Source organism: Streptomyces sp. P9-2, from assembly GCF_051903975.1.
In the GTDB taxonomy this organism is placed as follows: domain Bacteria; phylum Actinomycetota; class Actinomycetes; order Streptomycetales; family Streptomycetaceae; genus Streptomyces; species Streptomyces cellulosae.
This window is the reverse complement of record NZ_CP192633.1, coordinates 2,890,200-2,947,466: the sequence shown is the minus strand read 5'-3', so window position 1 is coordinate 2,947,466 and position 57,267 is coordinate 2,890,200. Positions and strand designations below refer to the sequence as shown.

At 72.5% G+C, this 57,267-nt stretch carries 48 protein-coding genes and 1 pseudogene (2 of these 49 running past the window's edge); 33 read left to right on the top strand and 16 right to left on the bottom strand.

Annotation, left to right across the window (positions count from 1 at the left end):
- From ACQY0Z_RS13530 to ACQY0Z_RS13515, 4 genes are all read right to left on the bottom strand, one after another.
- Positions 1-65 carry the beginning of a TerD family protein gene (locus tag ACQY0Z_RS13530; RefSeq protein ID WP_254587688.1) on the bottom strand. It extends 511 nt beyond the left edge of the window, so 65 of the gene's 576 nt are visible here — the first part of the coding sequence; its start codon is at positions 63-65; its stop codon lies off the left edge, out of view.
- Positions 66-216: 151 nt separating this feature from the next.
- Positions 217-792 carry a calcium homeostasis/redox stress adaptation protein gene (locus tag ACQY0Z_RS13525; protein WP_019522513.1) on the bottom strand — a complete coding sequence of 192 codons (576 nt, stop codon included), beginning with the start codon at positions 790-792 and terminating at the stop codon, positions 217-219.
- Between the two features lie 113 nt (positions 793-905).
- Positions 906-1,364: a peroxiredoxin gene (locus ACQY0Z_RS13520; protein WP_189901575.1), complete on the bottom strand. Its 459-nt coding sequence runs from the start codon at positions 1,362-1,364 to the stop codon at positions 906-908.
- Positions 1,365-1,482: 118 nt separating this feature from the next.
- The gene (locus tag ACQY0Z_RS13515) at positions 1,483-1,920 is read right to left on the bottom strand and encodes a DUF3052 domain-containing protein (RefSeq protein WP_189901577.1); all 438 of its coding nucleotides are present in this window, start codon (positions 1,918-1,920) and stop codon (positions 1,483-1,485) included.
- A gap of 404 nt (positions 1,921-2,324) precedes the next feature.
- Between ACQY0Z_RS13515 and aceE the strand changes: the two genes are divergently transcribed.
- Positions 2,325-5,072 (top strand): pyruvate dehydrogenase (acetyl-transferring), homodimeric type, encoded by a 2,748-nt coding sequence (aceE, locus tag ACQY0Z_RS13510; RefSeq protein WP_189901579.1) that lies wholly within the window; start codon positions 2,325-2,327, stop codon positions 5,070-5,072.
- Between the two features lie 215 nt (positions 5,073-5,287).
- On the opposite strand, the gene ACQY0Z_RS13505 is transcribed toward aceE, so the two are convergent.
- Together ACQY0Z_RS13505 and ACQY0Z_RS13500 are read right to left on the bottom strand one after the other, a co-directional pair.
- A complete protein-coding gene (locus tag ACQY0Z_RS13505) occupies positions 5,288-5,599 on the bottom strand; it encodes a small hydrophobic protein (protein WP_189901580.1) in 312 nt (103 codons plus the stop codon).
- Between the two features lie 134 nt (positions 5,600-5,733).
- Entirely contained in the window at positions 5,734-7,353 is a 1,620-nt protein-coding gene (locus ACQY0Z_RS13500; RefSeq protein ID WP_189901582.1) for an MFS transporter, read from the bottom strand.
- A 111-nt stretch (positions 7,354-7,464) separates the two neighbouring features.
- On the opposite strand from ACQY0Z_RS13500, the gene ACQY0Z_RS13495 reads away from it, so the two are divergent.
- From ACQY0Z_RS13495 to ACQY0Z_RS13485, 3 genes are all read left to right on the top strand, one after another.
- Positions 7,465-8,154: a TetR family transcriptional regulator gene (locus ACQY0Z_RS13495; protein ID WP_439812317.1), complete on the top strand. Its 690-nt coding sequence runs from the start codon at positions 7,465-7,467 to the stop codon at positions 8,152-8,154.
- 54 nt (positions 8,155-8,208) lie between these two features.
- On the top strand, positions 8,209-9,426 hold the full coding sequence (locus ACQY0Z_RS13490; RefSeq protein ID WP_439812316.1) for an alpha/beta hydrolase: 1,218 nt from the start codon (positions 8,209-8,211) through the stop codon (positions 9,424-9,426).
- 66 nt (positions 9,427-9,492) lie between these two features.
- Positions 9,493-10,371 (top strand): DUF4429 domain-containing protein, encoded by an 879-nt coding sequence (locus ACQY0Z_RS13485; protein WP_189901587.1) that lies wholly within the window; start codon positions 9,493-9,495, stop codon positions 10,369-10,371.
- 62 nt (positions 10,372-10,433) lie between these two features.
- Here ACQY0Z_RS13485 and ACQY0Z_RS13480 read toward each other — a convergent pair.
- Together ACQY0Z_RS13480 and ACQY0Z_RS13475 are read right to left on the bottom strand one after the other, a co-directional pair.
- A pseudogene (locus ACQY0Z_RS13480) lies at positions 10,434-10,547 on the bottom strand (aldo/keto reductase); the annotation flags it as partial.
- A gap of 28 nt (positions 10,548-10,575) precedes the next feature.
- Positions 10,576-11,037, bottom strand: a complete 462-nt coding sequence (locus tag ACQY0Z_RS13475; protein WP_028959740.1) for a MerR family transcriptional regulator — start codon at positions 11,035-11,037, stop codon at positions 10,576-10,578.
- Positions 11,038-11,130: 93 nt separating this feature from the next.
- Between ACQY0Z_RS13475 and ACQY0Z_RS13470 the strand changes: the two genes are divergently transcribed.
- The 6 genes from ACQY0Z_RS13470 to ACQY0Z_RS13445 all read left to right on the top strand — a co-directional run bounded on the left by ACQY0Z_RS13470 (position 11,131) and on the right by ACQY0Z_RS13445 (position 20,379).
- A complete protein-coding gene (locus ACQY0Z_RS13470; protein ID WP_189901589.1) occupies positions 11,131-11,598 on the top strand; it encodes a GNAT family N-acetyltransferase in 468 nt (155 codons plus the stop codon).
- 18 nt (positions 11,599-11,616) lie between these two features.
- Positions 11,617-12,438, top strand: coding sequence for a serine hydrolase domain-containing protein (locus ACQY0Z_RS13465; protein WP_189901591.1), 822 nt, complete (start codon positions 11,617-11,619; stop codon positions 12,436-12,438).
- 147 nt (positions 12,439-12,585) lie between these two features.
- Complete coding sequence (locus tag ACQY0Z_RS13460; RefSeq protein WP_439812315.1) at positions 12,586-13,566, top strand: hypothetical protein; 981 nt, start codon at positions 12,586-12,588, stop codon at positions 13,564-13,566.
- Positions 13,567-13,622: 56 nt separating this feature from the next.
- The gene (locus ACQY0Z_RS13455) at positions 13,623-15,455 is read left to right on the top strand and encodes an HSP90 family protein (RefSeq protein ID WP_254587302.1); all 1,833 of its coding nucleotides are present in this window, start codon (positions 13,623-13,625) and stop codon (positions 15,453-15,455) included.
- 2 nt (positions 15,456-15,457) lie between these two features.
- On the top strand, positions 15,458-18,382 hold the full coding sequence (locus ACQY0Z_RS13450; RefSeq protein WP_439812314.1) for a hypothetical protein: 2,925 nt from the start codon (positions 15,458-15,460) through the stop codon (positions 18,380-18,382).
- A 422-nt stretch (positions 18,383-18,804) separates the two neighbouring features.
- The gene (locus tag ACQY0Z_RS13445; protein ID WP_439812313.1) at positions 18,805-20,379 is read left to right on the top strand and encodes a S8 family peptidase; all 1,575 of its coding nucleotides are present in this window, start codon (positions 18,805-18,807) and stop codon (positions 20,377-20,379) included.
- A gap of 338 nt (positions 20,380-20,717) precedes the next feature.
- On the opposite strand, the gene ACQY0Z_RS13440 is transcribed toward ACQY0Z_RS13445, so the two are convergent.
- On the bottom strand, positions 20,718-21,374 hold the full coding sequence (locus tag ACQY0Z_RS13440; protein ID WP_254587298.1) for a pirin family protein: 657 nt from the start codon (positions 21,372-21,374) through the stop codon (positions 20,718-20,720).
- Positions 21,375-21,516: 142 nt separating this feature from the next.
- On the opposite strand from ACQY0Z_RS13440, the gene fasR reads away from it, so the two are divergent.
- From fasR to fabF, 5 genes are all read left to right on the top strand, one after another.
- The gene (fasR, locus tag ACQY0Z_RS13435; protein ID WP_189901602.1) at positions 21,517-22,722 is read left to right on the top strand and encodes a fatty acid biosynthesis transcriptional regulator FasR; all 1,206 of its coding nucleotides are present in this window, start codon (positions 21,517-21,519) and stop codon (positions 22,720-22,722) included.
- Positions 22,723-22,811: 89 nt separating this feature from the next.
- Positions 22,812-23,726, top strand: coding sequence for an ACP S-malonyltransferase (locus tag ACQY0Z_RS13430; RefSeq protein ID WP_189901604.1), 915 nt, complete (start codon positions 22,812-22,814; stop codon positions 23,724-23,726).
- A 22-nt stretch (positions 23,727-23,748) separates the two neighbouring features.
- On the top strand, positions 23,749-24,777 hold the full coding sequence (locus tag ACQY0Z_RS13425; protein WP_189901606.1) for a ketoacyl-ACP synthase III: 1,029 nt from the start codon (positions 23,749-23,751) through the stop codon (positions 24,775-24,777).
- An 80-nt stretch (positions 24,778-24,857) separates the two neighbouring features.
- A complete protein-coding gene (locus tag ACQY0Z_RS13420) occupies positions 24,858-25,106 on the top strand; it encodes an acyl carrier protein (RefSeq protein ID WP_004931691.1) in 249 nt (82 codons plus the stop codon).
- A gap of 104 nt (positions 25,107-25,210) precedes the next feature.
- Positions 25,211-26,482 (top strand): beta-ketoacyl-ACP synthase II, encoded by a 1,272-nt coding sequence (gene fabF, locus ACQY0Z_RS13415; RefSeq protein WP_347226211.1) that lies wholly within the window; start codon positions 25,211-25,213, stop codon positions 26,480-26,482.
- A gap of 136 nt (positions 26,483-26,618) precedes the next feature.
- Here fabF and ACQY0Z_RS13410 read toward each other — a convergent pair whose 3' ends face one another.
- A complete protein-coding gene (locus tag ACQY0Z_RS13410; RefSeq protein WP_006134787.1) occupies positions 26,619-27,113 on the bottom strand; it encodes a DUF3145 domain-containing protein in 495 nt (164 codons plus the stop codon).
- Positions 27,114-27,388: 275 nt separating this feature from the next.
- Between ACQY0Z_RS13410 and ACQY0Z_RS13405 the strand changes: the two genes are divergently transcribed.
- From ACQY0Z_RS13405 to ACQY0Z_RS13395, 3 genes are all read left to right on the top strand, one after another.
- Entirely contained in the window at positions 27,389-28,288 is a 900-nt protein-coding gene (locus ACQY0Z_RS13405) for an SGNH/GDSL hydrolase family protein (RefSeq protein WP_254587296.1), read from the top strand.
- 15 nt (positions 28,289-28,303) lie between these two features.
- A complete protein-coding gene (locus ACQY0Z_RS13400; RefSeq protein ID WP_189901612.1) occupies positions 28,304-29,275 on the top strand; it encodes an aldose epimerase family protein in 972 nt (323 codons plus the stop codon).
- Between the two features lie 342 nt (positions 29,276-29,617).
- Positions 29,618-30,868, top strand: coding sequence for a pyroglutamyl-peptidase I family protein (locus ACQY0Z_RS13395; RefSeq protein ID WP_189901613.1), 1,251 nt, complete (start codon positions 29,618-29,620; stop codon positions 30,866-30,868).
- Between the two features lie 64 nt (positions 30,869-30,932).
- On the opposite strand, the gene ACQY0Z_RS13390 is transcribed toward ACQY0Z_RS13395, so the two are convergent.
- A complete protein-coding gene (locus ACQY0Z_RS13390; RefSeq protein WP_189901615.1) occupies positions 30,933-31,724 on the bottom strand; it encodes an EI24 domain-containing protein in 792 nt (263 codons plus the stop codon).
- A 181-nt stretch (positions 31,725-31,905) separates the two neighbouring features.
- Positions 31,906-32,928 (bottom strand): NADP-dependent oxidoreductase, encoded by a 1,023-nt coding sequence (locus tag ACQY0Z_RS13385; RefSeq protein WP_189901617.1) that lies wholly within the window; start codon positions 32,926-32,928, stop codon positions 31,906-31,908.
- 91 nt (positions 32,929-33,019) lie between these two features.
- On the opposite strand from ACQY0Z_RS13385, the gene ACQY0Z_RS13380 reads away from it, so the two are divergent.
- Positions 33,020-33,469: a MarR family transcriptional regulator gene (locus ACQY0Z_RS13380; RefSeq protein WP_189901619.1), complete on the top strand. Its 450-nt coding sequence runs from the start codon at positions 33,020-33,022 to the stop codon at positions 33,467-33,469.
- 276 nt (positions 33,470-33,745) lie between these two features.
- Here ACQY0Z_RS13380 and ACQY0Z_RS13375 read toward each other — a convergent pair whose 3' ends face one another.
- On the bottom strand, positions 33,746-34,543 hold the full coding sequence (locus tag ACQY0Z_RS13375; protein ID WP_189901621.1) for an SCO2400 family protein: 798 nt from the start codon (positions 34,541-34,543) through the stop codon (positions 33,746-33,748).
- Positions 34,544-34,782: 239 nt separating this feature from the next.
- Here ACQY0Z_RS13375 and ACQY0Z_RS13370 point away from each other — a divergent pair, with 239 nt between their 5' ends.
- From ACQY0Z_RS13370 to ACQY0Z_RS13335, 8 genes are all read left to right on the top strand, one after another.
- Positions 34,783-35,949 carry a mandelate racemase/muconate lactonizing enzyme family protein gene (locus ACQY0Z_RS13370; RefSeq protein ID WP_254587173.1) on the top strand — a complete coding sequence of 389 codons (1,167 nt, stop codon included), beginning with the start codon at positions 34,783-34,785 and terminating at the stop codon, positions 35,947-35,949.
- Entirely contained in the window at positions 35,946-36,950 is a 1,005-nt protein-coding gene (locus ACQY0Z_RS13365; RefSeq protein WP_254587172.1) for a zinc-dependent alcohol dehydrogenase, read from the top strand. The genes ACQY0Z_RS13370 and ACQY0Z_RS13365 overlap by 4 nt, the downstream gene beginning before the upstream one ends.
- Before the next feature lie 267 nt (positions 36,951-37,217).
- Positions 37,218-38,186 (top strand): hypothetical protein, encoded by a 969-nt coding sequence (locus ACQY0Z_RS13360; RefSeq protein WP_254587171.1) that lies wholly within the window; start codon positions 37,218-37,220, stop codon positions 38,184-38,186.
- A gap of 183 nt (positions 38,187-38,369) precedes the next feature.
- Positions 38,370-39,482 (top strand): multiple monosaccharide ABC transporter substrate-binding protein, encoded by a 1,113-nt coding sequence (gene chvE, locus ACQY0Z_RS13355; protein ID WP_254587170.1) that lies wholly within the window; start codon positions 38,370-38,372, stop codon positions 39,480-39,482.
- A 32-nt stretch (positions 39,483-39,514) separates the two neighbouring features.
- Positions 39,515-41,065: a multiple monosaccharide ABC transporter ATP-binding protein gene (mmsA, locus tag ACQY0Z_RS13350; RefSeq protein WP_439812312.1), complete on the top strand. Its 1,551-nt coding sequence runs from the start codon at positions 39,515-39,517 to the stop codon at positions 41,063-41,065.
- Positions 41,062-42,306, top strand: a complete 1,245-nt coding sequence (mmsB, locus tag ACQY0Z_RS13345) for a multiple monosaccharide ABC transporter permease (RefSeq protein ID WP_439812311.1) — start codon at positions 41,062-41,064, stop codon at positions 42,304-42,306. Before mmsA ends, mmsB begins: the two co-directional genes overlap by 4 nt.
- Before the next feature lie 55 nt (positions 42,307-42,361).
- Positions 42,362-43,516 (top strand): aldose epimerase family protein, encoded by a 1,155-nt coding sequence (locus ACQY0Z_RS13340; RefSeq protein WP_347226203.1) that lies wholly within the window; start codon positions 42,362-42,364, stop codon positions 43,514-43,516.
- 188 nt (positions 43,517-43,704) lie between these two features.
- Entirely contained in the window at positions 43,705-45,438 is a 1,734-nt protein-coding gene (locus tag ACQY0Z_RS13335; RefSeq protein ID WP_439812310.1) for a pyridoxal phosphate-dependent aminotransferase, read from the top strand.
- A 99-nt stretch (positions 45,439-45,537) separates the two neighbouring features.
- On the opposite strand, the gene ACQY0Z_RS13330 is transcribed toward ACQY0Z_RS13335, so the two are convergent.
- The gene (locus ACQY0Z_RS13330; RefSeq protein ID WP_347226789.1) at positions 45,538-46,185 is read right to left on the bottom strand and encodes a DUF4360 domain-containing protein; all 648 of its coding nucleotides are present in this window, start codon (positions 46,183-46,185) and stop codon (positions 45,538-45,540) included.
- 335 nt (positions 46,186-46,520) lie between these two features.
- Between ACQY0Z_RS13330 and ACQY0Z_RS13325 the strand changes: the two genes are divergently transcribed.
- Entirely contained in the window at positions 46,521-49,361 is a 2,841-nt protein-coding gene (locus ACQY0Z_RS13325; RefSeq protein WP_439812309.1) for a beta-galactosidase, read from the top strand.
- Positions 49,362-49,409: 48 nt separating this feature from the next.
- Here the strand turns inward: ACQY0Z_RS13325 and arfA are convergent, their stop codons facing one another.
- On the bottom strand, positions 49,410-50,915 hold the full coding sequence (arfA, locus tag ACQY0Z_RS13320; protein WP_189901655.1) for an arabinosylfuranosidase ArfA: 1,506 nt from the start codon (positions 50,913-50,915) through the stop codon (positions 49,410-49,412).
- Positions 50,916-51,260: 345 nt separating this feature from the next.
- On the opposite strand from arfA, the gene ACQY0Z_RS13315 reads away from it, so the two are divergent.
- The 5 genes from ACQY0Z_RS13315 to ACQY0Z_RS13295 all read left to right on the top strand — a co-directional run bounded on the left by ACQY0Z_RS13315 (position 51,261) and on the right by ACQY0Z_RS13295 (position 56,902).
- Entirely contained in the window at positions 51,261-52,487 is a 1,227-nt protein-coding gene (locus ACQY0Z_RS13315) for a DUF6545 domain-containing protein (RefSeq protein WP_254587163.1), read from the top strand.
- 91 nt (positions 52,488-52,578) lie between these two features.
- Positions 52,579-53,094: a toxin gene (locus ACQY0Z_RS13310; protein ID WP_189901657.1), complete on the top strand. Its 516-nt coding sequence runs from the start codon at positions 52,579-52,581 to the stop codon at positions 53,092-53,094.
- On the top strand, positions 53,091-54,278 hold the full coding sequence (locus ACQY0Z_RS13305; protein WP_189901659.1) for an MAB_1171c family putative transporter: 1,188 nt from the start codon (positions 53,091-53,093) through the stop codon (positions 54,276-54,278). Before ACQY0Z_RS13310 ends, ACQY0Z_RS13305 begins: the two co-directional genes overlap by 4 nt.
- 31 nt (positions 54,279-54,309) lie before the next feature.
- Positions 54,310-55,509: an MAB_1171c family putative transporter gene (locus tag ACQY0Z_RS13300; RefSeq protein WP_381729945.1), complete on the top strand. Its 1,200-nt coding sequence runs from the start codon at positions 54,310-54,312 to the stop codon at positions 55,507-55,509.
- Positions 55,499-56,902 carry an FAD-dependent monooxygenase gene (locus ACQY0Z_RS13295; protein WP_189901663.1) on the top strand — a complete coding sequence of 468 codons (1,404 nt, stop codon included), beginning with the start codon at positions 55,499-55,501 and terminating at the stop codon, positions 56,900-56,902. Before ACQY0Z_RS13300 ends, ACQY0Z_RS13295 begins: the two co-directional genes overlap by 11 nt.
- Positions 56,903-56,951: 49 nt before the next feature.
- On the opposite strand, the gene ACQY0Z_RS13290 is transcribed toward ACQY0Z_RS13295, so the two are convergent.
- Positions 56,952-57,267 carry the 3' portion of an SMP-30/gluconolactonase/LRE family protein gene (locus ACQY0Z_RS13290; protein WP_439812308.1) on the bottom strand. 536 nt of this gene lie beyond the right edge of the window, so 316 of the gene's 852 nt are visible here — the last part of the coding sequence; the start codon falls outside the window, past its right edge; the stop codon is at positions 56,952-56,954.

The window sequence follows — 57,267 nt, the reverse complement described above, 5'->3', positions numbered from 1 at the left end:
TGCGTGAGGTTGGGTGCGGCCTTGGACAGGGAGACGTTCCCCCCTTTGGCGAGCGTGACGCCCATGATGCTGGTCCCCCTCCGGGTGGTGTTTCCAGGTGGTCCTGCACTCCCCCGCGAGGGGGCGTCCCCGGGCGCCGCACGCGGCGGGCGCGCGGCGCCCGGGCGGTGGCCGTACGGGACGGCCGCTCGGGTCTGTACCCGGGACGTGCCCGGCTCAGACGTTCACGCCGAAGTCCTGCGCGATGCCGCGCAGGCCGGAGGCGTAGCCCTGGCCGATGGCGCGGAACTTCCACTCCGCGCCGTGACGGTAGAGCTCGCCGAAGACCATGGCGGTCTCGGTCGAGGCGTCCTCCGACAGGTCGTAACGGGCGATCTCGGCGCCGCCGGCCTGGTTGACGACGCGGATGAACGCGTTGCGCACCTGGCCGAAGGACTGCTGGCGGTTCTCGGCGTCGTAGATGGAGACCGGGAAGACGATCTTCTCCACGTCGGCCGGGACGGCGGCCAGGTTGACCTTGATCTGCTCGTCGTCGCCCTCGCCCTCACCGGTGAGGTTGTCACCGGTGTGCTCGACGGAGCCGTCGGGGCTCTTGAGGTTGTTGAAGAAGACGAAGTGCTGGTCGCTGGCGACCTTGCCCGAGCTGTTCAGCAGGAGGGCGCTGGCATCCAGGTCGAAGTCGGTGCCGGTCGTGGTGCGGACGTCCCACCCCAGTCCGACGATGACCGCGGTCAGGCCCGGCGCCTCCTTGCTCAGCGATACGTTGCCGCCCTTGCTGAGGCTGACTCCCACGAGTCCTCCCTTGGTGTCCCGGGGGCGGGATGCCCCGTTGTGCATGGATGTCGGATCAACGAGTCGATCCTAGTGACGGGTTCCCCGGACCCGCAGGCCCTGGGGACGGACGTTCACAGGGTGTCGAGCGCCGCGAGGTACTCGCCGGGGTCACGGGCGTCCGCCATCCCGCTGCTCACGGTGGCGCGCACGACGCCCTGCCGGTCGATGACGAAGGTGCCCCGCACGGCGCAGCCCTTGTCCTCGTCGAAGACGCCGTAGGCGCGCGAGACGTTGCCGTGCGGCCAGAAGTCGCTGAGCAGCGGGAAGGGAAGATCCTCCTGCTCGCCGAAGACGCGCAGGGTGTGGATGGAGTCGTTGGAGACGGCGAGCACCTCGGCGTCGCGCTCGGCGAACTGCTCCAGCCGGTCGCGGATCTCGCTCAGCTCGCCGGTGCAGACACCGGTGAAGGCGAACGGGTAGAAGAGCAGCACGACGTTCTTCTGCCCGCGGAAGTCGGACAGACGCACGGGCGCGCCGTGGTTGTCCTTGAGTTCGAAGTCGGGGGCCTGCGCTCCGACCGGGATCGTCATGCTCGTCCTCGTCGCTCCGGGGTGGTGCCGTACGGCCACCCTACGCAGGCAGGACGAGGGTCCCGCGAACGGGCCGACGCGTGCGACACGGGTCGCCGCCGGCCCGTCCGGGGGTGTGTCACCGCTTCGACTTGGCGGCCTTCGGGGTCGCCAGCCGGCTGCCGCTCCAGTCCTTGCCCACGCTGACGCTCTTGGACGCCGTCAGGCCGGCCGTGGTGGCGGCCTCCGAGATCTCGCTCGGCTCGACGTATCCGTCCCGGCCGGTCTTCGGCGTGAGCAGCAGGATCGCGCCGCCCTCTTCGATGTACGTGGTGGCATCCACCAGCGCATCCGTCAGGTCGCCGTCGTCGTCACGGAACCACAGCACAACGGCGTCGGCCACGTCGTCGTAGTCCTCGTCGACAAGTTCGCTCTCGATGACGCCCTCGATGGCCTCGCGGAGCTCCTGGTCGACGTCGTCGTCGTAGCCGATCTCCTGGACCACCTGCCCGGGCTGGAACCCCAGCCTGGCGGCAGGGTTCGTCCGCTCCTCCGCGTGGTCCGCGGTCGCGCTCACGGGTTGCCTCCTGATCATGTCTTGGGAAATATCTCAGCCACGCGCGTGCGCGAAGCATTGGCCGTAGTCCACACGGGCGGGACGGATCGCGCAAGTACCCGGCCGTGCGGACCGCCGAAACGGTGACGATCCTGGCCGGGTCACCGCAACTCCAGGCACCCCGTCTCCGTCAGCAGTGATGGACACCACACCTTTGTGCCCCGTTTGGGCGTTTGGGAACCGCTTGTGGGTACGAGACTCGCATGTACTCGCCCCTTGCGTCACCGTACCGGCCGCGCCGAGGGATTACCTCTCGGTAGAGATGACGTCCGCGGTCGCGGGGTGGAGCATGGGAGCGGCGCACACCGGGCCGTGGCGAGCGAGACGACGGCCCATCCACGGCCCTCCGACAGGTAAGGAACAGCGTGGCTTCCGCATCCGATCGCAGCCCGATCATCATTGGCGGCCTTCCGAGTCAGGTTCCTGACTTCGACCCCGAGGAAACCCAGGAGTGGCTCGACTCCCTCGACGCCGCGGTCGACGAGCGCGGCCGGGAGCGGGCCCGTTATCTGATGCTGCGGCTGATCGAGCGGGCCCGCGCCCGGCGCGTGGCCGTGCCCGAGATGCGCAGCACGGACTACGTCAACACGATCCCCACCCGGGCGGAGCCGTTCTTCCCGGGCAACGAGGAGATCGAGCGCAAGATCCTGAACGCGACCCGCTGGAACGCCGCCGTGATGGTCTCGCGCGCCCAGCGCCCGGGTATCGGGGTGGGCGGCCACATCGCGACGTTCGCGTCCTCCGCGTCGCTCTACGACGTGGGCTTCAACCACTTCTTCCGCGGCAAGGACGAGGGCGACGGCGGCGACCAGGTCTTCTTCCAGGGGCACGCCTCCCCGGGCATCTACGCCCGCGCGTATCTGCTGGACCGGCTGAGCGAGCAGCACCTGGACGGTTTCCGCCAGGAGAAGTCGAAGGCGCCGTACGCGCTGTCGTCGTACCCGCACCCGCGGTCCATGCCGGACTTCTGGGAGTTCCCGACGGTGTCGATGGGCCTCGGCCCGATCGGCGCGATCTACCAGGCGCGGATGAACCGCTACATGCACGCGCGGGGCATCGCGGACACCTCGAAGTCGCACGTGTGGGCGTTCCTCGGCGACGGCGAGATGGACGAGCCGGAGTCGCTGGGCCAGCTGAGCATCGCGGCGCGCGAGGGCCTGGACAACCTGACCTTCGTCGTCAACTGCAACCTGCAGCGGCTGGACGGCCCGGTGCGCGGCAACGGCAAGATCATCCAGGAGCTGGAGTCGATCTTCCGGGGCGCCGGCTGGAACGTGATCAAGCTGATCTGGGACCGCAGCTGGGACCCGCTGCTGGCGCAGGACCGCGACGGCGTGCTGGTGAACAAGATGAACACCACGCCGGACGGCCAGTTCCAGACGTACGCCACGGAGTCCGGGGCGTACATCCGCAAGCACTTCTTCGGCGACGACCACCGGCTGCGCGCGATGGTCGAGAACATGACCGACGACCAGATCCTGCACCTGGGACGCGGCGGTCACGACCACCGGAAGATCTACGCGGCGTACAAGGCGGCGGTGGAGCACAAGGGCCAGCCGACGGTCATCCTGGCGAAGACGGTCAAGGGCTGGACGCTGGGCCCCAACTTCGAGGGCCGCAACGCCACGCACCAGATGAAGAAGCTGACGGTCGACGACCTGAAGCACTTCCGGGACCGGCTGCACCTGCCGATCCCGGACAAGGACCTGGAGTCGGGTCTTCCGCCCTACTACCACCCGGGGCCGGACTCGGAGGAGATGCAGTACATGCACGACCGCCGCCGGTCCCTCGGCGGGTACGTGCCGACCCGGGTGGTGCGCGGCAAGCCGCTGGCGCTGCCCGAGGACAAGACGTACGCGAGTGTGAAGAAAGGCTCGGGCCAGCAGTCCATCGCGACGACCATGGCCTTCGTGCGGCTCCTCAAGGACCTCATGCGGGACAAGGAGATCGGCCGCCGGTTCGTGCTGATCGCGCCGGACGAGTACCGCACGTTCGGCATGGACTCGTTCTTCCCGAGCGCGAAGATCTACAACCCGCTCGGCCAGCAGTACGAGGCGGTGGACCGGGATCTGCTGCTCGCCTACAAGGAGTCGCCGCAGGGGCAGATGCTGCACGACGGCATCTCCGAGGCGGGCTGCACGGCCTCGCTGATCGCGGCGGGCTCGGCGTACGCCACGCACGGCGAGCCGCTCATCCCGGTGTACGTCTTCTACTCGATGTTCGGTTTCCAGCGCACCGGCGACCAGTTCTGGCAGATGGCCGACCAGCTGGCGCGCGGTTTCGTGCTCGGCGCGACCGCCGGCCGCACCACGCTGACCGGTGAGGGTCTCCAGCACGCCGACGGGCATTCGCAGCTGCTCGCCTCGACCAACCCGGCGTGCGTCGCGTACGACCCGGCGTTCGGCTTCGAGATCGCGCACATCGTGAAGGACGGGCTGCGCCGGATGTACGGCTCGTCGGAGGAACACCCGCACGGCGAGGACGTCTTCTACTACCTGACGGTCTACAACGAGCCCATCCTGCACCCGGCGGAGCCGGAGAACGTGGACGTCGAGGGCATCCTCAAGGGCCTGTACCGCTTCAGCGAGGGCACCTCCGGCTCGCTCCCGGCGCAGATCCTGGCGTCCGGGGTGGCGCTGCCGTGGGCGATCGAGGCGCAGAAGATCCTCGCGGAGGAGTGGAACGTCAAGGCGGACGTCTGGTCGGCGACCTCCTGGAACGAGCTGCGGCGCGAGGCGGTGGCGTGCGAGGAGCACAACCTGCTGCACCCGGAGGAGGAGCAGCGCACCCCGTACGTGACGCGCAAGCTGGCGTCGGCGCAGGGGCCGGTGGTGGCGGTGTCGGACTGGATGCGGTCGGTGCCGGACCAGATCGCGCGGTGGGTGCCGGGCACGTACCAGTCGCTGGGCGCGGACGGGTTCGGCTTCGCGGACACGCGCGGGGCGGCGCGGCGCTTCTTCCACATCGACGCGCAGTCGGTCGTGCTGGCGGTGCTGACGGAGCTGGCGCGTGAGGGGCACCTGGACCGCTCGGTGCTGAAGCAGGCCGTCGACCGGTACCAGTTGCTGGACGTGTCGGCGGCGGACCCGGGCGCGGCGGGCGGCGACGCGTAGCGCCTCCGGCGGGCGGGGGATGCCAGTCGGGGCGGCGGGGCGGCCGCGGGTGGTTTCGGGCCGGTCGCGCAGTTGCCCCGGACCCCTGAGGGCTGTCCCACCGCCGCCCGGATGCGCGGGGAACGGAGACGCGTGCCACGTGGAGCGGGGCCGCATCGGCGAGGGGGCCTCCGGCTGGTTCGCCGGAGGCCCCCTCGCCGATGCTGTCGACCGGGTCAGAGCATGCCGGTCCCCATGGCGCCCGCCCCGGCCAGCCAGATGACGGCCAGGAGCGTGTCGATGGCGCCGAGGACCAGGGCGATCAGGGCCGGCACCGAGCGGGAGCCCGCCCAGCTGCGGCCCATGGCCAGCCAGCCGCACACCATCGCCACCGGGCCGAGCACGATGCCCAGGACGAAGAAACCGGCGACGGCGCAGATGGCTCCGATGATCCCGAGCGTCGCGCGATCCGGCCCGGACCGTGACCACGTCCGGCCACGTGTGCGGGGGTTCCTGCGCGTGGTTCCGTGTCCGAAGCTCGCCATCATCAACTCCCTGATGGGTTGGTTGACATGGCGGGTACCCCCTCTTCCGTCCTGAATTCCCCGTGTGCGTACGGGGGATGACCGTCACGGCGCGCCGCACCCCTCCGGCGGCGCGCCGGCGCGGCCCTCACGGGGCGTCAGATGTGGCCGACGCCCGCTCCCGCCTCCGCGTTCTCGCCGCGCTTGGTGAGCAGCGCGACCAGGACGGCGACGGCGGCGACCCCGGCGGCGACCAGCGACGCCAGGCTCATGCCGGAGATGAAGGTGTCGTGGGCGACGTCGGTGATCTTCGCGGCGATCGCCTCGGGGGTGCCCTTCGGCACCGGCGGCACACCGACCTGGACCGCCTCGGAGGCCTGGCCGGCCTGTTCCGGGGTCAGCGGCGGGAGGCCCGCCTTCTCCCAGTTGCCCGGCAGGTCGCCGTCCACCTTGGAGGCCATCACGGCGCCGAGCACGGCGGTGCCGAGGCTGCCGCCGACCTGCATCGCGGACTGCTGGAGACCGCCGGCCACACCGGACAGCTCCAGCGGCGCGTTGCCCACGATGACCTCGGTGGCGCCGACCATGACGGGGGCGAGGCCGAGGCCGAGCAGCGCGAACCAGACCGACATGGCGAGGCTGCCGGTGCTCTTCTCCAGCGTGGAGATGCCGTACATCGCGAGCGCGGTGCAGGCCATGCCGCCGGCGAGCGGGATGCGCGGGCCGACCTTGGTGATCATCACGCCCGCGAGCGGGGAGCCGACGATCATCATGCCGGTGAGCGGCAGCAGGTGCAGACCGGCGTCGACCGGGCTGAGGCCGTGCACGTTCTGCAGGTAGAAGGTGACGAAGAACAGGCCGCCCATGAAGGCGATGGCCATGAGCACCATCAGCACCACACCCGCGGACAGCGGAACGGAGCGGAAGAGGGCCAGCGGGATCAGAGGCTCCCTCACCTTCGTCTCCCAGAAGGCGAAGACGGCGAAGCCGACCACGGAGGCGGCGATGAACGCCCAGGTCCTGCCGTCGCCCCAGCCCCACTCGGGCGCCTTGATGAGCGCCCACACCAGGCAGAACATCGCGCCGGACAACAGGGCGATGCCGGGGATGTCGAAGGAGCGCGGGGCGTTCTCCGCGCGGTGGTCGAGCAGGATCCACACGCCGAGCGCGACGGCGAGGACGCCGACCGGCACGTTGATGAAGAACACCGACTGCCAGTTGACGTGCTCGACGAGGACGCCGCCGAGGATCGGGCCGCCGGCGGTGGAGGCGCCGATGACCATGCCCCAGATGCCGATGGCCATGTTGAGCTTCTCGGCGGGGAACGTGGCCCGCAGCAGGCCGAGCGCGGCCGGCATCAGCAGCGCGCCGAACAGGCCCTGGAGCACACGGAAGACGATGACGAGCGTGATGCTGTCGGAGAGGCCGATGGCCCCGGACGCGGCGGCGAAGCCGACCACGCCGATGAGGAAGGTCTGCCGGTGGCCGAAGCGGTCACCGAGCTTGCCCGCGGTGATCAGGGACACCGCGAGGGCGAGGAAGTACGCGTTGGTGATCCACTGGACGTCGGCGAGGGTGGCGCCCAGGTCGCTGGCGATGGCCGGGTTGGCGATGGCCACGATGGTGCCGTCCAGGGCCACCATCATGACGCCCACGGCGACGGTGAACAGCGTGAACCAGGGGTGCCCGCGCAGCCCCTTGCCGGGCGTCGCCTCCGACGGGCCGGCCGAAGGGCCGTCCCCCTGCCCCGCCTTGTCGAGGGTGGTCTGACTAGTCATACATTCGAGGCTAGTGTCAGCCGCTGACACTTGACAATTCATTTCACCAGTCAGTAACTGACAGGACATGCGTCCCTCGCCCGGTCCGGGCGCACGGTTCAAGGAGGAGCCATGGACACGGTCGGGACCGTCGTGGGCGCCCTGCCGCGGCCGGGCCTGCGCGAGCGCAAGAAGCAGCGCACGCGGGACGCCTTGGTCCGGGCCGCCCTGGAGCTCATCGCCACCCGTGGCTACGACGGCACGACGGTCGACGACATCGCCGCGGCCGTGGACGTCTCGCAGCGCACCTTCTTCCGCTACTTCGCCAGCAAGGAGGAGGTGGCGCTGTTCGTGCCGCGCCTCGCGGAGCAGCGGATCGTCAACGCCGTACGGGCCCGCCCGCGCGACGAGGCGCCGCTGGAGGCGCTGCGCCGGGCCGTGCTGGACAGCTGGGACGCCATCGACGAGGCCGTGGGGGAGCTCGTCCCGGTGGAGCTGCACATGCGGGTCTACCGGGTCATCGAGTCCACGCCGGCCCTGCTCGCCGCGCATCTGCGCCGGGCCGCGGAGCTGGAGGAGGAGCTGGCGGGGATCATCGCCGAGCGCGAGGAGGTGGACGTCGACACCGACCCGCGGCCCCGCATCCTGGTGGCCGCGTTCGGCGGGGTGATCCGGGTGGCGGAGCGCCGGTGGTCCGAGAGGGACGACCTGAGCACCGAGGCGCTGCGGGAGCTGATGCGGACGTGCCTGGACCATGTCGGACCGGCCCTCGCCACGAACTGGCGTACGACCGCATCCCTGGATCGGCCCACCGAAACGTGATCCCGGTCACTGGATTCCCGCGAGACACTCTCGTTCTCCTAGTGTGTCCTCCCAGTGACTTCCTTCGACACCTCCCCCCAGCTGAACGTGTGGCGGGCGCTGCTGGCGCTCGCCGTGGTCTTCGTGATGCTGGCGACCACCGGCTGGACGGCACTGCGTCACCAGCGCCACCCCGCTCCCCTGCAGGCGTCGCTCGCCGCGTGGGAGGACGGGCGGGTGGCCGGGAAGCGGCTGCCCGACCCGCAGTCGGCGCCGACGCGCCTCGCCCGGTTCTTCGCCTCGCTCACCGCCGCGCAGCGGCTCCGGCTCGCCGAGCGCTATCCGCTGGCCGTCGGCAACATGAACGGCGCGCCGGTCGAACTGCGCTACCGCGCCAACCGCATCGCGCTGGCCGAGGCCCACGAGACCGAGCTGAGCCGGGTGCACGACACCCGGCTCACACCCGAGGGCCAGCAGCAGGCCGCCCGCAGGATGGACCGCATCGAGGCGCTGATGCGTCCGGAGCGGCACATCCTCGCCTTCAACCCGGCGGGCGCCGGACGCGTCGCCGAGGTCTTCGGTGACCTGCGCCACGCCGAGCGGGTGTCGGTGGTCGTCCCCGGCGTCGACACCGATCTGCTGACCTTCCAGCGCTCCGAGCGCCGGCACTCCGCCCCCGTGGGCATGGCCAAGTCGCTGTACAAGGCGCAGCGGCGGGCCGACCCCGCGACGCGCACGGCCGTCATCGCCTGGGCCGACTACACCGCGCCCAGCGGGCTCGGCATGGACGCGGCCACGGCGATGCGCGCGGAGGACGGCGCGGACCGGCTGGACGCGATGGTGCGGGGACTGCCCGGGCTCACCCCGGTCTCCCTGTTCTGCCACAGCTACGGCTCGGTGGTCTGCGGACTCGCCGCGCGGGACCTGCCGGAGCGGGTGTCCGACATCGCCGTGGCCGGCAGCCCGGGGATGCGGGTGGAGCACGCCTCCCAACTGCGCACCACCGCGCGGGTGTGGGCGATGCGGGACGCCGACGACTGGATCCAGGACGTGCCCCACCTGGAGCTCGGCGGACTGGGCCATGGGGCCGACCCGGTGGCCGACGGGTTCGGCGCGCGCGTGTTGTCGGCCCGTGACGCCAAGGGGCACGCCGGGTACTTCGTGCCCGGCACGGACAGCCTGCGGAACTTCGCGGGGATCGGGGTTGGCGCATACACGGCGGTGTCGTGTGCGCACCGGAACGACACCTGCCTGGCGGGTTTGTCCGGTACGACCCCTACCGGACGCGCGTAGAAGCGGAGATACTGCGGTATGCGTGGGGAGGGGACGGAGAAGCTCGTGCCGCATACGATGAGCCGCATGGGTGACGTACTGGCCGGATTTCATGCCGCCTGGGAGTTCGAGTCCGACTCCGTGCTCATCCGTTACGTACGAGGGATTCGAACACCCAAGCTGTTCCAGGCGCTCGGGGAGCGGCGCGTGCCTCTGGAGGCGATCGAGGGCGTGACCCTCTCGCCCGGCAAGCGCGGCACCGTGGTCCTGCGTCTGGAGCCCCGGCCGGGAGCCGACCCGCTGATGGAGGCGGCCGCCGGGCAGTTGAAGGAGAGCAGCGACCCCTACCGGCTGGTGCTGCCCGCCGAGCGGGAGACGCTGGCCGAGTACTACGCCGACGAACTGCGTGCCCAGCTCACCGAGTCGGGCCCCGCCGAGCGCCACCTGGTGGCCGCGCCCGAGGCGCCGCTGCAGTTCAAGGCGTACGACGGCAAGGCGACGTTCGACGGTACGTCGGTGGCGTTCCGCTGGTTCTGGACCGGGGCGTCCTCGGCGAAGTGGAAGGCCGGCGACCAGCGATTCCCCGTCTCCGAGCTGAGCGGGGTGGAATGGCGGTCGCCCGAGGTGTTCGAGGGTCATCTGCGGCTGCTGCGCCGGGACACGGCGGTGCCGGCCCCGGCGCAGGCCGACCAGGACCCCGCCGCGGTGGTGTTCGGGCTGGGGTACGGGCCCGTGCACGAGTCACTGCCGTTCGCTGCGGCTGTGCTGGCCGCGGTGCGGAGTTGCTCGGCGGTGCCGGCCATGTCTTCGCCTGCCGCGGGCGCGGGGGGTGTGCCGTCGTCCGCTCGGCGCGATCCTGCGGATATCGCCGAGCGGATCCGGCATCTCGGGGAGTTGCATCAGGCGGGGCTGGTGACGGATGAGGAGTTTTCCTCGAAGAAGGCGGAGTTGCTCGCGGAGCTTTGAGTCGTCCGCCGGGTGCGGGTGCCTGGGGGCTGGGCGCGCAGTTCCCGGCGCCCCTTCGGGCGCAGGGCACGTTCCAGGGCGGCCCGGGAGGCGTCCGCGTCGGCGGGGCCGTAGGCGAAGTTCATGCCCATGCGGCCGAGGCCCTGCACGCCCGCCTCGGGGCCGCCGGCGCCCAGCGTCGTCGTCGGACCGTGTGCGCGGTCATCATGCCCTTTCCGAGGCCAGGGCGCGCCCGGCGTCCGCGTAGAAGCTGATCTTGCGGTCCAGGACGGCGAGGGTGCCCTGGAGTTCGGCGATCCGGGACAGCACGTCCTCGCGGGTCGCCTTGAGCAGCTCGAAGCGCTCGGCGTACGTGTGGTCGCCGGCCCGGACCAGTTCGGCGTAGCGCACCATGTCGGCGACCGGCATGCCGGTCAGGCGGAGCTTGCCGACCAGGGCGAGCCAGTCGAGGTCACGGTTGGTGTAGCGGCGCTGCCCGGTGTGGGAGCGGTCGATGTGCGGCATGAGGCCGATCCGCTCGTACCAGCGCAGGGTGTGCGCGGTCAGCCCGGTGAGGGCGGCCACCTCGCTGATCGTGTACTTGTCCTTGCCGTCCGGCCGCCGGTCGCCTTGCGGGGGTCCGGCGCAGGTGTCGGTCCTGGTGTCCGTGGTCTCCGTCACCGTCATGCGTCCACGCTAGATCCTTGGAGTGCGCTCCAGGCAAGCGGTGCCGGTGAGAAATGGGCGGACGTGTCGGGACGCTCCGACTACCGTGCGGGCATGAGCCTTGTACGCCGGGCGACGCCCGAGGACGCGGAGGAAGTGCTGCGTCTGCGCCAGGTGATGATCGACTCGATGGCCCGCTCCGACCCGTCCACCGCGTGGCACACGGTGTCCCTGCCGGTGCTGCGCGAACGGCTCGCGGAGGACAGCTCCTTCGCCGCGTTCGTCGTGGACCACCCGGAGCGGCCCGGCGCCCTCGCGGCGCTGGTGGCCGGGACGCTGGACTACCGGATCGGCGGGGCGCGGAACCCGCATGGGATCGACGGTCACGTCTTCAGCGTCGCCACCGACCCCGACGCCCGGCGCCGAGGCTACGCGCGGGCCTGCGTGGAAGCGCTGCTCGAGTGGTTCCGCGAGCGGGGCGCCGGGCGGGTGCGGCTGACCGCGAGCACGGAGGCGGAGCCGCTGTACCGGTCTCTGGGGTTCACGCCCAAGCCGGACCCTTTGCTGGAGCTCATGCTGTGAGCGCTTAGGCTCGACGGCATGTCGCTGAAGAGCCTCGCGTCGATCGAGAACTGGCCGGTTCCCACCGCTGCGGCGGGGGTGGTACGGGCGGACGGCACCGTCCTGGGCACGCACGGCCCGTCCGGGCGCCGCTTCCCGCTGGCCTCGGTCACCAAGCCGCTGGCCGCGTACGCGGTGCTCGTGGCGTACGAGGAGGGCGCGGTCGAGCTGGACGAGCCGGCCGGGCCCGAGGGCTCGACGGTGCGGCATCTGCTGGCGCACACCTCGGGTCTGGCGTTCGACGAGCACCGGGTGACCTCCGCGCCCGGCGAGCGGCGGCTGTACTCCAACGCCGGGTTCGAGCAGCTCGGCGACCATGTGGAGAAGGCGACGGAGATCCCGTTCGCCGAGTATCTGCGGCAGGCGGTGCTCGAGCCGCTGGGGATGACGTCCACCTCGCTGGAGGGCTCCCCCGCCAAGGACGGCGTGTCCACGGTGGACGACCTGCTGCGGTTCGCCGCCGAGGTGCAGGCGCCGCGGCTGCTGGACCCGCGGACCGTGGCCGCCGCGACGACCGTGCAGTACCCGGGCACCAAGGGCGTGCTGCCGGGCTACGGCCACCAGAACCCCAACGACTGGGGGCTCGGCCTCGAGATCCGGGACGCCAAGGCGCCGCACTGGACGGGCGCCTCGTCCTCGCCGCGCACCTTCGGGCACTTCGGCCAGTCGGGCACGTTCCTGTGGATCGACCCGGACGCGGGCGCGGCCTGCGTGGCGCTCGCCGACCGGGCGTTCGGACCCTGGGCCGTCGAGGCGTGGCCGCCGTTCACCGACGCGGTGCTGGCGGAACTGCGCGGCTGATCGCCGCCGTTCGCTCGGATTTGCCGTAATCACCGCTCCCACCTGCGAGGTTGGCATGGGACCGGTGTGAAAACCCTGTGGAAGCGGTGTCGGTGGCGCGCCCTATGATGCGCCGGACGATCACGCGGGACCAGGGGAGGGCGCGGCATGTTCGGCAAGCTGTTCGGCAGGGGCGAGGAGGGACCGGGTGCGGATCCGCACGCCCTTCCGGTTCCCCGGCGGAAGAACGGCGTGCACCCGCTGCGCGCCCTCGGCGACCGGCGGGTGCTGGCGGCCGTGGAGGCGGCCGACGCGGGCGACTGGGAGGGCGTCAAGGAGGCGCTGGCCCCGTTCGACCTGGGCCGTGACCACCAGGTCCTCGGTCAGTTCACGGACATCGACGGGCTGCAGGACTGGATCGGCCACGCCGTCGAGGAGGACAAGGAGCACCGCGCCCTGGCCCTGCTGATATCCGGTGCGCGCCACATCAAGTGGGGCTGGGAGGCGCGCACCGCCGCCCGCGCCGTGCACGTCACCCAGGAGCAGTGGCGCGTGTTCCACGAGCGGCTCGACATCGCCGAGCGGCAGCTGTTCGAAGCCGCCGAGCTGCGTCCGGACTGGATCACGCCGTGGCGCCAGCTGCTCACCTCCGCGCGCGGTATGTCGCTCGGCCCCACGGTCGCCGAGACCCGGCGCGACGCGGCGCTGCGCCGCGACCCGCTCGACCTGGAGGTCCATCTCGAATGGGTGTCCCAGCTCCAGCCCCGCTGGGGCGGTGAGCCCGGGGAGGCGCTGGAGTTCGCCCGCGCGGCGTTCGCCGCGGCGCCCGACGGCCACCGGCTCGGCTGCGCCGTCGCCATGGCGTACATCGAGGAGTGGGTGGAGTCCGACGACGGCGCCTGCCTCCAGCAGCCGCGGATCCGGGCCGAGCTGAGGCAGGCGGCGGAGCGCAGCGTCCTGCATCACGCCTACGAGCGCCGCCTGGGCTGGCAGGGCGACTACAACATCTTCGCCATGGCCCTGTCCCTGGCCGGAAGCAGCACCGCCTCCAACGTCTTCCGCGAGCTGGAGGGCGCGTACACCGAGTGGCCGTGGACGTACATGTCCGAGCCGCAGAAGGCGTACGCGCGCTTCCGCAAGGCCTTCTGAGCCCCGGCCCGCCCAACTTCCGCCGTCACCGCACGCCTTCACCCCCCGGACCGCCCATGACCCTGCCCGACCACACCGCCGACCGCACCTTCCAGGTGGATCTGCGCGGCCTCGTCGACCTGCTCTCCCACCACCTCTACTCCAGCCCCCGCGTCTATCTGCGTGAACTGATGCAGAACGCGGTGGACGCGCTCACCGCCCGGCACACCCTCGAACCGGGCGCGCCCGCCGGGTCGTTCGGCATCCGGCTGTACGCCGACCGCTCCGTGGTCCGCGTCGAGGACGACGGCGTCGGCCTCACCGAGACGGACGTGCACACCTTCCTCGCCACGATCGGCCGCAGCAGCAAGCGCGCCGACGGGATCGCCGAGCAACGGGGCGACTTCATCGGCCAGTTCGGCATCGGCCTGCTGTCCTGCTTCCTGGTCGCGGACGAGATCCACGTGGTCAGCCGGTCCGCCCGTACGCCCGGCGCGCCGGCCGTGGAGTGGCGGGGGCGCGGCGACGGCAGCTACACCGTGCGCGCCCTGCCCGCCTCCGCACGCCCCTCCCCCGGCACCACGGTCACGCTGACGCCGCGCGCCGACGCGGGCGAGTGGACCGCGCCCGCGCACGTGCACGCGCTGGCCCGGCACTTCGGCTCGCTGCTGCGGCACCCGGTGACCTTCGACGACGGCACCGGCGGGCCCGCCGTACCGGTCAACCCGGAGCAGGCGCCCTGGGCGCGGACGTACCCGACGCCGGGCGCCCGCTCCCGCGCGCTCGCGAAGTACGGCGAGGAGGTGTTCGGCTTCACGCCGCTGGACACCCTCGAGCTGGACCTGCCGGCCGTGGGTCTGAGGGGCGTCGCGTGCGTGCTGCCGGAGGCGGTGCCGGCCGGGCGCCGTCACGGGCACCGGGTGCACGTCAAGGGCATGCTGCTGTCGGAGCAGGCGGAGGAGATCCTGCCCGACTGGGCGTTCTTCGTGCGCTGCGTGATCGACGCGGAGAGCCTGCGCCCCACGGCGTCCCGCGAGTCCCTGTACGAGGACGACACCCTCGCCGCGGTCCGTGACGCGCTGGCCGAGCAGCTGCGCGCCTGGATCGCCCGCGTCGCCGCCAGCGACCCGGAGCTGCTGCACCGCTTCCTCCAGGCGCACCACCTGTCGGTGAAGTCGCTCGCCGTGCACGACGACGAGATCCTGCGGATGCTGCTGCCGTGGCTGCCGTTCGAGACCACCGACGGGCACTGCACGCTCGACGAGTTCTCCCGCACCCACCGCACCGTGCTGGTGACGTCCAGCGTGGAGGAGTTCCGGCAGGTCGCGGCGATCGCGTCGGCCGCCGGGCTGGGCGTGGTCAACGGCGGCTACACCTACGACCGCGAACTGGTGCACCGGCTGCCCGAGATCCGGCCCGAGGTGGGCGTCGCCGACCTCGACCCGGCGACGCTGACCGCGCACCTCGACCCGGTCGACCGGGAGACGGAGCTGGCCGCCGCGGCCTATCTGGCGCTGGCCCGTGAGGCCCTCGCGGTGTTCGACTGCGACGTGGCGCTGCGCTCCTTCCAGCCGGCGTCCGCGCCCGCGCTGCTGGTCGACAGCCGGGAGGCCCGGCACGAGCGCACCCGCTCCCGGCTCGCCCGCGAGCAGGAGGGCGGCCTGTGGGGCGACATCCTCGGCGCCCTGCGGCAGGAGGCGCCGCGCGCCCAGCTGATCCTCAACCAGCTGAACCCGCTGGTGCGCACGGCCGTCGCGATCGACGAGCCGGAACTGGCCCGCACCAGCGCCGAGGCCCTGTACGGGCAGGCGGCGCTGCTGTCCCGGCGTCCGCTCAGGCCCGCCGAGTCCAGCCTCATCAACCGCTCCTTCCTCGACCTTCTCGCCCACGCCCTGCGCAAGGACCGCTGACGATGCAGACCCCGCCCCAGACCACCGACGAGCTGTACGCGGCGCTGCGGGAGAACGACGCCCGCCCCTACGGCCGCACCCGGACCGTCGCCGCCGAGGAACTCGCCGAGGCGGCCGAGCTGTTCGGCGAGCCCGCCGTGCTGATCCACGCCCTCCTCGACCTCCAGGAGGCGTACACCTACGGCTCGGAGCCGCGGAAGTCGCCGGTCGTCTTCGCCCGGCTGCTGAACCTCTTCGACGAGCGGCCGGACGTGTTCGACGACCGGCTGCGCCACCAGCTGTTCTGGCGTTTCAAGTGGGTCGCCAACGCCCTGCGCTGCCTGCCCGAGATACCGCTGGCCAGTCTGCGCCAGTGGCAGACGGAGATGCGGGACCGCTACGAGAAGGCGGGGCTGGACCTCCAGCCGTACTACGGGCAGGCGTACCAGCTCGCGGCGCACGTCGGTGAGGACACCGCCCTCGCCTACGAGTTGTGGGCGGGCCGCGCCCGCAGCCTGCTCAGCGACTGCGAGGCGTGCGAGACCTGTGAGCGCGCCCTGTACCACCTGGCGGCGGGCGACGACGAGCGGGCGCTGCGCGTCTGGGCGCCGGTGCTGGCGGGCAAGGAGTCCTGCCAGGAGGAGCCGGCCCGCTCCGTCTCGTACGCGCTGCTGCCGCTGCTGCGGACGGGCCGTACGGACGAGGCGCGGGGGCTGCACCTGGCGGGCTACCGCGGCTGCCGCCGCAACCCGTCGATGGCCGGGGAGATCGGCCGCCACCTGGAGTTCTGCGCGCTGACGGGCAACGAGGCGCGCGCTCTTGAGCTGCTCGCGGAGAACCGGAACCTGTTCGACGAGGTCGACTCGCCGCTGGCCCTGCTCGACCTGCTCAACGGCGTGGAGGTGCTGCTCGCCCGCGTGGAGACGCTGGGCCACGGGGCGCTGCCGGCCGCCGGGTTCCCCGGGCGGAGCTGGACGGTGACGGAGCTGCGGGCCGAGGTGCGGGGGCGCGCCGACGACCTGGCCGCCCGCTTCGACGCCCGCAACGGCACGACGACGCACGGCGACCGGCGTCGGGCCCGTCTGGCGCAGGCGCCGCTGCTGGAGTCGCTGGAGCTGACGCTGCGCCCGCGCACCCTGGAGGACGTGGCCCCGGCGGCTCCGGCCCCGGCTCCCGCCGAGCCGCTCCCCGAGTCGCCGGCGGAGCTCATCCGCCGGGCCCGGGAGCTGGACGAGCAGGGCCACCCGGACGCCCACGCCTGCTGGGCCCGCCTCCGCGAGCTGACCGCCGCTCGCGACTACACCCACCCGGACGACCCCTCCGTGGGCCCGCTGATACAGCTCCGCGCGGACCTCCTGGACGACGAGGCCACACTGGTGGACCGCAGGGACGCGTACGCGGAAGCGGCGGCGCTGTACGAGGAGGCGGCGGGCCTCTACGAGGACGCGGGGCTCCCGGGGCACGCGGCGCTGGCCCACGGGCAGGCGGTGCTGGCGGCGGTGCGGGTGGGGCCGGAGGACGCCGGACACGAAGCCGGCGTTCACACCGATGCCCTGACCGAGGCCCACCAGGCGCTCGTGCGGCTGCACGAGGAGGCGGACGGGCTCGCTCCGTTCCTGGAGGCGCGGCTGCTGCGGCTGCGCGTCAGCACGCTCGGGCTGCGGCTTCAGGCGTCCGGGGACCGTGACCTCGTCGCCTCCGTCCTCGCGGAGGCGGAGTTGCTGCACGACTTCGCCACTCGGTACGCCCTGCCCGGGCAGATCGCGGGGGCGCGGCTGTTGCGGGCCACCGCGCACGCCATCGCCGGTGACCTGCCCGCCGCGCTCGCCGAGACGGACGCGCTGGCGGGGCTGTTGCGGACGGACGGTCCCGCCTGGCACCTGCCGCGTGTGCTCGCCCTGCGCGGCAAGATCCAGCTGGGTCTCGGCGACGCGGAGGCCGCCCACGCGAGCCTCGCCGAGGGGCTGCGGCTGGCCGCCGAGTGGCCCGGCGACACCGTCGACGCCTCGACCCTCCACGGCGAACTGGCCCAGGCATGCATGCACTTGGGTCGCCCGGACGAGGCGCTGCGCCATCTGACCCGCTCGGCGGAGCTGGACCTGCGGGCGGGCAACCGGTTCGACGCGTTCTGCACGTACAGCAATGCCGCCCAGCTCAGCCTCGACCTGGGCCGGGTCGAGGACTGCATCGCCCTGCTCGACTCGCTGCTGCTGGAGCCGGACGTCGTGGACGGCGGGCTGAACGACCGGCTCGTGGCCCAGCTGCGGCTGACGCGGGCCCGCGCGCTGCACGCCGGGGAGGACCTGAAGGCCGCCACGGCGGAGTTCGTGGCGCTCGCCGCCGAGTCGGCGGGCTGGGACGACGACCCGGGCAGCCACGCCATGATCGCGGCGGAGACGGCCGTACTGCTCGGTGAGGCCGGGGAGTTCGGGCAGGCGCGGGAGGCCGTGGACCGGGCGCTCGCGGCGCACGCGCGCGACCCGCGGTTCGAGATGCTCAGCAACGCGCTGCGGGAGCTGGCCCGGCTCCAGGCGCACCAGCAGGGCCCGGAGGGGCTGGCGGGCGCCCGCGCCTTCCTGGAGGACGCCGGCCGGGTCGCCGACGCGGCCCGCGCCGCCGGGTTCGTGGCGCACGGCCGCTCACTGGACTCCGCCCTCGCCTACGAGCACGGGCGGGTGAACGCGTACGGCGGCGCCTACGAGGAGGCGCTGGCCGCACTGGAGAAGGCCCTCGGGCTGATCGGGGAACCGGGCGAGGACGCCACGGAGGCAGGCGAGTGGGCGGAGTGCGTGCGGCTGGCAGGTGTCGTGGAGGGCGTCTACCTGGAGCGGCGTGCGGCGGCGCTCGGCCGGCTCGGGACGGCGGCGGAACGGCTGACGGCCCTCGGCCACGGTGAGGCGGCGGAGGCGCTGTCGGAGCTGGTGGAGAGGCTGCGGGACGAGGAGTGAGCGGGGCGGAAGGGGCGGGGCCACGGCCGTCGGAGAGCCGGGTCCCGCCCCTCCCGTCTCGGTATCCGGGTCCCGCCCCTCCCGTCTCGGTATGCGGAACGCTTCACCGCCACCCGTCTCACGCCGTCACTGTGACGGTGATCATGTTTACGCAGCGTATCTGTGCTAGTTGATGACCTTGTGTCACCACGGCTTTGTGGCACCGACGTTAACGAGCGGCCGAACCCCTTGTGCAATCCGCGTAGACAGATCAATCTTTCGCCTGGCGACAGGACATGCGGATCACGGCCACGGCGTCCGTGTTTGGCATGTTCCTGACATTCGTGCGTCCCGGCGATCCGGTACGGACGTGCGCCGTGCGGCGCCTCTCCCCCAAGAGGCGTCACCCCCACACTCCCCACCTGTCGAGGAGGAACCCTCAGATGGCAGTGATGCGAAACGCCAGGCGCAGATCGATCGTCGGCGTCGGCGCGGTCGCCGCGGCGGCTCTCACGGGCGGTCTGTTCACCGCTCCCGCCGCGCACTCCGCCGAATCCCCCAAGGGGACGATCGCCTACGCGGACGCGCCGAACGCGGTCGAGGGCAGCTACATCGTCACCCTGAAGTCCGGCACCAAGGCCACCACCGCCCAGGGCAAGGGCGTGGCCAAGAAGTACGGCGCGGACGTCGAGCACACCTTCCGCGAGGCCGTCAACGGCTACACCGTGGAGGCCACCGAGGCGGAGGCCGCCGAGCTGGCCGCCGACCCCTCGGTCGCGCTCGTCGAGCAGAACCGCACCTTCACCATCCAGGCCACGCAGACCAACCCGCCGTCCTGGGGCCTGGACCGCATCGACCAGACCGCGCTGCCGCTGAGCGGGTCGTACACCTACGACGACACCGCCGGCCAGGGCGTCACCGCGTACATCATCGACACCGGTGTGCGCATCTCCCACAGCGACTTCGGCGGCCGCGCCCGCAACGGCTACGACGCGGTCGACGGCGACAACGTCGCCCAGGACGGCAACGGCCACGGCACCCACGTCGCCGGCACCGTCGCGGGCAGCGCGTACGGCGTCGCCAAGAAGGCGAGCATCGTCGGCGTGCGCGTGCTGGACAACAACGGCTCCGGCACCACCGCAGGCGTGATCGAGGGCGTCGACTGGGTCGCCGCCAACGCCGTCCTCCCGGCCGTCGCCAACATGTCGCTCGGCGGCGGCGCCAGCACCACGCTGGACAACGCGGTCCGCAACGCCATCGCGGCCGGCGTCACCTTCGCCGTGGCCGCGGGCAACGAGTCGACGACCGCGACCGGTTCGCCGGCCCGGGTGGCCGAGGCGATCACCGTCGGCGCGACCACGTCGACCGACGCCCGCGCCAGCTACTCGAACTACGGCTCGAACCTGGACATCTTCGCGCCGGGCTCGTCCATCACGTCGACCTGGAACACCAGCGACAGCGCCACCAACACCATCTCCGGCACCTCGATGGCCACCCCGCACGTCGCGGGCGCCGCGGCGCTGTACCTCGCGGACAACCCGTCGGCCACCCCGTCGCAGGTCGCCTCCGCGCTGATAGCCAACTCGGTCTCCGGCGTCGTCACCAGCCCCGGCACCGGCTCCCCGAACCGTCTGCTCCACGTCGGCGGCAACGGCGGCACCACCCCGCCGGCCGGCAAGACGTTCACCAGCTCGACGCGGTACACGATCAGCGACTACACGACGGTCGAGTCCCCCATCACCGTCACCGGCGTCTCGGGCAACGCCCCGTCGGTCCTCCAGGTCCCGGTGAACATCGTCCACACCTACATCGGTGACCTGACGGTCTCCCTGGTGGCCCCCGACGGCTCGGTCTACACCCTGAAGTCCTCCGGCACCGGCGGCTCCACGGACAACATCAACACCACGTACACCGTGAACGCCTCCTCGGAGACGGCCAACGGCACGTGGAAGCTCCGTGTCACCGACAACTACGGCGGCGACACGGGCTACATCAGCAGCTGGGGCCTGACCTTCTGAGGCGCCCTTGAGCTCCGCTGTACTCCACCGGCCCCGGCACGGGTCCACCGTGCCGGGGCCGGTGCTCTCGCGTCACATCGACGCACACTGCTCGCCATGGAGTTGATCGCACAGGGCCGGGACGCCGACGTGTTCGAGCTGGACGCGGACAGGGTCCTGCGGCGCCACCGCGACGGCGGACCGCCCACCGAGCCGGAGGCCCGGGTGATGACCCACCTCGCGGAGTGCGGCTACCCGGTCCCGCGGGTGTACGACGTCACCGGCACCGACATGGTGCTGGAGCGGCTGAACGGCCCGACGATGCCGGAGGAGCTGGCCCGGCGCCCACGGTGCGGGCCTCAGAAGCCCGACATCTCCCACATCAGGACCTCCGCCTCCCCCTCCGCCACCGCCTCCGCGTCCTTCTCGTCCGTGAGGCGGGCCGCGTCGCCCGGGGTCAGGGATTCGCCGTCGAGGCGGATCGTGCCGCGGGTGACATGGAGGTAGACATACGGTGCCGCGGGGACCGCCATGCGTTCGCCCGGGGAGAGGCGGCGGACGTGGAGCATCGCGCCGGCCTCCGGGAGGGCGTAGGGAGTGGAGTCGGCTATGCCGCGGACGACCTCGTAGCGGGGTTCGCCGCCCGGCTTGAGGGGGGCCAGCCACATCTGGAGGAAGGTCAGCGGGACGCGGGCCGCGTTGCGCTCCACGTGGCGGACGCCCGACGCCGCGCTGAGGCGCTGCACGTCGCCGGGGCGGATCACCGTCTCGTTGCCCTCGGAGTCGCGGTGGGTCAGCTCGCCGGAGATCACCCACGTGACGATCTCGGTGTGACTGTGCGGGTGCTCGTCGAAGCCGGCGCCCGGGCCCAGGTGCTCCTCGTTGCAGGCGATCACCGCGCCGAAGCGCAGGTTGTCCGGGTCGTAGTGGGGGCCGAAGGACAGGGCGTGCCACGACTCGATGCCCGCCGCCGGGTCTCCGCCCCTGTAGCGCTCGCTCGCTCGCCTGACGTCCATCACGCCCTCCACGGTAGGCCCTCCTCAAGGGGGGCCGGGACGGCGCACGGCGGGGGCACCGGAGCCCGGGCACGGGGCACGGGTCCGGGGGCGGGCGCGACCCGGGGCACGGCCCGCCGCCCGGATAAGGCAGTCTTGTCCCGTGCCCGAACCCGAAACCAGTACCCCCGGACCCGCCGCACGCCCCGCCCATCCGCACTCCGCGACGCTGAAGCGGCTGGAGCAGTCGTCCGGCTCGCTCGCCGCCCAGGCCATCGCGCGGATGGACGAGACGCTGCCCTGGTACCGGGCCATGCCACCGGAGAACCGTTCCTGGATCGGCCTGGTCGCCCAGGCGGGCATCGCCGCCTTCACCGAGTGGTTCCGGCACCCCGACGCCCCGCAGGCGATCTCCACCGACGTCTTCGGCACCGCGCCGCGCGAGCTGACCCGGGCCATCACGCTGCGGCAGACCGTGGAGATGGTGCGGACCACGATCGAGGTGATGGAGTCCGCCATCGACGAGGTGGCGGCCCCCGGCGACGAGAGCGTGCTGCGCGAGGCGCTCCTCGTCTACGCGCGGGAGATCGCCTTCGCCACCGCCCAGGTGTACGCCCAGGCCGCCGAGGCACGCGGTGCCTGGGACGCCCGCCTGGAGTCCCTGGTGGTCAACGCCGTGCTCAGCGGCGAGGCCGACGAAGGCGCCGTCTCGCGGGCCGCCGCGCTCGGCTGGAACTCCCCGGAGCACGTGTGCGTGGTGCTCGGCACCGCCCCCGACGGCGACTCCGAGCTGACCGTGGAGGCGATCCGCCGGGCCGCCCGGCACGCCAAGCTCCAGGTCCTCACCGGGGTCCTCGGCGACCGTCTGGTCGTCATCGCGGGCGGCAGCGACAACCCGCTGGCCGTCGCGAAGTCGCTGATCGGCCCGTACGCGGCCGGTCCCGTCGTGGCCGGACCCGTGGTGCCCGACCTGCTGGCCGCGACCCGGTCCGCGCAGGCCGCCGCCGCGGGCCTCAAGGCGTGTTCCGCCTGGCAGGACGCCCCACGCCCGGTGCTGGCGGACGATCTGCTGCCGGAGCGCGCGATCGCCGGCGACCCCGGGGCGCGCGAGCAGTTGGTGGAGGAGATCTACAGACCGCTCGAGGAGGCGGGCGCGGCGCTGCTCGAGACGCTCAGCGTGTATCTCGAGCAGGCGAGCAGCCTCGAAGGCGCGGCGCGGATGTTGTTCGTTCACCCCAACACCGTTCGTTACCGGCTCCGACGTGTGACAGACGTCACCGGCTGGTCACCCTCCGATGTACGCTCGGCGTTCACCCTGCGGATCGCGCTGATCCTGGGGCGTCTGGCCGATGGTGATCTCCAGACCTAGTCTTTTGTCGGGGGTCGACAAAACCCCCTCCGGTTCTTCGTCCTTGTCCCCACGGGCGGCCGTGCCCGTACGCAAGAGAGAGTGTGAGAGTGCTCGTACTCGTCGCTCCCGGCCAGGGCTCCCAGACGCCCGGCTTCCTGACCGAATGGCTCGAACTCCCCGGTGCCGCCGACCGCGTCGCCGCGTGGTCGGACGCCATCGGACTCGACCTCGCCCGCTACGGCACGAAGGCCGACGCGGAGGAGATCCGCGACACCGCCGTCGCGCAGCCGCTGCTGGTCGCGGCCGGGCTGCTGTCCGCCTCGGCACTGGGTGACATCAACCCTGGCGCGGTCGCCGGCCACAGCGTCGGCGAGATCACCGCCGCCGCCCTCTCCGGCGTCCTCGACGACGCCGCCGCCCTCTCCCTGGTCCGCAAGCGGGGTCTGGCCATGGCCGACGCCGCAGCGATCACCGAGACCGGCATGGCGGCGCTGCTCGGCGGCGACCCCGAGGTGACCGTGCCGCACCTGGAGAAGCTGGGCCTCACCCCGGCGAACATCAACGGCGGCGGCCAGATCGTCGCCGCCGGCACCATGGAGCAGATCGCCGCGCTGGAGGCCGACAAGCCCGAGGGCGTCCGACGCGTCGTCCCGCTCAAGGTCGCCGGCGCCTTCCACACCCACCACATGGGCCCCGCGGTCGACACGCTGGCGGAGGCCGCCAAGGCCCTTTCCCCGGCCGACCCCAAGGTCGCCTACGTGTCCAACAAGGACGGCAGGGCGGTCGCGTCCGGCGCCGAGGTGCTGGAGCGCCTGGTCGGCCAGGTCGCCAACCCCGTCCGCTGGGACCTGTGCATGGAGACCTTCAAGGAGCTCGGCGTCACGGCCCTCCTGGAGCTGTGCCCCGGTGGCACCCTGACCGGCCTGGCCAAGCGTGCCCTCCCCGGCGTCAAGACGCTGGCCCTGAAGACCCCCGCCGACCTCGACGCGGCCCGCGAGCTCGTCGCCGAGCACGCCGCCTGACGCCCTTAAGGAGCCGACCCGCATGGCGAAGATCAAGCCCAGCAAGGGCGCCCCGTACGCGCGCATCCTCGGCGTGGGCGGCTACCGCCCCACCCGGGTCGTGCCGAACGAGGTGATCCTCGAGACGATCGACTCGTCCGACGAGTGGATCCGCTCGCGCTCCGGGATCGAGACCCGGCACTGGGCCTCCCCGGAGGAGACCGTCGCCGCGATGTCGGTCGAGGCGTCCGGCAAGGCCATCGCGGACGCCGGCATCGACGCCTCGCGGATCGGCGCCGTCGTCGTGTCGACCGTGTCGCACTTCGCGCAGACCCCGGCCATCGCGACCGAGATCGCCGACAAGCTCGGCACGGACAAGGCCGCCGCCTTCGACATCTCCGCCGGCTGCGCGGGCTTCGGCTACGGCCTGACCCTCGCCAAGGGCATGATCGTCGAGGGGTCCGCCGAGTACGTCCTGGTCATCGGCGTGGAGCGGCTGAGCGACCTGACCGACCTGGAGGACCGCGCGACGGCCTTCCTGTTCGGCGACGGCGCGGGCGCCGTCGTCGTCGGCCCCTCGCAGGAGCCGGCCATCGGCCCGACCGTGTGGGGCTCCGAGGGCGACAAGGCGGAGACGATCAAGCAGACCTACGCGTGGGACCGCTTCGGCGGCGACCTCGCGGAGCTTCCCCGCGACAGCAAGGGCGACCTGAAGCTCCCCGCGATCACCCAGGAAGGCCAGGCGGTGTTCCGCTGGGCCGTGTTCGAGATGGCGAAGGTCGCCCAGCAGGCGCTGGACGCGGCCGGGATCAGCGCGGACGACCTGGACGTCTTCATCCCGCACCAGGCCAACGTGCGGATCATCGACTCGATGGTGAAGACCCTCAAACTGCCGGAGCACGTCACGGTCGCCCGTGACATCCGCACCACCGGCAACACCTCGGCCGCCTCGATCCCGCTCGCGATGGAGCGGCTCCTGGCGACCGGCGAGGCGAAGAGCGGCGACACCGCGCTCGTCATCGGCTTCGGGGCGGGTCTCGTGTACGCCGCGACTGTCGTTACCCTCCCCTAGGCACTCCGTGCCGGATCATGCATCCGGTACAGGAGGAAACACCGCCACACCCTCTGGAATCACAACGAAGGAGCGCCACCATGGCCGCCACTCAGGAAGAGATCGTCGCCGGTCTCGCGGAGATCGTGAACGAGATCGCCGGCATCCCGGTTGAGGACGTCCAGCTGGACAAGTCCTTCACCGACGACCTGGACGTCGACTCGCTGTCCATGGTCGAGGTCGTCGTCGCCGCCGAAGAGCGCTTCGACGTCAAGATCCCGGACGACGACGTCAAGAACCTCAAGACCGTCGGCGACGCGACCGACTACATCCTCAAGCACCAGGCCTGAGCACGCGCGGGGCGTGAGCCCCGCCAGGGCCGGGAGCTACCCGGCCCCGCCACCCGGCGGTGGCGCCGTACGCATCCTCGTCAATCGTTGGAGAAAGAATTCCGATGAGCTCGACCAATCGCACCGTGGTCGTCACCGGTATCGGCGCAACCACACCGCTGGGTGGCGACGCGGCCTCTACCTGGGAAGGCCTCGTCGCCGGGCGTTCCGGCGTGAAGCCCCTGGAGCAGGAGTGGGCCGCCGAGCAGGCGGTCCGTATCGCGGCCCCGGTGGCCGTGGAGCCCACCGAGGTCATCCCCCGGCCGCAGGCCCGCCGCCTGGACCGCTCGGCGCAGTTCGCGCTGATCGCGGCCAAGGAGGCGTGGGCGGACGCCGGGTTCGAGGCCAAGGCCGGCGAGGACCCGAACGTCGACCCCGACCGGCTGGGCGCCGTGATCGCCTCCGGCATCGGCGGCGTGACGACCCTGCTGGACCAGTACGACGTGCTGAAGGAGAAGGGCGTCCGCCGCGTCTCCCCGCACACCGTCCCCATGCTGATGCCGAACGGCCCGTCGGCGAACGTCGGTCTGGCCGTGGGCGCCCGCGCGGGCGTGCACACCCCGGTGTCCGCGTGCGCCTCGGGCGCGGAGGCCATCGGCTACGCCATCGAGATGATCCGCACCGGCCGCGCCGACGTGGTCGTCGCGGGCGGCACGGAGGCGGCCATCCACCCGCTGCCGATCGCCGCGTTCGGCAACATGATGGCGATGTCCAAGAACAACGACGACCCGCAGGGCGCCTCGCGCCCCTACGACGTCGCCCGGGACGGCTTCGTCATGGGCGAGGGCGCGGGCGTGATCGTCCTGGAGTCCGCCGAGCACGCCGCCGCGCGCGGCGCCCGCGTGTACGCGGAGGCGGTCGGCCAGGGCATCTCGGCCGACTCGCACGACATCGTGCAGCCGGAGCCGGAGGGGCGGGGCATCTCGCACGCCCTGCAGAACCTGCTGGACCGCACGGACCTGGGCCCGGCGGAGATCGTGCACGTCAACGCGCACGCGACGTCGACGCCCGCCGGTGACATCGCCGAACTGAAGGCGCTGCGGAAGGTGTTCGGGGACGACGCGGACCACATGGCGGTGTCCGCGACGAAGTCGATGACCGGTCATCTGCTGGGCGGCGCGGGCGGCGTGGAGTCGGTCGCCACCGTGCTGGCCCTGTACCACCGGGTGGCTCCGCCGACGATCAACGTGGAGAACCTGGACCCCGAGGCCGAGGCGAACGCGGACGTCGTCCGTGGTGAGGCGCGGAAGCTGCCCGTGGACGGGCGGATCGCCGCGTTGAACGACTCGTTCGGGTTCGGTGGGCACAACGTGGTGCTGGCGTTCCGGACGATCTGATCGCCCACGGGCGGTTGTCGGAAGGGGTTCACCTTCGAAGGGTGGGCCCCTTCTGTGGTTTCGCCTGCCTGCGGGCCGGTGGGGGCTTGTCGCGCGGTTCCCCGCGCCCCTTTGGGCGCGTCCCTGCGAGGCGTCCTCAGACGACCTGGTGGAGCCAGCGGACCGGGGCGCCCTCTCCCGCGTAGCGGAAGGGTTCCAGTTCGTCGTCCCAGGGCTTGCCGAGGAGCTTGGCGATCTCCGACTCCAGGTCGGTGTCCTCCGTGCGGGAGCGGACCAGCGCGGCGCGCAGACGGTCCTCCGGGATGAGGATGTCGCCGTGGATGCCGGTGACGGCGTGGAAGATGCCGAGGTCGGGGGTGCAGCTGTAGCGCTCGCCCTCGGCGGTGGGGCACGGCTCGGAGGTGACCTCGAAGCGCAGCATCTGCCAGCCGCGCAGCGCGGAGGCGAGCTTGGAGGCGGTGCCGGCCTGACCCTGCCAGGAGAACTCGGAGCGCCAGGTGCCGGGGGCGGCCGGCTGGCGGATCCAGTCCAGGCTGACGCGCGTGCCGAGCACCCCGGCGACGGCCCACTCGACGTGCGGGCACAGCGCGCGCGGCGCGGAGTGCACGTACAGAACTCCACGAGTCGTCACCGGAACCTCCGGGCTGAGCGGGTCGTCTTCGATCGGGCGGTGCGGTCACGGCCCGGCGGGCCGCGTTGAGGGCGAGGCTACCGTGCGACGGGGCAAGGAGTGTGACGTACCGTCCGTCCCGGTGGCGGGAAAGTCGTGCCTTTCACCCGGCAGGACGTCTGTGCGGGCGCCCGGGGTTCATTCCGGACGGGCCCCTCGGAGAAGCGGGAACTCCCGCGCGTTGTTATGGGTTGGGGGACGGCACGGACGGGACGGGACGCTCGGGGAGGCGGCGGATGGCACAGGCGACGCGGAGGCGGGGACGCCGTGCGCGGGCCGTGCTCGCCGCGGTGGCGGCCCTCGCGTTCGGCGTGGCGGGCTGCGACGCGGGCGGCGGGGAGAAGCCCGGTGCGGCCGTCCCGAAGTCGCCCTCCCCCAGGCCGACGCCGTTGTGGGACACCCGCCCGGACTCGGTGGCCGCGGTGGGCGACTCCATCACCCGGGGGTTCGACGCGTGCGCGGTGCTGACGGACTGCCCGGAGGTGTCGTGGGCGACGGGTGACAGCGCACAGGTCGACAGTCTGGCCGTACGGCTGCTGGGGCGGGCCGGGGCGGCCGGGCGGAGCTGGAACTACGCGGTGACCGGCGCCCGGATGGAGGACCTGCCGGGGCAGATGGCGCGTGCGGTGAAGCGGAAGCCGGAGCTGGTGGCGGTGATGGTGGGGGCGAACGACGCCTGCCGGGAGAGCGTGGCCGCGATGACGCCGGTGGAGGAGTTCCGCGCGGACTTCGAGGCGGCGATGCGCACCCTGCGCGAGGCGCTGCCGAGGACGCAGGTGTACGTGGCGAGCGTGCCGGACCTGAAGCGGCTGTGGTCGCAGGGGCGGACCAGCGCGCTGGGCCAGCAGATCTGGAAGCTGGGGATCTGCCCGTCGATGCTGGGCGACGCGGACGCGACGGACACGGCGGCGACCGAGCGGCGGGCGACGGTGCGGCAGCGGGTGGAGGACTACAACGAGGTGCTGCGCGAGGTGTGCGCGGAGGACCGCCGCTGCCGCACCGACGGCGGCGAGGTGTACGCGTACCGGTTCGGCACCGCGGAGCTGAGCCGCTGGGACTGGTTCCACCCGAGCGTGGAGGGACAGGCGGAGCTCGCGGAGATCGCGTACCGGGCGGTCACGGCGCCGGGGCCGTGACCTATTGTTTCGCACATGAACGAACTCATCGGCACACTTTCCGACGGCACGCCGGTGCACCGCTGGACCCTGGAGCGGGCGGGCGTACGGGTACGGATCCTGTCGTACGGCGGGATCGTGCAGGACGTCGAGGTGCCGGACCGGGACGGGCGGACCGGGAACGTGGTGCTGGGGTTCGACGGCCTGGACGGCTATCTCACGCACCCGGAGCCCTTCCTGGGCGCCCTGATCGGCCGGTACGCGAACCGGATCGGCGGCGCGCGCTTCACCCTGGACGGCACCGAGCACGTCCTCGCGCCGAACGACGGGCCGAACTCGCTGCACGGCGGTGAGCGGGGCTTCGACAAGCGCGTCTGGGACGTCACCGAGGTCGCGCACGGGCTGCGGCTGTCGCTGGTCGCCGAGGACGGCGAGGAGGGCTTCCCGGGCCGGCTGGAGGTCACGGTGACCTACACGCTGGACGAGCGGGGCGCGCTGCGCATCGCGTACGAGGCGGTGACGGACGCCCCGACGCATGTGAACCTGACCAACCACACGTACTGGAACCTGGCCGGTTCCGGCGCCGCGGGCGGGCACGAGCTGCGGGTGGCCGCGTCCCGGTACACGCCGTCAGGTCCCGATCTGATCCCGGCCGGCGGGCCCGTGGACGTCTCCGGCACCCGCTACGACTTCCGTGAGGCGCGCAAGGCGGGCGGCGGCTACGACGACAACTTCGTGCTGGACAAGGGGGTGACGGCGGCCCCCGAGGAGGTGGCCGAGCTGTACGACCCCGCGTCGGGCCGGGTGCTGACGGTGGCCACCACGGAGCCGGGCATCCAGGTGTACACGGCGGACCACATCGGGGAGCCGTTCGAGCCGGGCGCGGGCATCGCGCTGGAGACGCAGCACTTCCCGGACTCGCCGAACCGTCCGGAGTTCCCCAGCACGGTGCTGCGGCCGGGCGAGGTGTTCCGCTCGGAGACGGTGTACGGCTTCTCGGTGCGGTAGCGGTTCCTCGGTGGGGCCCCGGACTGCGGGGGTCCGGAGCCCCACCGCCCCGGACTCCGGGGGTCCGGACGCACATGAGCCCCGGTCCGGGGTCAGGGTCCCGGGCCGGGGCTGTACATGGGGTACCCCGCCGGACCCCGACGTTAACCGCTCACCTGCCCGGGCGGCCGGGGATCGGGGCCATGGGAGGAATCCCGTACGAACCCTTCACATTCGGCCACGGGTGTTCCCGCGCCGGTCGGACGGTGCTCTTCGCACCGTGGTGTGATCCACCCCGGTCACGCGATACTGCGGGCTTCCGGCATCCACCCGTACCCCACGACGACGGAAGGCCCACCTCCTGTGATCTCACCCCGTGTGCGCATCGGTGTGCTCGGTCTGGCCCTGCTGACCGCCCTGTCCTCCCCCGCCACCGCCACCGCCGCCGGACCCGCGGCCCCCCGCTCCGCAGCGCCGCCCACCGTCGAGGAGCTGCGCCTCGACAGGGCCGCGCCGCAGGAGATACTCCGGCGCTCCGGCTTCGACACGGTCGCGCCGGCCTTCACCCGCGCCCTGGACCGGGCCCGCTCCTACGCGGAGGCGAAGCGGGTCGTGGAGCGGGAAGGCTCCGCACTGTGGCGCAGAGCCGTGGACCGCGTGCAGGGCCGAGGCCCGGCGGGCGGCGACCTGAGCCGGGACGACGACCGGCCGCTGTACTGGGCGCGGCTCGGCATGACGCGTGAACTGCGCGGCTGGGAGCCCCGGTTCGGGCTGGACGCGGAGCGGCGGGCGCGGCTGATCGACACGCTGGAGCAGACCTCGCGCGGGCAGACCGCGATCCGCTATCCGCGTGGCGAGGGCCTGAAGCGGGTGCTGGTGACCGGCTTCGACCCGTTCACCCTGGACCGGGACATCCGCATCTCCAACCCGTCGGGCGCGGTCGCGCTGGCCCTGGACGGCACGGTGATCGAGACGGCGAGCGGCCCGGCGCGGGTCGAGACGGCCGTGTTCCCGGTGCGCTGGCGGGACTTCTCCGACGGCGCGGTGGAGCGGGCGCTGCGGCCGCACCTGCCCGAGGTCGACCTGTTCACCACGGTGAGCCAGGGCCGGGTGGGCCGGGTCGACGTCGAGCGCACCAACGGCGCCTGGCGGGGCGGCTTCGGGGACAACGAGAACACCGGGCGGCCCGAGATCGTCCCGGTGTCCGACCCGGCCTCGCAACCGCAGTGGACGTCGACGACGCTGCCGTACACGGCGGTCACGGCGGCGGACACGGGGCGGTTCCCGGTGTACGACAACACGAGCGTGACGGAGATCCCGGCGGGCGGCACGGGGCCCGTCGTACGGCCGGAGGGGCCGACGCCGGGCTCGACGGCGCGTGCCGGGGGCGGCGGCGACTACCTGTCCAACGAGATCGCCTACCGGGCGACGCTGCTGCGGGACCGGCTGGGGCTGCACGACACGCTGCCGGGCGGGCATGTGCACACGCCGGTACTGGAGTTCGGGGCCGGCAACACGACGGAGGTGACCGACCCGGAGTTCGTGCGGAACCGGCTGGACATCGTCGCGCAGGTGCGGTCGATCGTGACCGTGGCGGTGGGGGCGAAGGGCTGACGCCCGGGGGCGGGGTTTCGGGGGCTCCGCCCCCGGACCCCCGTTCGCGCGGTTCCCCGCGCCCCTAAGGGGTGTTGGCGTCCTCCGGCTGCTTGGCGGCGCCGTCCTGTGTCTCCTCGCCCATCAGGTCGCGGGCCATGAGGGTGGCGCCCGCCACCGCGCCGGGCATCAGGAAGACCGCGACGAACGGCACGAGGAACGCCACCGCGAGGGGTGTGCCGAAGCCCCAGACGAGGGTCTTGCGGGAGCGGAGCAGGGCGAGGCGCTCCCGCACCTCGACGCCGCGCCTCTGAAGGGCGACGGCGGTCAGCTCCTCGGTGAGGAAGAAGCCGGTGACGAAGAAGCCGATCACCGGGACGACGGTCTGCCCGGCGACCGGGATGAACCCGAGCGCGAACAGCAGCACCGCCCACACGGCCGCCCGGAGGACGATGCGCAGGCTGTCGCGGGCGGAGATCCACAGCTCCCGCAGCAGCGGCAGGTCCGACTCGGGGGCGGTGCCGTCGGGCGAGACGTCCCGGTCGACCCGCTCGGAGAGGCTCTCGTAGAACGGCTGCCCGATGAGCAGGGTCATGGCCGTGAAGGTGAGCACGCACAGCAGCAGGGCGAGCGCGAACAGCACGGCGGTGAGGAAGCCGCGGAAGAGGCCTGTCCAGGGGTCGGCCCAGTCGTCGGCGAACGGCGTCGCCCAGCCGATCAGGTCGGAGCCCCACAGGGCGAGGGCGACCAGGGCGGCCGCGTACAGCACCAGGGTGATCAGGCCGGGCAGCAGCCCGAAGCCGTACTGTCTGCCGTGCCGGCCGACCCACCGCTGGCCCTTCAGCAAGTACCGGAAACCCACCCCGAGATCGCGCATGGGAGGACTGTAGCGGGAGGCCCGGCGCGGGGATGGGACAGGGCCGCACCCCACGTCCAGGGGTGCGGCCCTCGCCAACGCAACGACACCGGACGGGCGGGCGTCACGGCCCGCGCGGCCCCGTGTCCGCCGGGTCCGTGACATCCGCCGCGCCGGTGGCGCCGGTCGCGGCGGTCGTCCGTCAGAGCTTGACGATCATCTTTCCGGTGTTGTCGCCGCGCAGGACGCCGAGGAAGGCGTCCAGGTTGTTCTCGATGCCCTCGACGACCGTCTCGCGGTACTTCAGCTCGCCGGAGCGGATCCAGGCGCCGACCTCCTGCACGAACTGCGGCTGCAGATCGTTGTGGTCGCTGACGAGGAAGCCCTCGATGCGGCCGCGGGTCTGGATGAGACGGGCGAGGTTCCTCGGGCCGGGCGCGGGCTCGGTGGCGTTGTAGACGGAGATCGCGCCGCAGACGGCGATACGGCCGCCCCGGTTGAGGGAGCCGATGGCCGCCTCCAGGTGGTCGCCGCCCACGTTGTCGAAGTACACGTCGACGCCGTCGGGAGCGGCGGCGCGGAGCTGCTCGCTCACGGGGCCGTTCTTGTAGTTGAACGCGGCGTCGAAGCCGTACTCCTCGGTGAGGAGCTTGACCTTCTCGTCGGAGCCGGCGGAGCCGATCACCCGGGAGGCGCCCTTGAGCTTGGCGATCTGGCCGACCTGGCTGCCGACGGCGCCGGCCGCGCCGGACACAAAGACGGAGTCGCCCTCCTTGAAGGAGGCGGTGCGCAGCAGGCCCGCGTAGGCGGTGAGGCCGGGCATGCCGAGCACGCCCAGGTACGCCGGGAGGGGCGCGGCCTGCGGGTCCACCTTGACGGCGGTCTTCGCGTCGACGACGGCGTACTCACGCCAGCCGTGGAAGTGCAGCAGGTGGTCGCCGACGGAGATGCCCTCGGCGTTCGACGCGACGACCTCGCCGACGGCGCCGCCCTGCATGGCCTTGCCCAGCTCGTACGGGTCGACGTAGGACTTGGCGGCGCTCATGCGGCCGCGCATGTAGGGGTCGACGGAGAGGTACTCGTTGCGCACCAGCACCTGGCCCTCGCCCGGGGTGCGGACCTCCGCCTCGACCAGCGCGAAGTTCTCCGGCTCGGGCCAGCCGACCGGGCGGCTCACCAGGTGCCACTCGCGGGCGGTGGCGGGGGGCGTGGGGGTGTCGGTCATGTGGAGCACCTTTCCTCGAATACTTCAGCACCTGAAACAACCATGCGACTGAATATTTCAGGAAGTCAAGCACACGGGTACCCTGGTGGGCATGGCCACACCCCGTTCCGCGCCCAGCCGCCCCGACGACCTCACCCTGGAGGTCGTCGAGCTGATCGGCGCGGTCGTGGCGCGCTACCACGAGGAGTACGAGGAGGCCGCCGCGGAGCACGCGCTGACCGGCGCGCAGGCGCGGCTGCTGAGCCTGCTCAGCCTGGAGCCGCTGCCGATGCGGAGGCTGGCGCAGCGGCTGAAGTGCGAGCCGTCGAACGTCACGGGCATCGTGGACCGGCTGGAGGCCCGCGGCCTGGTGGAGCGGCGCCCGGACCCGGCGGACCGGCGCGTGAAGCTGGCGGCGGCGACGCACGAGGGGCGGCGGGTGGCGCGCGGCCTCCAGGAGTCCCTGCGGTTCGCCCGGGAGCCGCTGGCGGGACTGTCCGACCCGGAGCGGGTGGCGCTGCGGGACGCGTTGCGGAGGATGCTGGGGGTCGAGGGCGGCTAGGTCCCGTTTCGCGCTCCCCTGCGGCGCTGTCGGCGCCGCGTACTAGCGTTCCCGGTCACGGCCGTCGCGGGGACGGCCGGCCGGACATCAGGTCCGGTGCGGGTGCGTGGGGGTTGCTCGCGCCGTACCGCGCGCCCCTTCGGGGCGCGTTCACCGCAGCACCCTAGGGGCGCGGGGAACTGCGCGAACGGCCCATGGCGGCCCGCAGGCGCCGATATCCGCCCGGCCGCCCCGTACCGGGCGCGCCGCTTCCGACAAGCGGGCGTAGCCCAGAACCTACGTGCACCACCACAAGAACTTCTTGCACGTCTTCGTCGGCTCCGGTTCCGGCTCCGGTTCCTCCGTCGTGGGGTCCGGGTCCGGCGCGTCCGTCTCCGAGGGGTCCTCCGGGGGCTGCTCCGACGTCGGGGCGTCCTGCGTGGGGGTGTCGGCCGCGGCCGACGACGTCGTCGCCTCCGCCGACTCCTTGTCCGCCTCCTTCGACTCCTCGTCCTCCGGGGAGGACGCGGACGCCGAGACGGAGCCCGACGCTCCGGGGCTCGGGGACGCCCCCGGCTCCCCCGGGCGCGGAGCGCTTCCGCTCTCCGACTCGCCGGGCTCGACCTCGTCCGCGCCGCCGTCGACCGACTCGTCGCCCGCGACGGCGGGACGCGGGTCGGAGCCGGGCGCGTCCAGGCCCAGTTCCGCCAGGCTCAGTCCGCCGGCCGCGAGGACGAAACCGGCGACGATCAGCAGGGTGCGGTTGCGCCGGCGGCGGTGGGCGGCCGCCTTGCGGTCCCGGCGGCTCTGTCCGGCGCCGGCGTCGTCCTCGCTCACCGCGGGCCGCTTCCCCCGGCGCCGGTCCGCGCGCCGGCCGCGGGGCGGGGTGTCCGCCGGTTCCTCGTCCGGGTCGGGGTCCTCGTCCTCCCGACGGTATGCACCGGTGTCGTACCCGTCGCCCGTCTCCGCCCCCAGGGGCGCGCCCCCCTCGGGCGCGGCGGCCTGCTGGGCGCGCAGCGTCTCGACGGGCGTGCCGCAACCAGGGCAGGCCAGGGCGCCGTTGAGGTGCCGTCGGCACGGGTGGCAAAAGTCCATGACGCGGGAAGGTTAGGTTCCGGTCCGGTGCGGTTCCTAGGCCTTCCTGTGAAAGTTTGGTGCGGACCCTTACGCAATGGTTTCGAAACCGGAGAAACCCTTATGTGCGCGACCCATTGACACCCCCGCCGCACCCTCCTTACTGTCTCGCCAGCATTTCGAACGTGTGACGAAATATCGAACGCATCGAACCGCCGCATCCGATGCCAGTCCACCACCGCAGCGAGGGGCCAACTGCCGTGCGCATCACCGGAATCAGCACACACGTGGTCGGGACGCCGTGGCGCAACCTGACGTACGTCCAGGTGCACACCGACGAGGGGATCACCGGGGTCGGGGAGACCAGGATGCTCGGCCGCACCGACGCCCTCCTGGGCTACCTGAAGGAGGCCGAGGCCAACCACATTCTCGGCTCCGACCCGTTCGCCGTCGAGGACCTGGTCCGCAGGATGAAGTACGGCGACTACGGCCGCGCGGGCGAGATCGTGATGTCCGGCATCGCGGTCGTGGAGACGGCCTGCTGGGACATCAAGGGCAAGGCGCTCGGGGTTCCGGTGTGGCAGCTGCTCGGCGGCAAGGTCACCGACAAGGTGAAGGCGTACGCCAACGGCTGGTACACCACCGAGCGCACCCCGGAGGCGTACCACAAGGCGGCGCAGGCCGTGATGGAGCGCGGGTACCGGGCGCTGAAGATCGACCCGTTCGGCACGGGTCACTTCGAACTCGACCACAAGGAGACCCTGTACGCCGTCTCCCTGATCGAGGCGGTGCGGGACGCGATCGGTCCCGAGGCGGAGCTGATGCTGGAGATGCACGGCCGCTTCTCCCCCGCGACCGCCGTCCGTCTCGCGCACGAGCTGGCGCCGTTCCGCCCGGCCTGGCTGGAGGAGCCGGTGCCGCCGGAGAACCTGAAGGCGCTGGAGAAGGTCGCCGCGAAGGTGGACATCCCGGTGGCGACCGGTGAGCGCATCCACGACCGCATCGAATTCCGCGAGCTGTTCGAGAGCCAGGCGGCCGACGTCATCCAGCCCGACGTCGGCCATATCGGCGGCATCTGGGAGACCCGCAAGCTCGCGGCGACCGCCGAGACCCACTACACGCTGGTCGCCCCGCACAACGTGGGCGGCCCGGTGCTCACCGCCGCGTCCCTCCAGGTCGGCTTCACCACCCCGAACTTCAAGATCCTGGAGCACTTCAACGACTTCGCGGACGCGGAGATCAAGAAGGTGGTCAAGGGCGCGCCCGTGGTGGACCCGGAGGACGGCTGCTTCCACCTCTCCGACGCGCCCGGTCTCGGCGTCGAGCTGGACGTGGACGCGGCCGCCGAATTCCCGCAGCAGCAGGCCCGGTTCGATCTGTGGGCCGAGGGCTGGGAGCAGCGCAGGCCGAAGGGGACGGGACAGTGAGCAGCGCCGTCGTCGTCGAGGCGCCCGGCCGGCACCGTCTGGTGCCGCACGAGCCGCGCGAGCCCGGCCCCGGGGAGGCGCTGGTGCGCGTCCACGCGGCCGGCATCTGCGGCAGCGACCGTGAGGTCTATCAGGGCAACAGGCCCGAGGGGTACGTCCGTTACCCGCTCACCCCGGGTCACGAGTGGTCCGGCACCGTCGCCGCCGTGGGGGACGGGGTGCCCGCGGGCCTGGCCGGGCGCAAGGTGGTCGGCGAGGGCTTCCGCAACTGCCAGGTGTGCGACCGCTGTCACGCGGGCGAGACCACGCTGTGCACGGCGGGCTACGAGGAGACCGGGTTCACCCGGCCCGGCGCGATGGCCCCCACGCTCACCCTGCCCGCCCGGCTGCTGCACCCCCTGCCGGACGGCGCCGACCTCACCGCCGCCGCGCTGCTGGAGCCCGCCGCGTGCATCGCCGCCGCCGCGCTGAAGGCCCGCGCGGTGCCCGGCGAGCGGGTCGCGGTGGTCGGCACCGGCACGCTGGGGATGTTCGCGGTGCAGTTCCTGAAGGCCGCCTCGCCCGCCGAGCTGCTGGTGGTGGGCACCCGGGACGACCGGGAGGCGCTGTCGCGGAGGTTCGGGGCCACGGACTTCCGTACCAAGGACCGGCCGCTCCCGGACGACGTGGACGTCGTGATCGAGACGGCCGGGTCCGCCGACGCGGCCCGCACCGCGGCCGGACTGCTCCGGCGCGGGGGACGCCTGGTGCTCACCGGCATCCCCGCGCCGGGCGCGGACGGGCTGGACCCGACCGACCTGGTGGTGCGGCAGCTGGAGGTGCACACCGTGTTCGGCGCGCCGCCGGACGCCTGGGCGCACACGGTGCGGATGTTCGGCGCCGGGCTGCTCGACCCGCTGCCGCTGGTCACCCATGAACTGCCGCTCGCCGCGTTCCCGGACGCCATCGAGCTGGTGGGGTCCGGCGACCCGAAGGTGGGCAAGGTCCTGCTGCGTCCCTGAGTCCTCCGCGTCCCTGAACCCGCGCCGGTACGAGGACGAGCCGACGGCCTTCGTACCGGCGCGCCACCGACCCGAAGCCCGTACCGGCGCGCCACCCGCTCGAACAGCGCCCCGCTGAACAGCGCCCCCGCCCGGCACTCCCGTACCACCCCCGCCCGGCACTCCCGTACCGCCCCTGCCCGGCACACCCGTACCGCCCCGGACCCGGCCGGCCCGTGCCGCGGACCGCGAACCACGTCCGATATATCGAACACCGAAGGACACCCTGTGACCGACGCTTCCGCCACGGCGCCCCGCAGGCCCGGTGAGCAGGCGCTCACCGCGCTCGGCCTGGGCGCGCCCGCCCTCGACCCCGCCGACGCCTCGCCGCACTCCTTCCCCGGCGGCGGCCGCTGGCGCACCGAGGTCCCCTCGTGCGAGGGGCCCGAGGCGCTGGCGGTGGTGCTGAAGGAGGCCTCCCGCCTCGACGTGCCGGTGCACCGGATCAGCCAGGGCAGCGGCGTCTGGATGCTGACCGACGCCGAGATCACCGAGATGGTCGAGTCGACCGCCGAACGGGACATCGAGCTGTGTCTGTTCACCGGCCCGCGCGGCACCTGGGACATCGGCGGTTCCACCCGCACCGACTCGCACGGCGCGGGCCTGCGCGCCCGGGGTCACGACGCGGTGGCCGGCTGCGTCGAGGACGCGGTGCGCGCCACCGAACTGGGCGTGAAATGCCTGCTGGTGGCTGACGAGGGCGTGCTGTGGACGCTGCACCGGGCGCGGGCGGCGGGCATCCTCCCGGCGGACACCACGCTGAAGGTGTCGGCGCTCGTGGGGCCGGTCAACCCGGCCTCGTTCGCGGTGCACGAGCAGCTCGGCGCGGACTCCATCAACGTGCCCAGCGATCTGACCCTCGCCCATCTCACGGAGATCCGGCGGGTGTCGGCGGCGCCGATGGACATGTACATCGAGGCGCCCGACGACCTGGGCGGTTATGTGCGGATGTACGAGGTGGCCGAGCTGATCCGGCGCGGCGCCCCGGTGTACCTGAAGTTCGGTCTGGCCAAGGCGCCCGGCATCTACCCGTACGGCCACCATCTGCGGGAGGTCGCGCTGTCCACGGCGAAGGAGCGGGTGCGGCGGGGCCGGCTGGCGCTGGACCTGCTGGCGCGGCACGGCGCCGACGGCGGTATGGCGCCGCTCGGTTCGCGTCTGCCGGGCGAACTGCGCAGGTTCGACATCCCGTCATAACGTTCCGGAAACTCAGCTTCACACAAGTGGACACAGCCGCGCACAATCCCACACACCCGCTGCCGGGTCCTGGGAGAGACGGCTCCCCCGGCCGCACCTCACGTCACCGCTTCGCACACGGCACCACCGACTCGCCCGAGTCGTCCGCCCGCTCAACTCGCCCGACGATGAAGGAAGATCATCATGCGTAACCGCAGAGCCGCATTCGCCGCCACGGCCACCGCCGTCGCCCTCGCCCTCTCCCTGACCGCCTGCGGCCAGAACAGCGAGGGCGGCAGCGAGGAGAAGAAGGGAGGCCCCGAGGGGGCCACCATCGGCATCGCGATGCCGACCAAGTCCTCCGAGCGCTGGATCGCCGACGGCGACAACGTGGTCAAGAACCTGGAGGCCAAGGGCTACAAGACCAAGCTGGTGTTCGGCGAGGACGAGCCGGACCAGCAGGTCTCCCAGATCGAGAACATGATCACGCAGGGCGTGGACGCCCTGATCGTGGCGGCCATCGACAACAAGTCGCTGAACAACGTGCTCCAGCAGGCCGCCGACGCCGACATCCCGGTGATCTCCTACGACCGCCTGATCCTCGGCACCGAGAACGTCGACTACTACGCCTCCTTCGACAACGAGAAGGTCGGCGAGCTCCAGGGCACCTACATCGCCGAGCAGCTCGGCCTCGCGGACGGCAGCGAGAAGGGGCCGTTCGACATCGAGCTGTTCGCGGGCTCCAACGACGACAACAACACCCGCTACTTCTTCCAGGGCGCGATGAACGTCCTCCAGCCCTACATCGACAAGAAGCAGCTCGTCGTCCGGTCCGGTCAGACGGAGCTGACCCAGGTCACCACGCTGCGCTGGGACGGCGCCACCGCGCAGCGCCGCATGGACGACATCCTCACCAAGTCGTACAAGAGCGAGACCGTCGACGCGGTGCTGTCGCCCTACGACGGCATCTCCATCGGCATCCTGTCCGCGCTGAAGTCGGACGGCTACGGCACCAAGAGCAAGCCGCTGCCCGTCATCACCGGCCAGGACGCCGAGGTCGCCTCGGTGAAGTCGATCATCGCCGGTGACCAGTCGATGACCGTCTACAAGGACCTCCGCCAGCTCGCGAAGGTGGCCTCCGACATGGTGGACGCCCTGCTCAACGACAAGAAGCCCGAGGTCAACGACACCAAGACGTACGACAACGGCTCGAAGGTGGTGCCGGCGTACCTGCTGGAGCCGGTCGCCGTGAACAAGGACAACTACAAGAAGGCTCTCGTCGACTCCGGCTACTACAAGGAAAGCGACCTCAAGTAACCGCCGGACCATACGGATTGGAAGGCACGACCATGGCGGGACCCGTCCTGGAAATGCGCTCGATCGTCAAGACCTTTCCCGGCGTCAAGGCGCTGTCGGACGTCAACCTGACCGTCCGTCAGGGCGAGGTCCACGCCGTCTGCGGGGAGAACGGCGCCGGCAAGTCGACCCTGATGAAGGTGCTGTCCGGCGTCCATCCGCACGGCACCTACGAGGGCGAGATCCTCTTCGAGGGGGAGGTCTGCCGCTTCAAGGACATCCGGGCGAGCGAGCAGCGCGGCATCGTCATCATCCACCAGGAGCTGGCGCTGGTGCCGTTCCTGTCCCTCGCGGAGAACATCTTCCTCGGCAACGAGCACGCGCGGCGCGGCTTCATCGACTGGAACGAGACCCTGCGGCACGCCACCGAGGTGCTGCGCCGGGTGGGGCTCGACGACCACCCGGAGACCCGGGTCGCCGACATCGGCGTCGGCAAGCAGCAGCTGGTGGAGATCGCCAAGGCGCTGTCGAAGAAGGTGAAGCTGCTGATCCTCGACGAGCCGACCGCGGCGCTGAACGACGAGGACAGCGGCAAGCTCCTGGACCTGATCCTGGAGCTGAAGAAGCAGGGCATCACCTCGATCGTCATCTCGCACAAGCTCAACGAGATCCGCCGGGTCGCCGACAAGGTGACCATCCTGCGCGACGGGCGGACCATCGAGACGCTCGACGTGAAGGCGCCGGAGACCACCGAGGACCGGATCATCAGCGGCATGGTCGGCCGGGACCTGGAGCACCGCTTCCCGGAGCGCACCCCGCACGAGCCGGAGGAGGGCACCGCGCCCGCCCTGGAGATCCGCGGCTGGACCGTGCACCACCCCATCGACCAGTACCGCAAGGTGGTCGACGACGTGTCGCTGCACGTGCGGCGCGGGGAGATCGTCGGCATCGCCGGGCTGATGGGAGCCGGCCGCACGGAGCTGGCGATGAGCGTCTTCGGCCGCTCCTACGGCCGGTACGCGGGCGGCACGGTCCTCAAGGACGGCGCGGAGATCCGTACGAAGTCGGTCGCCGAGGCGGTGCGGCACGGCATCGCGTACGTCACCGAGGACCGCAAGCACTACGGGCTCAACCTCATCGACACCATCAACCGGAACATCTCGCTGAGCGCGCTCGGCAAGGTGGCGCGGGCCGGTGTGGTCGACGAGCACGAGGAGCGGAGGGTCGCCGAGTCGTTCCGCACCTCGATGAACATCAAGGCGCCGACCGTGTTCGAGCCGGTGGGCAAGCTGTCGGGCGGCAACCAGCAGAAGGTCGTCCTCAGCAAGTGGATCTTCACGGGCCCGGACGTGCTGATCCTGGACGAGCCCACCCGCGGCATCGACGTGGGCGCCAAGTACGAGATCTACACGGTCATCGACCGGCTGGCCGCCGAGGGCAAGGCGGTGGTCTTCATCTCCTCCGAGCTGCCGGAGCTGCTCGGCATGTGCGACCGCATCTACACCATGGCCGCCGGACGGCTGACCGGGGAGTTCTCGCGGTCCGAGGCCTCGCAGGAATCGCTGATGCGTCAGATGACGAAGGACAAAGAGGTAACCCGATGAGCACGGATGTGACCGCCAAGACGCCGGCCCCGGCGCCGTCCGGGAAGGGAGGCGGGGCCACGGACGGCGGGCTGTGGGGGCTGGTCGTGCAGGGCATGCGCCGCAACATGCGGCAGTACGGCATGCTGATCGCCCTGGGCCTGATCGTGGCGCTGTTCGCGGTGTGGACCGACGGCGACCTGCTGCTCCCGCGCAACGTCTCCAACCTGGTGCTGCAGAACAGCCACATCCTGATCCTCGCGATCGGCATGATGCTGGTCATCATCGCCGGCCACATCGATCTGTCGGTGGGGTCGCTGACCGCGTTCGTCGGCTCGCTGGCCGCCGTGCTCATGGTCAAGAACGACATGCCCTGGCCGCTGGCGGTGGTGCTGTGTCTGGCGATCGGCGCGGTCGCCGGCGCCGTCCAGGGGTTCTTCATCGCGTACGGCGGCATACCGTCGTTCATCGTGACCCTGGCGGGCATGCTGATCTTCCGCGGACTGACGGAGATCTTCCTGGAGGGGCAGACCCTCGGCCCGTTCCCCAAGGGGGAGCAGAAGATCGGCAACGGCTTCCTGCCGGAGGTCGGCCCGGAGACCAACTACCACAACCTCACGCTGCTGCTCGGGTTGGTGCTGATCGCCGCCGTGCTGCTCCAGGAGGTGCGGGACCGCACGCGGCAGAAGTCGTTCTCGCTGGACGTGCTGCCGCGCAACCTGTTCCTGCTGAAGCTGGTCGCGGTGACCGCGGCCATCCTCACGGTCACCCTGCTGCTGGCCAGCTACAAGGGCACCCCGGTCGTGCTGCTGATCCTGGGCGTGCTGGTGGTCGGCTACAGCTACGTGATGCGCAACACCGTCTTCGGCCGCCACATCTACGCCATCGGCGGCAACCTGCCGGCGGCCAAGCTGTCCGGTGTGAAGGACAAGAAGGTCACCTTCTCCGTCTTCCTCAACATGGGCATGCTCGCGGCCCTGGCCGGTCTGGTGGTCGCCGCCCGGCTGAACGCGGCCTCGCCGAAGGCGGGCCTCAACTTCGAACTCGAAGCGATCGCCTCGGCGTTCATCGGCGGGGCGTCCATGAGCGGCGGTGTCGGCACCGTCCTCGGCGCCATCATCGGCGGTCTGGTCCTCGGCGTGCTGAACAACGGCATGAACCTGCTCAGCGTCGGCACCGACTGGCAGCAGGTCATCAAGGGCCTCGCCCTGCTGGCCGCGGTCGGCTTCGACGTGTGGAACAAGCGCAAGGTCGGTTCGTAAGTCAGCCCGGGCCCCGCCGCGCGGCGGGGCCCCTTCCCCTCAGGGAGCCGCACTGATGGAACTGAACAGACGCACGGTCATCGCGGGAGCCGCGGCGGCGGGAGTGGCCGCCACCGCCTTCGGCAGCACGGCGCACGCCTCCTCCAAGGGCCGGGGCGGGCCGGTGAGGGAGCTGTTCGGCCGGCTCGCCGACGGCACCCGGGTGGACCGCTGGACGCTGGAGAACGGCGGCACCCGGATGGAGGTCCTCTCCTACGGCGGCATCGTCCATTCCCTGGAGGTCCCGGACCGGCGCGGCCGGTACGCCAACGTCTCCCTCGGTCTGCGCACCCTGGAGGAGTACGTCGCCTCCAGCCCGTACTTCGGGGCGCTGATCGGCCGGTACGGCAACCGCATCGACAAGGGGACCTTCACCCTCGGCGGCACCCGGTACCAGCTCTCCGTCAACGACGGCGAGAACAGCCTGCACGGCGGCGCGCAGGGCTTCGACAAGCGCGTCTGGGACGTCGAGCCCTTCACCCGCGGCTCCGACGTCGGCCTGTACCTCTACTACACGGCCGTCGACGGGGAGATGGGCTACCCGGGCACCCTGCGCACCAAGGTGACGTACACCCTCACCCGGGACGGCGACTGGCGCATCGACTACGAGGCCGTCACCGACCGGCCCACGGTCGTCAACCTCACCAGTCACGTCTACTGGAACCTGGCCGGCGAGGGCAGCGGCAGCGTCCTCGACCACGAGCTGTCGATCCCCGCCTCCCGCTACACCCCGGTCGACGCGGGCCTGATCCCCACCGGCGAACTGGCGAAGGTCGCCGGCACCCCGTTCGACTTCCGGCGGGCCAAGCCGGTCGGCCGGGACATCCGCACCGCCCACCGGCAACTCCTGTACGGGCAGGGCTTCGACCACAACTGGGTGCTGGACAAGGGCGTCACCGCCCGGCCCGGGCACGCGGCGACCCTGCGCGACCCTGCCTCGGGCCGCACCCTGCGCATCGCGACGAACGAGCCGGGCCTGCAGTTCTACTCCGGCAACTTCCTCGACGGCACCCTCACCGGCACCGGCGGCCGGATCTACCGGCAGGGCGACGGGCTGTGCCTGGAGACCCAGCACTTCCCGGACTCGCCGAACCAGCCGTCGTTCCCGTCGACCGTGCTGCGCCCCGGCGAGACCTACCGGACGACGACGGTGCACACGTTCGGGACGTGAACCACCCGCCCGTGTGAGCGGTTTCAGTGTGAGCACGATCATGAAGCGTCCTCACATTTTCCTCACACGTGCTGAACGGCGCCCCGCTCCGCTCCGTACTCCTGGGTGGCCCGTGCTCCCCCGCGCGGGCCACCCAGGCATGACGGGCCCGCACGCCCCCGGCGGGTCCGCCGCACTCGGAGGTTCCCTTGGCCGACAACGTCACCTCGTTGTTCCGCAGCACCGCGGCGCACAGCCCGTCGATGGCGGCGCTGGCGAGGGAGAGCGACGGGGCCGGCCCGGTGGACTTCTGCATTCCGTGCAACCCGTACTTCCCCACCCCCGCCATGTTCGACGAGATGGCGTCCCGGCTGCGCGACATCATCACGTACTACCCGAGCAGCGCGGACACCATCACCGCCGAGCTGTGCAGCCTCCTCCAGCTCCCGCCGCAGTGCGTGGCGATGGGCAACGGCTCGACGGAGCTCATCACCTGGATCGACCATCTGCTGGTGCGCGAGTCGCTCGCCGTGCCCGTGCCGACGTTCGGCCGCTGGACCGACCAGCCGATGGAGACCGGCAAGCGGGTCGACATGTTCCCGCTCCAGGAGTCCAGCGGCTTCGCCCTGGACCTCGCGCAGTACGCCGAGTTCATCCGCGCCCGCGGCACCAGGGTCGCCGTCATCTGCAACCCGAACAACCCCGACGGCGGCTTCCTGCACAGGCACGCGGTCGTGCAGTTCATGGACGCCATGGCCGATCTGGACCTCGTGGTGATCGACGAGTCGTTCCTGGAGTTCGCCGACGCCGAGAACGAGCCGAGCGTGGTGCAGGAGGCGATGCTGCGCCCCAACGTCATCGTGCTGCGCAGTCTCGGCAAGAACTTCGGCCTGCACGGCATCCGCTTCGGCTACCTCGTCGCCAACCCGGCGCTCGCGGGGCGGGTGCGCTCGATGCTGCCCAAGTGGAACCTCAACTCCTTCGCCGAGCACGTGGTGTTCATGCTGAAGGAACACGGCGCCGAGTACGCGCAGAGCCTGCACCAGGTGCGCCGCGACCGGATGGACATGTCCGGCCAGCTCTCCTCGCTGCCCGGCCTCACGGTCTACCCGTCGCAGGGCAACTTCCTCTTCGTGCGCCTGCCCGTCGGCGCCGAGGGGACCGTGGTGCGGGACCGGCTGCTCACCGAGCACCGGATCCTGGTGCGTGAGTGCGGCAACAAGATCGGTTCGTCCAGCCGCTTCCTGCGTCTCGTGGTGCGCCCCCAGGTCGACGTCCGTCGCCTGGTGACCGGCCTGGAACAGGTGCTCTACGGGACGTCCAGGAGGGGAGCCGCCGTGCCCGAGCAGGCCACAGGGACCGCCTACAGCTCGGGCACGGCGGCGGTGGACCGTCTGGTGAGCCAGACCAACGGGGCCGGGACGCGCGGCCTCGCACAGGCCGCCGGCGCCGGCATGCCGCTCCCCGCCGCCGCGCCCGCCCCCGCCGCGGTGGGCCCGGGCGGCGGGATGCCGGTGCCGGCCGCGGCGGGGCTGCCGCAGCCGGAGCCCCTGCCCGTGCCGCAGGAGGCGCCCCGGCCACAGCCCGCCCCTCAGCCGGCGCCGCAGCCGGTTCCCGTGCCCCAGCCCCAGCCGGTTCCCCTGCCCCAGCCGCAGCCGCAGCAGTTCCCGCAGCCGGCGGCCTACCCGGAGCCGGCCCCGCAACCCGCCCCGGCCCCGCAGCCTCTCGCCCCCGCGGCCGCGTTCGCGGCACCCGCGCCCGCACCCGCGCCGATGCAGGTCCCGCCGCCCACCGGGCCGACCCCGCCCGGCGTCCCGGCGCGCGGCGGGCTGACGGCCGCCCAGGTGCGGGGCACGGACGGGCTGTCCATGGCCCCGGCGACGGGCTGGCCGGGGGCGCAGAGCTGGCCGGACGCGGCGGGGATGGGACAGGCGGCCGGCTGAGACGCCTGCGGCCGGCCGGCTCGCGGTCGGTACCGGTGGTCGGACGGTACGGCGGAGACGGCGGGCGGGGGCGGGCGGACGTCCGCCCCCGCCGGCCGGTCAGCTGTCCGGGCACTCCTTCCACGCGAGGTGGTACACCGTGCTGATGTCCCCGTCGGTGGAGTCCATCGTCATGAAGCTGACCTTGGACGGGTCGCTTCCGGCGGTGACTCTCAGCTCGGTGTTGATGTTGAAGTTGCGCTGCACGCCGCAGGGCGCGTAGACGAGCTGCGCCCAGTCGGTCTCGTCGGTGGCCTGCCAGTTGTCGTCGTACGGGCCCGCGAAGGGGTGGGTGCGGTACTCGGTGTTGGGCGACCCCTGGAAGTAGTACGAGGCCCGCTGGGTGCCCCGCGCGCCGGGCTGGAGCGCGGCGAAGCCGCGGTAGTCGGCGCTGGCGATGGCGTAGGTGAAGCCCTGCGGGACATGGACGAGCAGGCTGAGCTGGCAGTTCTTGCGGGCGGCCGTGGGGTCGGAGTTCCCGCCGGCCTGGGCGAGGTAGTCGCTGTAGGTCACGGTGAACGCGGTGTTGTCGGCCGAGACGGCGACGGCCGCGGTTCCGGCGGGACATCCCGAGCCGTTCACCGTGGCGACCTTGATGACGATCTTGTCCGGCGGCGGGTCCTCGAAAGAGGACCCCGGGTTGTGCGCGGGCAGCGCGGCGCCGAGCAGCGTGGCCGCCGCGACGCCGAGGAGCAGGCCTCCAGCCATGGTTCTCCGTCCTTGGGGTGGGGGGTTGGTGCGGTGCGATCGTTGAAGCGTCATGCACATGCCAAACATGCGGACGCATGCGGCCCCGGCTTCGTGGAGGAGGCATGAAGGAGCGGTGAAGACCGGGAGCGCTCGCATCGTATGGAGCGCCGCGACGGCCGGACAGGGCGAACTCCGGCCATTCACTCCCGGTCCGTATACCGCCGGTGAACGCGGCCGGACGCCGCCGGCGGACGCCACGGGCGCGCCGGGACTCCCGCGTGGAAGAGGGCCGTTCCGGTTCGGGGACAATGACCCACCAGCACCGCTAGTGGAACGGACCAGGAGGCGCTCCCTTGGAGCTCAGCAGGCGCACCTTCACCGCCCTGACCGGCACGGCCGCGCTCGGCCTCGCGCTGGCCGGCAGCGGCGGGGCGGCGACCGGCCCGCGGGGGCCGCGCGTCGTGCCGACCGGCCCGCCGCCCCCGCTGCCGGAGGCCGACGGCCGGCGCCATCACGTCACGTACGACCGGCACTCCCTGCTGGTCGACGGCAGGCGGCTGGTGCTGTGGTCCGCGGAGGTCCACCCGTTCCGGCTGCCCAGCCCGTCGCTGTGGCGGGACGTGCTGCAGAAGCTGCGCGCGCACGGCTTCACCGCGGTGGACGTGCCCGTGCCGTGGAACGTCCACTCCCCCGCGCCCGGCGTGCACGACTTCACCGGCGTGCGGGACCTCAACCGCTTCCTGTCGGTCGCCGCCGAGGAGCGGCTGTACGTGGTGCTGCGGCCCGGCCCCTACCTGGGCGCGGACCTGGACGCCGGAGGCCTGCCCGGCTGGCTGACGGCCGCCCCGGGCTCCGCCCGCACCGACGACCCCGAGTACCTGCGGCACGCCGAGGCGTGGCTCGCCGCCGTCGACGCCATCGCCGTACGGCACCTGTACACCGCGGGCGGCGGGACGGTGCTGCTGTACCGCCTCGAGGACGGGCGTCCGGTGCCGGCCGGGGACCCGGCGGCGCGCGCCCACCGGGCCCGGCTGCTCGCGAAGGCGCGCGCCGACCGCATCGACGTGCCCGTGCTCGACGGGGAACGGTGGACCGGCGGCGACGGGCCGCCCACGGCCGGCCTCACCGCCGTGGCGGGCGGGGCGGCCGACGCCTGGGGCGGTCCGCTGTCCGGCGGCGAGGGCTACGCGCGGGTGCGGAAGACCCACGACGCGACGCACGAGCGGCGGCGCCGTCTCGCCGCCCTCGCCGACCGGGTCACCGTGCACCACACCGGCATGGGGTTCGGCGGGACGTCGTGGGGCTGGCTGCCGGGACCGGGCGTCTACACCTCGTACGACCACGGGGCGGTCCTCGACGAGGGACGGCAGCCCGCGCCGAACATGGCCGCCGCCCAGCAGCTCGGCCATCTGGTGCGCACCGTGCCCGACCTGGCCCGGCTGGAACCGGACGGGGACGGGGAGGAGCGCGCCGCGGACGGCCGGCTGACGGTGCGCCGGCTGGCCAACCCCGACACCGGCGCGCGGTTCTTCGTGGTGCGCAACGACACCGACGAGGAGGTGCGCGCCCTGCTGCCGGACACCGGCATCGAGGTGCCGGTCACCGTGGCCGCGGGCGACACCAAACTGGTCGCCTCCCGTCTCCGCCTGGGCCACCGCACCCTGGCGTTCACCACCGCCCAGCCGATGCTCTGCGTCTCCACCGGGCGGCAGGACGTGGCCGTGTTCGTCGGCCGCGACGGGGAGACCGCCCATGTGGCGCTGGACTGCGAGAAGCAGCCGGGCGCCGACCGCGCCGACACCGAGCCCGCCTGGGCCTACGACCACGACCGGAAGCGGCTGAACGTCGTCTCCCCGCTCGGCGTGGGCGGCCTGAGCCGGGTGCTGGTCAAGGACGGCGACTCCGAGACACCCCTGGTGCTGCTGTTCGCCGACGACGAGACCGCGCTGCGCCTGTGGACGTACGAGACCCCGGCCGGACCGCTCGTGGTGTACGGCCCCGCGCTGCTCCGCTCGGCCGAACTGCGCGGCTCCACGCTCCATCTGACGGGTGATGTCACCGTCGAGACCGGTGTGGAGGTGTGGGGGCCGCGCGGCGTCGCCGAGGTCACCTGGAACGGCGCGCACGTGCCCACCTACGTGGGGCGCGCCCGCAGCCGTGTGATGGAGGGGCTGATGCCCGCCGTGCGCGCGGTGGCGCTGCCCGCGCTGGACGGCTGGCGGTGCCGCACGGAGAACCCGGAGTCCGACCCGGACTTCGACGACTCGGCCTGGACGGTCGCCGACCGCACCACCTCGCACAGCACCACGCCGGTGCCCGAGGGCGGGCCCGTGCTGTTCGCGGACGACTACGGCTACCACCACGGCGACGTCTGGTACCGGGGGCGGCTGGAGGACCTGAGCGGCATCCGGTCGGTGGCGCTGTCCTACAGCACCGGCACCCAGGGGCTGCTGATGGCCTGGATGGACGGCCGGCCGCTCGGCACCCACCGTATGCCGGCGCCCGACGAGGACACCGCCGCGCGCGGCACCTGGACGGCCACGGCCCGCTTCGACGTCCCCGGGGCGGTGCAGAGCCCCGGCGAGCATGTGCTGTCGGTGCTGGTGCGGCCCATGCAGCACGCCGGCACGGAGCCCGGGGAGGACGCGCACAAGGCCGCGCGCGGGCTGGTCGCCGTGGAGTTCGCGGGCGGCGACCGCAGCGTGGAGTGGCGGGTGCGGGGCGCCACCGACCCGGAGCGGGTGACCGGCCCGTTCAACAACGGCGGCCTGTACGGGGAGCGGCGCGGCTGGCATCTGCCGGACCACGACGACCGCGGCTGGCGGGTGGTGGAGTTCCCGCGCGCGCGGCGGCGGCAGGGGGTCACCTGGTACCGCACCCGGTTCCGGCTGGGCTTCGAACCCGAGCTGGACGCGTCGGTCGGGCTCACCCTGGAGGACGCCCCGGAGCGCGCCTACCGGGTGCAGGTCTTCCTCAACGGCTGGAACCTGGGCCAGTACGTCAACGACGTGGGCCCGCAGCACACCTTCGCCCTGCCGAACGGCATCCTGCGCACCCGCGGCGCCAACACCCTGGCGCTGGCGGTGCTGTCCGACGGGACCACCCCGGCCGGGCCCGGGAAGGTCACGCTGACGCTGCTGGGCGCGGCGCGCGGCGGTGTCCCGGTCGAGCCGGTGGACCCACCGGGGAGGTGAGCCCACCGGCGCGCGGGAGACCGGGCGCCGGGTCACGCCGCGCGCGCGTCACGCCAGCCGGATCACGTTCCAGGACAGCGGCTCCAGCACCGCCGTGAGGCGGCCGCCGTCCAGCGTGGTGCCCTCGGCCGCGTGCGGGACCACCCGGTCCGGCTCGGCGAGGGTGTTGCGGGCGTCGGGGTCGGCGTCCGCGAGCACGCTGTGCCCGGTGACCGACGTCAGGCCGAGCCCGTTCAGCGTGACGTCCAGCGGCAGCGGCTCGGTGCGGGAGCGGTTGACGGCGAACACGGTGACCGTGCCGTCCTCGCCCCGCACCGCGGTCGCGTGCAGCAGATCCGCCTCCCCGTACTTCTTCGTCCCGTACGTCGGGGAGTCCACGCGCACGTCGAGGACCTCGCCGCGGCCGTACTTCGAGGCCTGGGCGAAGGGGAAGAACGTCGTCTGCCGCCAGGCCGGGCCGCCCGGCTCGGTCATGATCGGGGCGATCACGTTGACCAGCTGCGCGAGGCAGGCGACGGTGACCCGGTCCGCGTGCCGGAGCAGCGCGATCAGCAGGGAGCCGAGGACGACCGCGTCCAGGACGCTGTAGTTGTCCTCCAGCAGGCGCGGCGCCTCGGGCCAGTCGAGGGCGCTCACCTGCTCTTCGGTGCGGGACATGTACCAGACGTTCCACTCGTCGAACGAGAGGTTGATCTTCTTCCGGGACTTCAGCCGGGCCCCGACGTGGTCGCAGGTGGCGACCACGTCCTCGATGAAGCTCTCCATGTCGACGGCGGAGGCGAGGAAGGAGTCCACGTCGCCGTCGAGCGGCTCGTAGTAGGCGTGCAGGGAGATGTGGTCGACCAGGTCGTACGTCTCCTGCAGGACGGTCGCCTCCCACTCGGCGAAGGTCGGCATGGAGCGGCCCGAGGAGCCGCAGGCGACGAGCTGCACGCCGGGGTCGATCTGGCGCATGGCGCGGGCGGTCTCGGCGGCGGTCCTGCCGTACTCGGCGGCGGTCTTGTGGCCGGTCTGCCAGGGGCCGTCCATCTCGTTGCCCAGGCACCACAGCCGGATGCCGAACGGGTCCTTGTCGCCGTGCTCGGCGCGCAGGTCGGACAGGGCGGTGCCGCCCGGGTGGTTGGCGTACTCCTGGAGCTGGAGCGCCTCGGCGACGCCCCGGGTGCCGAGGTTGAGGGCCATCATCGGCTCGGCCTGCGGCCCGATCTTCCGCAGGAAGGAGATGTACTCGGACAGGCCGAAGCGGTTGGTCTCGGTGGACCGCCAGGCCAGGTCCAGGCGGCGCGGGCGCTCCTCGACGGGGCCGACGGAGTCCTCCCAGCGGTAGCCGGAGACGAAGTTGCCGCCGGGGTAGCGGACGGCGGTGACCCCGAGTTCGCGGACCAGGTCCAGGACGTCGCCGCGGATGCCGTCGGCGTCGGCGGTGGGGTGGCCCGGTTCGAAGACGCCGGTGTAGACGCACCGGCCGAGGTGCTCGACGAAGGAGCCGAACAGCCGGGGGTCGACCGTGCCGACGGTGAAGGCGGGGTCCAGGGTGAAGCGGGCGGTGCGCATCGTGTCCTTTCGACGGGTCGGGTCCTGCTGCGGGAGCGTCACCGGCCGGCGAGTCGGGTGGGGGCGACGCCCGCCACGATCTGGCGCTGCCTCTGCCCATCATGTGCACGAACCCTGTGCGTTCGATATCTCGGATGACGCCCGTAACTTCGAACGGACCGTATGGGGGACGCCCTCGTGCGTCAATGCCCCGGACACGAACGCGCACGGCCTTCACGCGCGGACGGCGGGCGGGGACGGCCGGAACAGGGCGCATCCGTCACCGGGACGGCATGACGCGGACACATCTATCCGCGTAGGCTCGAACAGGCTTCAACCGGCCGCAGAGGGAAGCGAGGGGGCGCGATGGGGTTCGCGGACGCGGCCATGGGCCCGGCCACGTTCCTCGGTGAGTTCTACCCGTCCTTCTGGTGGGTCCCGGCCGGCGTGCTGGCCGCCGCCCTGGCCATCAAGGTGCCCACGATCATCCGGCTGTGGAGCGACCCCCTGCTGCGCGCCGTCGGCGGGCTGCTGCTGCTCGCCTGCGCGGTGTTCGTGTTCGTCGCGCCCTCCACCATCGGCTGGGTCAACCGCGTCACCGGCGTGCCCAACATCTCCGCGCCCTGGGTGTACTCCCTGCTCACCGCGTTCTGCGGGTCCTGCCTGGTGCTGATCATCGCCTGGCGTGACGGTCTGTCCGAGCGGACCGCCGCGACCCGCCGCGCCACCCGGCTGGTGGTCACCGCGTACGGGGGCGTGATCGTCGCCCTGTGGGTGCTGTTCGCCCTCGCGGACGTGCCCGTGGAGCGCACGCGGGACCTGGACACCTACTACGCCACCACGCCGTTCATGCGCGAGGAGATCCTGCTCTACCTCCTCGCGCACACCACCGCCGCGCTCATCACCTCGAAGCTGATCTGGAACTGGATCCGCACCGACGGACTCGACGCGCTGCTGCGTTGGGGACTGAAGTTCCTCGGCCTCGGCTACGCCCTCAACCTGGGCTTCGACGCGGCCAAGCTCACCGCCGTGGGCGCCCGCTGGACCGGCAACGACCTGGACTGGCTCAACCTGCACGTGGCCCCGGCGCTCGCCTGTCTGTCCGCCGTGTCCATCGCCGTCGGCTTCATCCTCCCGCACGCGGGCCAGTACCTGCACGACCGCTGGCGGATCCGGCTCGCCCACCAGCGGCTGCGCCCGCTGTACCTGCTGATGCGGCAGGTGCACGGCTCCGGGCTGCCCGTCGCCTGGCGTGCCAGCCCCGAACTGCGGCTCACCCGGCGGGAGACGTTCATCCGGGACGTGCTGCTGCCGCTCGCCCGCCGCACCGACGAACGGCTGCGGGAGCGCTCGTACGCCGCCGCCCTGGACCTGGGCTGCCCGCCGGAGCGGGCGCGGGCCGTGGCGGCGGCCGTGGTGATCCTCGACGCCGTCGAGGCGCCGCCCGGCGCGGAGAGCGACCACGGAGCCGACACCACGGAGCTGCTCCGCGAGATCGGGGCCGTCTCCCGCACCCTGTGCCACCCCGAACTGATCCGGGAGGTCCGCGCCCGCGCCGCGGCGCCCGGCGGCACCGTGGCGGTCACCGAGTGATCCCGCGGACCACGGATCTGGCCGAAACGGCACGCGACTTGGCATATTGCACAGGTGACCGATCGACGCCCAGGGGAACAGGGAGACAGCGGTGCGTACCAGGAAGGAGATGCGTCGCCTCGCTGACGCCCTCATCGACCCCATCCGGGTGCGGGTCCCCGCGGACCCCGAGGTCCTGTTCGAGGCGCTGGTCGCGTCCGTGAGCGCCTGGCGGGGGCGCGAGGTGCACGTGCACCGGGCGGCCTTCCCGCCGCACACCGCGAGCGGCCTGTGGCTGGAGCGCGACACCCACGACGACGTCGTGGTGGACGAACGCGCCGCCGTGTGGCACCAGATCGTCATCCTCTGCCACGAGGTGTGGCACATGAACCGCCGCCCCGCCGACGAGCCCGCGCCGGTGGGCCGGCCGCGTCCGGTCGCCGCGCGCACCGACTTCAGCCTCGCCGAGGAGCAGGAGGCCGACAAGTTCGGCATGCTGATGGGCCGCCGGCTGCGGTCCTGGCTGGACACCTCGGCCGGCACCGCGCCCGCCGCCGAGCCGGGCGACCCGCAGGACCTCGCCGGCCGGATCGGCGCCGCGCTCAACTACCGCGGGACCAAGAGATGACGGGCGGCCTGCTCAACTACGTGAGCTGCGGGGTGCTGTGGCTCGGGCTGCTGATCAAGGCGCCCGATCTGCTGCGGCACCGGCGCGACCCGTATCTGCGGGCCATCTGCGCGGTGCTCGGCCTGGCCGGGCTGTGCTTCTTCCTGGGCGCGCCGCCGACCGTCGGCGCCGTCAACCGGATCGGCGGGGTGCCCAACCTCGCGGCGCCCCTCACCTATGTGGCGATCACCGGGTACTGCGCCGCCTCGCAGGTGCTCATCGTGCACTGGCGGGGCGGGCCCCGGGTGCGCTGCACCGCCCGCCGCTGGATCGTCGCCTACGCCGTCGTCGTGGTCGGCATCGCCGTCACGTTCGCGCTCGGCGAGGCGCCCGTGGAGCGCCGCACGGATCTGGACACCTACTACGCGACGACGCCGTACATCGCGGAGATGATCGTGCTGTACCTGCTGGCGCACCTCACCGCGGCCACCGTCACCGCGGTGTCCTCGCTGCGCTGGGCGCGCCGGGTGCGCGGCGGGCTGCGGGCGGGGCTGCTGCTGCTCGGCGCGGGCGCGGCCTGCGGCGCCGGGTACAGCGTGACCAAGCTGGTCGCGGTGGCCGCCCGCTGGACCGGGCGGGACTGGACGGCGCTCGGCACCACCGTCTCCCCGGCCGCCGCAGGACTCGGGGCGCTGCTCACGGTCGTCGGGGTGCTGGTGCCGCTGACCCTGCCCCGGGTGGCCGAGGCGCGGCGGGCCCGGCGGACGTACGCCCGCCTCGAGCCGCTGGAGCGGGCGCTGGACGACCTGCTGACCCGCAGGACGCTGCGGCTGCCCCGGCCCCGGTTCGCCTCCCCCGCGGCCCGGCTGATGTGGCGTCAGACCAGTATTCTCAACGCCCTCGGCCATCTCGACGCCTACCTCGACCGGGAGCTGTTCGACCGCACCCGGACCGGCGTGCTGGCGGCCACGGGCGACCCGGCGCGCGCCGAGGCCGCCGCCTGGGCCGCCGTGATCACCGCGGCGGTACGGCGGGAGGCCGACCCGGGACTGCGCGTGCCGCCGTCCCGCACGGGCGCGCGTCCGCTCGCGCCGGTGCCGGAGCCGGAGCTGCTGGTCGGCATCGCCGACGCGCTCGCCGTTCCCGCGCCCCCGCTCCCGGTGCCCGTCGTGCCCACCGGCACCCCGACGGCGGGCACCGCGTGAGCCGGGGCGCAGGGGTGAGGAGGCGGCCGGCATGAGTCTCGTCGTGTATCTGGCGGCCTTCGTGTTCGGGATGACGTCGGTGCTGCTGGTGCGCCGCCCGCGCCGCGCGCTGCGCAACCCGCTGGCCGTCTCCACCTGTGTGTCGATCCTGCTCGGCGCGCTGGTCTTCGTGTGCGCGGCCCCGGCCACCCTGGCCCGGGTCAACGCCCTCACCGGCGTCCCCAACTTCGGGGCCCCGCTGACCTACGGCATGATCTGCGCGTACAGCTGCGCGGTGCTGGTGCTGCTGATCAACTGGCGGGGCGGCCCGCGCCCGCTGGTTCGGCGGCTCGTACTGCGCTGCGTGGCCGTCTACGGGATGCTGGTGGCCGCCGTGGTGGTGCTGTTCGCGCTGGCGGACGCGCGCACCGAGCGCCTCACCGACCTGGACACCTACTACGCGGACACCCCGTTCATGCGGGAGATGATCCTGCTCTACCTGCTGGGGCACGCCGCGTCGATGCTGGTGATGTGCGCGGTCTGCGTGAAGTGGGCGCGGGAGGTGTCGGGGCCGCTGCGCACCGGGCTGCGGCTGATCATGGCGGGCGCGCTGATCGACGTGGTGGGCTTCGTGGCGGCCAAGTGCGTGGCCGTGGCCGCCCGTTGGGCCGGTCGCGACCTGGACTTCCTGTCCACCACGGTGGCCCCGCCGCTGGCGTCGCTGGCCGCGCTGCTGTGCTCCGCCGGGTATCTGCTGCCGTCCGCGGTCGCGCAGTGGCGGGCGTGGGCCGACCACCGGCGGCTGGCGCCGCTGTGGGACCTGGTGCGGTCGGTGTCCACCGCGCCCAAGCCGCCGACCGGCTGGTGGCAGCTGCCGCAGGCGCGGCTGCAGTGGCGCGAGGTGTCCATCCACGACGCGCTGCTGGTGCTCGCCCCCTACTTCGACCACCGCGTCCGGGAACGGGTCCGCGACTCCGCCCTGCGCGCGGGACACCCCCCGCACCAGGCGCGGCTCGCGGCGGAGGCGGCGATGCTCACCGACGCGGCGCGCCGGGCCGCCGCCCGCGAGGAGCCGCCCGAGAGCGCGGGCAGCTACCGGCTGCACGCCACCGAGGTGTCCGGCACCGGCGGGCTCGTCGAGCTGGCCCAGGCGCTGCACCGGCCGCCCTCCCGCACGTCCGCGCACGACGGCGCGGCACCGTCCTCCCTTTCCGGATCCGTGAGCGAACCCGAGGAGCCCCATGTCGCGTAGAGCTGTCGTCATCGGTGCCGGACTGTCCGGCATGCTGGCCGCGGCCGTCCTGTCCGCCGCGGGGGCGGACGAGGTGGTCGTGGTGGACCGGGACGAGCTGCCCGACGGTCCGGCGCACCGCCGGGGGCTGCCCCAGGGGCGGCACGCGCATCTGCTGATGGCGGGCGGCCTCCGGGCGATGGAGGAGCTGCTGGAGGGCGCGGAACTGCGCAAACGCCTGCTGGCGGCCGGGGCCCACGAGATACCCCTGAACTCGGGCATGGTGGCGCTCACCCCCGAGGGCTGGCTGCGGCGCTGGCGGCGCACAGGACCGTCCATGCTGACCTGCACGCGGGCGCTGCTGGACTGGGTGGTGCGGGAGGCGGTGCTGGAGCGGGCCCCGGTGAGGGTCCGCAAGGGTGCCGTGGTGGGGCTGACCGGCACGGCGGATCAGGTGCGCGGGGTGCGGCTGGCGGAACCGGGCGGGGACGTCGGCCTGGACGCGGACCTGGTCGTCGACGCGAGCGGCCGCGGCACCCGGGTGGTGAGCTGGCTCGACGGGCTCGGCGTGACGGGGGTGCGGGAGCGGGCCGTGGACTCGGGGCTGGTGAACGCCACCCGGCTCTACCGGGTGCCGGAGGGTGCGGAGGACTTCCCGCTGACGATCGTGCAGCCCAACCCGTATCTGTCCCGGCCGGCGCGCAGCGCGATGGTCATGCCGGTGGAGGGCGGCCGCTGGCTGGTGAGCTGCGGCGGGTCGCGCGGCGGGGAGCCGCCGTCCGACCCGGAGGGGTTCCTCCGGTACACGCTGGCGCTGCCCGACCCGATCGTCGGGCGGCTGATCTCGGGCGCGGAACCGCTGGGCGACGTGCATCTGAGCCGCTCGACCAGCAACGTACGGCGCTATCTGGAGAAGCTGCCGCGGTGGCCGGAGCGGTTCGTGGTGCTCGGCGACGCCCTGGCCACGTTCAACCCGGCGTACGGGCACGGCATGTCGGTGGCCGCGTTCGGGGCGCGGGTGCTGAGCCGGGAGCTGACCCGGGGCGGCATGACGACGCCCGGTCTGGCACGGCGGGTGGTGCGGGGCGCCGCGCGGGCGGCGGAACCGGCCTGGACCATGGCCGTCAGCCAGGACGTGCTCTACCCGGACGTGCGCGGCGGCGGCCGCCCCTCCCCGGCGGACCGCCTGGTGACGGCGTACACCCGCCGCATGATGCGCGCGGCGACCGGCTCGTTCACGGCGGCGTCGGTGATCTGGGACGTGACGAGCCTGCTGACTCCGCCGACCCGCATGTTCCGCCCGACGGCAGCTGTGGCCGCCCTTGCGGGCCCGCCACTGCCCCCGCTGACGGAGGCGCCGCTGACGACGCAGGAGCGGGAGCTGGTACGGAGGCTGGACCGGACGGGGGTGTGAGGACGCGGGATTCGGACTCCCGCGCCGTCCCGGCCTCTTGCGGCCCGCCCTAACCCGCGAACGCGGGCTGGGCGACGCCCTTGCCCGCTCCCGGGACCACCAGCAAGGAACCGGCCAGCGGGTGCGGGGCCGTGAGGCCCACCCGGGCCGTGGTGATGTAGAGGTCGGTGAGGCCGGGGCCGCCGAAGGCGCAGCAGGTGACGCGGGGGACGGGCAGGTCGATCACCCGGTCCAGGTCGCCGGACGGCGTGTAGCGGCGTACCGCTCCGCCGTCCCACAGGGCCACCCACACACAGCCGTCGGCGTCGACGGTGAGGCCGTCGGGGAAGCCGGCGCCCTCCTCGATCTCCGCGAGCGGGCGGCGG

What these genes read in the sequence shown, in the direction of transcription:
- ACQY0Z_RS13455 (WP_254587302.1), top strand. Translation starts at nt 13,623, where the DNA reads ATGACCCTGCCCGACCACACCGCCGACCGCACCTTCCAGGTGGATCTG.
- ACQY0Z_RS13405 (WP_254587296.1), top strand. Translation starts at nt 27,389, where the DNA reads ATGGCACAGGCGACGCGGAGGCGGGGACGCCGTGCGCGGGCCGTGCTC.
- ACQY0Z_RS13520 (WP_189901575.1), bottom strand. Translation starts at nt 1,364, where the DNA reads ATGACGATCCCGGTCGGAGCGCAGGCCCCCGACTTCGAACTCAAGGAC.
- chvE (WP_254587170.1), top strand. Translation starts at nt 38,370, where the DNA reads ATGCGTAACCGCAGAGCCGCATTCGCCGCCACGGCCACCGCCGTCGCC.
- ACQY0Z_RS13440 (WP_254587298.1), bottom strand. Translation starts at nt 21,374, where the DNA reads ATGGACGTCAGGCGAGCGAGCGAGCGCTACAGGGGCGGAGACCCGGCG.
- ACQY0Z_RS13475 (WP_028959740.1), bottom strand. Translation starts at nt 11,037, where the DNA reads ATGACGGTGACGGAGACCACGGACACCAGGACCGACACCTGCGCCGGA.
- ACQY0Z_RS13425 (WP_189901606.1), top strand. Translation starts at nt 23,749, where the DNA reads ATGGCGAAGATCAAGCCCAGCAAGGGCGCCCCGTACGCGCGCATCCTC.
- ACQY0Z_RS13445 (WP_439812313.1), top strand. Translation starts at nt 18,805, where the DNA reads ATGGCAGTGATGCGAAACGCCAGGCGCAGATCGATCGTCGGCGTCGGC.
- arfA (WP_189901655.1), bottom strand. Translation starts at nt 50,915, where the DNA reads ATGCGCACCGCCCGCTTCACCCTGGACCCCGCCTTCACCGTCGGCACG.
- ACQY0Z_RS13340 (WP_347226203.1), top strand. Translation starts at nt 42,362, where the DNA reads ATGGAACTGAACAGACGCACGGTCATCGCGGGAGCCGCGGCGGCGGGA.
- ACQY0Z_RS13295 (WP_189901663.1), top strand. Translation starts at nt 55,499, where the DNA reads ATGTCGCGTAGAGCTGTCGTCATCGGTGCCGGACTGTCCGGCATGCTG.
- ACQY0Z_RS13400 (WP_189901612.1), top strand. Translation starts at nt 28,304, where the DNA reads ATGAACGAACTCATCGGCACACTTTCCGACGGCACGCCGGTGCACCGC.
- ACQY0Z_RS13385 (WP_189901617.1), bottom strand. Translation starts at nt 32,928, where the DNA reads ATGACCGACACCCCCACGCCCCCCGCCACCGCCCGCGAGTGGCACCTG.
- ACQY0Z_RS13470 (WP_189901589.1), top strand. Translation starts at nt 11,131, where the DNA reads ATGAGCCTTGTACGCCGGGCGACGCCCGAGGACGCGGAGGAAGTGCTG.
- ACQY0Z_RS13505 (WP_189901580.1), bottom strand. Translation starts at nt 5,599, where the DNA reads ATGATGGCGAGCTTCGGACACGGAACCACGCGCAGGAACCCCCGCACA.
- fabF (WP_347226211.1), top strand. Translation starts at nt 25,211, where the DNA reads ATGAGCTCGACCAATCGCACCGTGGTCGTCACCGGTATCGGCGCAACC.
- ACQY0Z_RS13460 (WP_439812315.1), top strand. Translation starts at nt 12,586, where the DNA reads ATGTTCGGCAAGCTGTTCGGCAGGGGCGAGGAGGGACCGGGTGCGGAT.
- ACQY0Z_RS13390 (WP_189901615.1), bottom strand. Translation starts at nt 31,724, where the DNA reads ATGCGCGATCTCGGGGTGGGTTTCCGGTACTTGCTGAAGGGCCAGCGG.
- ACQY0Z_RS13495 (WP_439812317.1), top strand. Translation starts at nt 7,465, where the DNA reads ATGGACACGGTCGGGACCGTCGTGGGCGCCCTGCCGCGGCCGGGCCTG.
- ACQY0Z_RS13330 (WP_347226789.1), bottom strand. Translation starts at nt 46,185, where the DNA reads ATGGCTGGAGGCCTGCTCCTCGGCGTCGCGGCGGCCACGCTGCTCGGC.
- ACQY0Z_RS13375 (WP_189901621.1), bottom strand. Translation starts at nt 34,543, where the DNA reads ATGGACTTTTGCCACCCGTGCCGACGGCACCTCAACGGCGCCCTGGCC.
- ACQY0Z_RS13485 (WP_189901587.1), top strand. Translation starts at nt 9,493, where the DNA reads ATGGGTGACGTACTGGCCGGATTTCATGCCGCCTGGGAGTTCGAGTCC.
- ACQY0Z_RS13305 (WP_189901659.1), top strand. Translation starts at nt 53,091, where the DNA reads ATGACGGGCGGCCTGCTCAACTACGTGAGCTGCGGGGTGCTGTGGCTC.
- ACQY0Z_RS13420 (WP_004931691.1), top strand. Translation starts at nt 24,858, where the DNA reads ATGGCCGCCACTCAGGAAGAGATCGTCGCCGGTCTCGCGGAGATCGTG.
- mmsA (WP_439812312.1), top strand. Translation starts at nt 39,515, where the DNA reads ATGGCGGGACCCGTCCTGGAAATGCGCTCGATCGTCAAGACCTTTCCC.
- ACQY0Z_RS13500 (WP_189901582.1), bottom strand. Translation starts at nt 7,353, where the DNA reads ATGACTAGTCAGACCACCCTCGACAAGGCGGGGCAGGGGGACGGCCCT.
- ACQY0Z_RS13450 (WP_439812314.1), top strand. Translation starts at nt 15,458, where the DNA reads ATGCAGACCCCGCCCCAGACCACCGACGAGCTGTACGCGGCGCTGCGG.
- ACQY0Z_RS13380 (WP_189901619.1), top strand. Translation starts at nt 33,020, where the DNA reads ATGGCCACACCCCGTTCCGCGCCCAGCCGCCCCGACGACCTCACCCTG.
- ACQY0Z_RS13300 (WP_381729945.1), top strand. Translation starts at nt 54,310, where the DNA reads ATGAGTCTCGTCGTGTATCTGGCGGCCTTCGTGTTCGGGATGACGTCG.
- ACQY0Z_RS13465 (WP_189901591.1), top strand. Translation starts at nt 11,617, where the DNA reads ATGTCGCTGAAGAGCCTCGCGTCGATCGAGAACTGGCCGGTTCCCACC.
- ACQY0Z_RS13315 (WP_254587163.1), top strand. Translation starts at nt 51,261, where the DNA reads ATGGGGTTCGCGGACGCGGCCATGGGCCCGGCCACGTTCCTCGGTGAG.
- mmsB (WP_439812311.1), top strand. Translation starts at nt 41,062, where the DNA reads ATGAGCACGGATGTGACCGCCAAGACGCCGGCCCCGGCGCCGTCCGGG.